This is a genomic window from Streptomyces sp. NPDC004752, from assembly GCF_053601275.1.
Genome location: NZ_JBSGBN010000047.1, coordinates 7,153 through 64,823, shown reverse-complemented (window position 1 = coordinate 64,823; position 57,671 = coordinate 7,153). Strand labels below are relative to the sequence as shown.

The window sequence follows — 57,671 nt, the reverse complement described above, 5'->3', positions numbered from 1 at the left end:
GCGTCGGACACGCCACCCGCACGATCTGACAGCCCGACGCCGTCAGCTCGGCGATCTGCTGCAACGTCGCACCCACATCCGACGTACGAGTCGTCGTCATCGACTGCACCGACACCGGCGCGTCCCCGCCCACCGCCACAGAACCGACCCGGATCCGCCGGCTTCTGCGGCGCTCGGCGATCGGCCGGGGCGGGATCTCGGGGACGCCCAGGGAGACGGCGGTCATCGTGTCACTCCCGGTTCCCGGAGACCGTCTCGCGCATGGCGCGCAGCGACTCCTTGAGCGAACCCATGGTGGCGAGCACGGCGGTGGGCTCGTAGCCGCAGTGCGCCATGCAGTTGGCGCAGCGCGGGTCCTTGCCCCGGCCGTACTTGTCCCAGTCGGTCTCCTCGATCAGTTCGCGGTACGTCGGCACATACCCGTCGCTCATCAGGTAGCAGGGGCGCTGCCAGCCGAACAGCGAGTAGTTCGGGATCGCCCAGGCGGTGCACGGGAAGTCGACCTTGCCCTCCAGGAAGTCCAGGAAGAGCGGGGAGTGGTTGAGCCTCCAGCGCAGCCGGTTGCCGCCCGAGAACGCCTTCCTGAACAGCTCGCGGGTCTGCTCGACGCCGAGGAAGTGCTCCTGGTCCGGGGCCTTCTCGTAGGCATAGGCGGGCGAGATCATCATCTCGTCGACCTTGAGGTCGTCGTTGAGGAAGTTGAGCACCTCGACGATGGTCTGCGGGGTGTCCGTGTTGAAGAAGGTCGAGTTGGTGGTGACCCGGAAGCCGCGCCGCTTGGCCTCCTTGATCGCCGCCACGGCCTCGTCGAACACACCCTCCTTGGCGACGGACTCGTCGTGCCGCTCGCGCAGCCCGTCGATGTGCACCGCGAAGGCGAAGTAGGGCGAGGGCGTGAACTTGTCCATCTTCTTGCGCAGCAGCATCGCGTTGGTGCACAGGAACACATATTTCCGCTTGGCCACCAACTGACGCACGATCTCGTCGATCTGAGGGTGCATCAGGGGTTCGCCGCCGGCGATGGACACCATCGGCGCACCGGACTCCAGCACCGCGCCGACGGCCTGGGCCACCGGCATGCGCTGCTTGAGTACCCCGGCCGGGTGCTGGATCTTGCCGCAGCCCTCGCACTTGAGGTTGCAGGCGAAGAGCGGTTCCAGCTCGACGATGAGCGGAAACTTGTCCCGCCTGCGGATCTTCTGTTCAGCCAGGTATGTAGCGACCTTGATGGACTGACGCAGGGGCATGGCCATCTGGCTCACCTCCGAGGGAGCAACAAAGAACGGTGCCATTCGACAAAAGCGGGAAGGACAGCACGAAGAACACGGAAAGCGGATATTCCACCGCGCACTGTGCCGATCCGTACGAGTTCATGTTCTGGAGCGTCCACGACCACCCGGACCGCCGCAACGGGACGCTCACCCATGCGGACCGCGCACCGGAGCGTGGCCGCCGACTCCATGTCGACCGCGATCGCGCCGGTGGCGAGCAGATCGGACCGCTCATGGCCGCGGACCACATGGTCGGAGCCGGTGAGCGGGCCGGTGTGGACGGTGCGCCCCGGCACGGTGCGCACGAGTTCCTTGACGAGCAGTTCGGTCCCGACGCACGGGACGTCGCCGCGCGGGTCCCGGGTCTCCTCGGCGACCACCAGGTCGCCGGGGTGCATGCCGGGGGCGAGTCCCGCGCAGAAGCCGGTGGCCAGGACGGCGGCCCCGGCGAACGCGGGATCGGCCAGCAGCCGGGCGACGGAGCGCTCCGCCGCCCTGGGCCCCATACCGGTACGCAGAACGGTGACCGGCCCGCCCGCGCTGTAGGTGTCCGGTTCGCCGCCGGGGCGCAGCAGGCCCGTGCCGAGAGCCCGACCGCGTTCACCGGCGCGCAGGGCGAGGTGCTCGATGCCGAGCGCGCAGGCGATCAGCAGCGGGGCCGGGGCGGATGGGGCGTCCATCAGCTCCCCTCTGCGTCGGCGCGGGGCCGCCCGGCCGCACCGGTGCTCTTGTCGGCGAAGGGCTCGCCGTGCACGTACCGGCCGAGCGCGGTGAGCGGGAACACCTGGCGGTAGAGGTGGTAGTTGATGGAGAAGTCCCAGGGGAAGCCGGTGCCCGTGAAGTACGGCTCGTCCCACGAGCCGTCCTCGCGCTGGGTCTCCGCCAGCCACTGGACGCCGCGCTCCACGGCCTTGGCGTCCCGCTCCCCGGCCGCCAGTAGCGCCATCAGCGCCCACGCGGTCTGCGAGGCGGTCGAGGCGCCCCGGCCGCTCCACCCCTTGACGTCCGGGTAGGAGCGCAGATCCTCGCCCCAGCCGCCGTCGTCGTTCTGCACCGACTCCAGCCAGCCGACGGCGCGTCTGATCGCCGGGTGCGCGGCGGGGAGGCCGGCCGCGACCAGCGCGGGCAGCACCGATCCGGTGCCGTAGAGGTAGTTGACGCCCCAGCGGCCGAACCACGAGCCGTCCGGCTCCTGTTCGGCCAGCAGCCAGTCGATGCCGCGCCGGGTGCGCGGGTCGTGGGCCAGGCCCTCGAACGCGAGCATCTCGACGACGTGCGCGGTGACATCGGCCGACGGCGGGTCGATGACCTCGCCGAAGTCGCAGAACGGCAGCCGGTTGGGGAACGGGCTGGTGTTGTCGGCGTCGAAGGCGCCCCACGCGCCGTTCTTCGACTGCATGCCGAACTCCCAGCGCACCCCGCGCCCGATGGCCTTCTCGACCCGTTCCGGATCGTGGTGCCTGACCCGGCGCAGTGCCAGCAGCACCTCGGCGGTGTCGTCGGTGTCGGGGTAGTTGTCGTTGTGGAACTCGAACGCCCAGCCGCCCGGCGGGAGTCCGGGCCGCCGCACGGTCCAGTCGCCGGGCCGCACGATCTCCTCGCCGAGCATCCAGTCGGCGGCCTTGACCAGCTGCGGGTGGTCGGCGGGGACGCCGGCGTCGGCGAGGGCGATGGTGGCCAGGCAGGTGTCCCACACCGGCGACTGGCACGCCTCGATCATCCGGGCGCCGTCCTCGCGCCACACGGCGTAACGATCCAGCGACTGAAGACCGGCCCGCATCACGGGGTGTTCGAGGTCGTAGCCCAGCAGGTGCAGGGCGATGACGGAGTACACGGCCGGCGGCTGGATGCCGCCCCAGCAGCCGTCGTTCTCCTGCCGCTCGACGATCCAGCGGGCCGCGGAGTTCATCGCGGCGCCGCGCAGCCGGCGGGAGGCGACCGTGCGGTAGCCGCGCACCACCTTGTCGAGCCGCTGGAACAGGCCGTCCCAGCTCGCCGCCGGAGCGAGCGGCCTGGGCGGGTTGGGGCGGGCCGGGTCGGTGTGCAGCTCGTCGAGCGCGAACGGTGCCGGTCGCACCGGGCGCTTCGCCGAGACGATGGTGAGCGGCACGATGGTCTGCCGCGCCCAGCACCCGAAGTTGTAGATGTTCAGCGGGAACCACTTCGGGAAGTAGATGAGTTCCGGCGGGAGTTCGGGCAGGTCCTCCCACTTCCACCAGCCGAACAGGGCCAGCCAGATCCGGGTGAACACCCGGGCGGCGGCGATCCCGCCCTGCTCGCGGATCCAGGCGGACGCCTTGGCCATGTGCGGTGCGTCGGGCGCGTCGCCGGCCAGCCGGAGGGCGACATATGCCTCGATGGTGGCGGACAGTTCGCCCGGGCCGCCGTAGAAGGTGGCCCAGGTGCCGTCCGCGCGCTGTTCGCCGCGGATGAAGAGTGCGGCGGCGCGGGTCGTCGCCTCGTCGCGGATACCCAGGAACTGACGGAGCAGCAAGTCCTCGGCGTCCATGCTGACGTTCGTCTCAAGGTCGCCCTTCCACCAGCCCTCGGCGTCCTGCTGTGCGAGCAGGAAGTCGGTGGCGCGCCGGGCGGCGCGTGCGGCGGCATCGTGTACCCCGGCCGCCACGGGGATCGTGAGGTGGGCTTCGCTGGCCGAGGCAGCGCGGGGCGGCAGGGCCCCGGTGCTTCCGTCGGTCGTCGCTGTCATGGCTTCCCCTTCGTGCAGTCGTGCGAGTCGTGCTGCTGTGGGTCCGCCGTCGGCCGGTATCCGTCATCCCTCGACACCGGCCGGCGACTACGCGAGGGTTATTCGACCGATAGTGATCATCTCTTTCGGACTACGACGAAGTCGGCGAGCGCCGTGAACCGGGCCCGTACCTGGTCGGACATGTCGACGGCGCCGAGGGCTTCGATGGCGATGGTGTACTGGCGGCGCGCCTCGTCGGCGGTCCACTCGCGGCCGCCCGCCTCCTCGATGAGGGCGGCGCGGGCCGCGAACTCCTCCTCGGAGAAGTTCTCGAAGTCGCTGCTCTTGGCGTCGGCGGCGAGCATCTCGCCGAGCCGTGTGGAGGCGGAGCCGCCCGCCGCGAGCGCGGCCACGACCGGCAGGGATTTCTTGCGCTGGCGCAGATCGCTCCAGGTCTGCTTGCCGGTGGCCTCCGGGTCGCCCCAGATGCCGAGGAGGTCGTCGACGGCCTGGAAGGCCAGGCCCAGGTGGTAGCCGTACTTCTCCAGTGTGTCGGCGGTGCGCTCGTCCGCGCCGCCGAGCACCGCGCCGATCGAGGAGGCGCAGGCGAGCAGCGCACCGGTCTTGTTGCCCTCCATCTCCAGGCACTCCTCGACGCTGACGCGGTCGCGGTGCTCATAGGAGATGTCCTGCGCCTGACCGTCGATCAGGGCCCGGGTGGCGGAGGTCAGCCGGCGGGTGGCGCGGCCCGCCTCGACCGTGCCGAGCTCCAGCAGGATCTCGTTGGCGAGGGCGAACAGGGCGTCGCCGACGAGGATGGCCTGGGCGGGGCCGTGCACCTTCCAGACGGTGTCCCGGTGCCGGCGCTGCTCGTCGCCGTCCATCAGGTCGTCGTGCAACAGCGAGAAGTTGTGGACCAGTTCGACGGCGACGGCACCGGGGATGCCGGTCTGAGGCGCGCCGCCGGTGACCTCGGCGGACAGCACGGCGAGAGCGGGCCGCACGGCCTTGCCGCCGTCCCCGTCGGCGGGGTTGCCCTGGGCGTCGATCCAGCCGAAGTGGTAGGCGGCCACGGTGTCCATGGGAGGGGCCAGGCGGTCGACGGCCGCCCGCAGTACCGGTGTGGCCAGGGTACGGCCACGCTCCAGGAGCGCGGTCACATCCACCGCGTTCGCTTGAGCGGCCGTCGCGGCCTCGGGCACAGGGGGCACAGTCTCTCCTCTTGTTGCGGTACCGGGGGTGCGGGGGCCTGCCGCGTGCTGATCGGGCATCAGGCCGCCTCCTCGAACGCGAAGAGGTGACTCGGGCGGGGCCGGCCCAGGGCGCCGAGCGCGGCGTCCGCCGCGCTCACACCGCTGCGGACCGCACTCTCCATGGTCGCGGGCCACCCGGTGGCGGTCCACGCTCCGGCCAGATAGAGGCCGGGGACATTGGTACGGGCGCCGGGCCGCAGCCGCCCGACGCCGGGGGTGGGCGCGAACGTCGCCGTGCGCTCCCTGGTGACGAAGAAGTCCTTCACTTCCGCCTCGCGCGCGCCCGGGAGCAAACGTTCCAGTTCGGGCAGATAGCGCTCGCGCAGCACGGCGACGGGCAGGTCGATCTCGTCCTGCGCGGCCGACTGGGACACGGCGAGATACTGGCCGGTGCCGAGCCCCGAGGCATGGGTGCGGTCGAAGACCCACTGCACGGGGGTGCCGAGGGCGGCGAAGAACGGCCGGCCGAGGACCGTACGGTCGTAGATCACATGGACGTTGAGGATGGGTGCGGTGCCGATCCGCAGCAGCCGCTCGGGCTCGTCGAGGGCGCCCGGTGGCAGCAGGCCGTGCGCCTCGCGCTGGGGTACGGCGAGCACGACCGCGTCGGCACAGAGTGTTTCGCCGGGAACCTGAACGCTCCAATTCCCGTTCTCGTTATGGGAGACGGAGGTGACGCGTGTACGGACCTCGGTACGCACGCCCGCGGAGTCGAGCGCCTTGCGGGCCAGCCGGTCATGCAGTTCGCCCAGGGGTACATGGGCCCAGCCGATGTCGGCGGCGCCCGGGTCGGACAGCAGACCGGTCTTGAACACCATCGCGGCGAGCCCCAGCGAGGTGTCGCCCGCGACCGCGTTGAGGGTGGCGACCCCGACCAGGTCCCACAGGGCCTGCACGGCACGCGCCGACTGGCCGTGCGCGGCCAGCCAGCCGCCGAAGTCCTGGGTGTCCAGGGTCGGATCGGCGAGGTCGAGCCCCCCCAGCGCGAGCGCGGCACGCCCCACCCTGGCCCGCTCGGCGAGCGACAGGTGCGGATACGCGGCCAGGCTCCGGCCCAGATGCAGGGGTACGGGCAGCGGGTCGCGCCGCAGTCTGCCGAGCCGCCGTCCCTCGGGTCTGGCCAGGTCGAGGACGGGCACGTCGAGACGGTTCTGCAGCGGTGCCAGCTCCGCGCCCTCGATCCGGTCGAGGAACCAGCGGTAGGCGGTGCAGCAGCGCAGATACACATGCTGGCCGTTGTCCACGGTCAGGTCGCCGCGCCGGAAGGAGAAGGCGAGGCCGCCCAGCCTCGGCCTGCCCTCCAGCAGGGTGACGCGGACGCCCGCGTCGGCGAGCGCGAGCGCGGCCGTGACGCCGGCCAGCCCGCCGCCGACCACGACGGCACTGCGCCCGGTGCGTTCCGGGATGCCCGCGTGCGGCCCCTCGGACCGCGTGCCGTCGGTCATCGTGCGTCCTTCCGTGCCCGCCCGCCGCGCCGGCCGAACAGGGCACGGCGGGCCGTCTCAGTCAGGGACGCCGCGCCACGCCGGAGAGTTGCCTGCCGGCACCCGGCCGGTTCGTGTGGGCCCTTCGTGTCCATCAGGCACGCCTCCTGACGGTCCGCCGGGCCACATGCCGGGTGTCGAGGCCGGACAGTCCGCGCACGGCGACATACGCCTTCTCGTGCCCGGGCAGCGAGACCCGGCCGCGCAGCACGGCCTCGGGCTCGCGCTCGATGCGGTCGAGCAGCCGGCGGTAGATCCCGGCCATGGCGGCGACACACGCGCCGCTGCGCCGGTCGAGCATGGGGAGCAGCCGGTAGCCCTCGGCGAAAAGGGCGCGGGCCCGTCGCACTTCGAAGTGCACGAGGCCCGCGAAGTCGGAGCCCTCCGGTGGTTTCGGCCCGTTGAACCCGGCCGAGCAGCCGAACTTGGCGAGGTCGTCGGCGGGCAGATAGGTACGGCCGCCCTCGGCGTCCTCGCGGACGTCTCTGAGGATGTTGGTCAGCTGCAGGGCCAGGCCCAGTGTGTCGGCGTACTCGAAGGCGCGCTCGGCGCCGCGCGCCCCCTCTCCGGTGCCGAACACGCCGAGCGAGAGCCGGCCGATGGCACCGGCCACGCACCGGCAGTAGACCTTCAGGTCGTCCCAGGTCTCGTAGGTCTCGCCGCGGACGTCCATCTGGACGCCGTCGATGAGTTCGTCGAGCCCGCCGAGCGGGATCGGGAACGCCGTTGCGGCATGGGCGAGGGCGACGGCGACCGGGTCGGTGTCGTCCTCGGCGACCGCGCCCGCACGGACCCGGGCGAGCAGCGCCCGGGTCTCGTCGAGCCGTGCGACCTTGACGTCGTCCGCCAGCTCCCCGTCGCCGATGTCGTCGACACGCCGGGAGAAGGCGTACAACGCCGACATCGCGCGGCGCTTGGGCGTCGGCAGCAGTCTGATGCCGTACGCGAAGTTTCGGGCCTGTTGTCCGGTCACGGCCTCGCAGTAGCTGTAGGCGGCGAGTACCGGTGCGGACGCGTGTGCTTGCGACTCCACGGTCCGGATCACCCCTCTCCTCGCAGAGTCCCGCCCACCTCGCGCAGCAGCTGCACCTTGCCGGACTTGGGCGGGCCGGGCAGTACGTCGTATTCGGCGGCGGCGATCGCCCGGATCGCCGCCCTTCCCCCCGCCACGAACCCCGCGAGCAGCAGCTTCAACCTGCCGTGGACGCTACCCACCAGGGGGGCGCCTTCATTCAGGAGTTCGCGGGCGCGTTGGGCTTCGTATGCAACCAGGGCGCGCACCGATGCGCCCGCGGTTTTCGCGGCGAGATCCGCCTCCTGGACATGAAAGCGCTTCATGTCCGCGGCGGGCAGATAGATCCGGTCGCGGCCGAGATCCTCGGCCACGTCCTGGAGGTGTTCGACGATCTGCAGAGCGGTGCAGATCGAGTCGGAGAGACGGATCCGCTCGGGGGTCGAGGTGCCGGTGACGGCGAGGACGAGACGGCCGACGGGGTTCGCGGACAGTTCGCAGTAGGCAAGCAGGTCGTCGTAGCTCTCGTACCGCTTGACGAGCTGGTCCTGGCGGTTGGCCGCGATCAGACCGAGAAAGGGTTCCGGAGTGAGGGAGCGGCGGCGGACGGTGGGCTGGAGGCGGCGCAGCAGCGGGTGGCGCGCAGTGGCGTCGAACACGCGGTGCAGATCTGCCTCGAACGCGTCGAGGAGGACGAGCCGGTCCTCCGCGTCCGCGGGCGACACGCCGAGCAGCCGGGCGTCGGCGCCGCCCGGGGCGAGGTCGCCGTCGCCGATGTCGTCGACGAGACGGGCGAAGCCGTAGACCGCCATCAGGTCGTCGCGCCAGGCCCGGGGCAGGAAGAACGGAGCCACGGGGAAGTTCTCGCCCGCGGCCTTGTCGAGCGTGCCGCGCTCCGGGCCGACCGGGCGCGCCGTATCGGTTCCCGTCACCGCGCGCTACCCGGGGCAGGGACGGCACATGCTGCGCTGAGCTGGGGAGTTTCCGTAGCCATTGCCGTCACATCTCCCGTTCTACACTGCGGACCCAATACACACTATTTCGGACACGCCGCCCGACTGTCCGCGGGGGTTGCCCTGGCCGAGGGTGTCGCGCATTATCACCCCACTTGCCGCTTTCCAAGACCGCTACAGCTTACGTTGTACAACGCAGCAAGGTCCGTCGGGGTCTCCCGCACATCACAACAACACACCGATTGGCGCCAAGATTCCTAAGCCGACCCCGAGTTGACTTTTCCTTTGCAGACGCGGGCCCCGCCGGAAAAGTTCCGGCGGGGCCTTGGGCGTGTCGGGCTACTTGCCCGTGAACTTCTCGTACTCCTTGAGCACCTCGTCGGTCGGCCCGTCCATCCGCAACTCGCCGCGCTCCAGCCACAGGACGCGATTGCAGGTGTCACGGATCGACTTGTTGTTGTGGCTGACCAGAAACACCGTGCCCGCTTCCTTGCGCAGCGCCCGGATGCGGTCCTCGGAGCGCTTTTGGAACTTGCGGTCGCCGGTGGCCAGCGCCTCGTCGATCATGAGGACGTCGTGGTCCTTGGCCGCGGCGATGGAGAAGCGCAGCCGGGCCGCCATGCCGGAGGAGTAGGTGCGCATCGGGAGGGTGATGAAGTCGCCCTTCTCGTTGATGCCGGAGAAGTCGACGATCTGCTGGTATCGCTCCTTGATCTGCTCGCGCGACATGCCCATGGCGAGGCCGCCCAGGATGATGTTCCGCTCTCCGGTGAGGTCGTTCATCAGGGCCGCGTTGACGCCGAGCAGCGAGGGCTGACCGTCGGTGTAGACCTTGCCGCGCTCGGCGGGCAGCAGTCCTGCGATGGCCCGCAGCAGAGTGGACTTGCCGGATCCGTTGGAGCCGATCAGACCGATGGCCTCGCCCCGGTGGGCGACGAAGGAGACGCCGCGCACGGCGTGTACCTTGCGCACGCCCCGCGCCGTGTCGTCGGAGCCCCGCCGAAGGATGCGGCCGAGGGCCGCGGTGGCGCTGCCCCTGCCGGTCGTCGCGCCGTTGACGCGGTAGACGATGTGCAGGTCGTCCGCGACGACGGTCGGGGCGGGCCGCACGGTGCTCTGTTCAGCCACGGCCGTAACGCTCCTCGGCCTTCCAGAAGTACACGAAGCCGCCGGCGAAGGCGGCGACGGCCCAGAACAGGGCGATGGCCCAGACGTGCGGCGGGAGGTTCGAGGAGCCGTAGCCGTCGATGAGCGCGAAGCGCATCAGATCCATGTAGACCGCGGCCGGGTTGACCTGGAGCAGGCGCACGATCCACTCGGGACGGCCTTCGAGCATCTTGTTGATCGAGAACATGACGCCGGAGGTGTACATCCAGGTACGCAGCACGAACGGCATCAGCTGGGCCAGGTCGGGCGTCTTGGCGCCCAGGCGGGCCACGATCAGCGCGAGCCCGGTGTTGAAGAGGAACTGCAGCGCGAGCGTCGGCACGATCAGCAGCCAGGACAGGGCGGGGTAGCTGCCGAAGCCGACCGCGACCAGGAACAGCACGATCATCGAGAACAGCAGCTGCTGGAGCTGCTGGAGCGCGAAGGAGACCGGCAGCGAGGCGCGCGGGAAGTGCAGGGCGCGCACCAGGCCCAGGTTGCCGGAGATGGCGCGCACGCCGGACATGATCGAACTCTGCGTGAAGGTGAACACGAACACGCCCGTGACCAGGAACGGGATGTATACGTCGTGCGACATGCCCCGGCTGGCCTTGAGGATCAGACCGAAGATGAAGTAGTACACGGCCGCGTTCAGCAGCGGGGTGGCGACCTGCCACAGCTGGCCGAGTTTGGCCTGACTGTACTGAGCCGTCAGCTTCGCCTGGGAGAAGGCGAGGATGAAGTGCCGCCGCCCCCACAGCTGACGGACGTACTCGACGAGCGAGGGCCGGGCGCCGCTCACGGCCAGCCCGTACTTGGCGGCGAGCTGCGCCGCCGTCAGCCCCTCGTCGGGCGACGGGGCCGCGGTCACCGCGACCCCGCCGTCATGCGTTGTCTCACTCACGCGTGGAAACTTTCGTCTTCGAGTTCGTCGTGGCGCTGCGCGCCCCCTTGGGACGAGCTTGTCAGATCACGGGGGGCCGGCCCAGTCGGGTCAGCCGCCACACCGTACGCCACTTCATGGGCCGGCGGGGTCCGCACGGAGTCGTCCAACCCTCCCGGAACCCGCCGAACCAGGCCCGCAGGGCGGGGCGGGAGGGGCGGCGCACCAGGGTCAGCAGCAGCCAGACCCCCAGATAGACGGGGACGAGCGGCGCGGGAAGGTTGCGCCGGGCCAGCCAGACGCGGTTGCGGGCGACCATGCGGTGGTACACCGCGTGCCGGGAGGGGGCGGTCGTCGGGTGGTACAGCACCATGTCGGAGCGGTAGTCGATCAGCCAGCCTGCGTCCAGGGCGCGCCAGGCCAGATCGGTCTCCTCATGGGCGTAGAAGAACGCGTCCGGCAGTCCGCCGACCTCGGCGAAGACCCGGGTGCGGACGGCGTTGGCGCCGCCGAGGAAGGTGGTGACCCGCGAGGAGCGCATCGGGTCGGCGGCACGCAGCCGCGGTACGTGCCGGCGCTGGGTCTCGCCGGTGTCCGGGTCGGCGATGCGGAAACTGATGATGCCGAGCCGTGGGTCCGCGGCGAAGGCGGCGCGGCACAGCTCGGCGGTGTCGTGCTGGGCGAGCAGCCCGTCGTCGTCGAGGAAGAGCACTATGTCGACGTCGCGGCCGCCCGGCCCGAAGGCGTCCGTGCCCACATTGCGCCCGCCCGGGATGCCCAGGTTCTCGGGCAGTTCTATGGTGCGCACGCCCGCGGGGACCTCCGGCACGGGCGAGCCGTTGCCGACGACGACCACCTCGACCGGGTCGCCGTCCTGCTTGGCGACGGAGTCGAGCAGGGCGCGCAGTTCGTCGGGGCGGTTGCCCATGGTGATGATCACCGCGCCGACCCGCAGCGGGGCCGAGGCGGCCACGGCGCTCACCGCAGCCTGCTGGAGGCGAGGACGGACACCAGGTGCAGCAGGGTCTGCAGCAGCGCGATGCCGGCCAGCACGGCGGTGCCGAGCCGGGTGAAGAACAGGTCTCCCCTGATCGCGTCCGCGACGGCCAGGACCAGGATCAGCAGGGATGCCTCGATCCCGAGGATCAGCCGGTGGAACTTGAGGGCCGCGGCGGCGCGGCGGGCCAGTGCCATGCCCGAGGAGCGCGGCTCGGCCGCGGCCTCCTGGACCGGCGGCAGCCCGCCCTGGTGGCGGGCGACGCCGACCAGGTCGGTCTCGGCCTTGACCAGGATCGCGCCGAGGGCGGCGAGCGTCCCGAGGAAGGCCCACAGCCAGTCGATGCGGCCCGGACCCCACAGGTCGGCGGCGCGCAGGCCCAGGCCGACCAGGACCGCGGCGTCGGTCAGATAGGCGCCGACCCGGTCCAGGTAGACCCCGCCGAGCGAGTACTGCTGCTTCCAGCGGGCGACCTCGCCGTCGACGCAGTCCAGCAGCAGATACAGCTGGACCGCCAGCACACCGAGCACGGCGCCCGCGATCCCCGGCACCAGCAGCGCCGGGGCGGCGAGCACACCGAAGACGGTCATCAGGTACGTGAGCTGGTTGGGCGTGACACGCGTGGTGACCAGAAAACGGTCGACGCGCAGGGACACCTCGCGCATATAGAGGCGTCCCATCCAGTGCTCACCGCTGCGCCGGTCCTTCACCCCGGGGGGATGGACGACCGTACGCAGTTCAGCTACCGATGGCCTTGACATAGTCGGCGTAAGTGTCCTTGATCTGTTGGGTCTTGAGGTCGAGGTGTTCGAGGATCGTGTAGCGGCCGGGCCGGGTCTCCGGGGCGAACTCCACGACCCGGACGAACTCCTCCTGTGTGAAGCCGATCTCTTGCGGCAGGACGGGCAGGCCGTGCCGGCGCAGCACCTCGGCCGTGTACACCGCCTCGTCGTGGGCGCCGCGCAGATACATCGCGAAGGCCGCGCCGAGGCCGCACTGCTCGCCGTGGCTCGCCGCGCGCTTCGGGAAGAGCAGATCGAAGGCGTGGTTGATCTCGTGGCAGGAGCCCGAGGCGGGCCGTGAGTCACCCGAGATCGACATCGCGACGCCGGTGAGGACCAGCGCCTCGGCCAGCACCTGGAGGAAATCGTTGTCCCCGACGCCGCCAGGGTGCCGGAGCACCGCCTCGCCGGCCTGCCGGGCCATGGCCGCGGCCAGGCCGTCGACCTTCTCGCCGTTGACGCGGTGGGCCAGTTCCCAGTCGGCGATCGCGTTGATGTTCGAGACGGCGTCGCCGATGCCCGAGCGCACGAAACGGACCGGGGCCTCGCGGATCACATCCAGGTCGATGACGACCGCGATCGGGTTGGGGACGCCGTAGGAGCCGCGGCCCGCGTCGTTGTCGAGGGTGGCGACCGGGGAGCACAGGCCGTCGTGCGCGAGGTTGGTCGGCACGGCGACCAGCGGCAGGCCGACGCGGGCCGCCGCGAACTTGGCGCAGTCGATGATCTTGCCGCCGCCGAGGCCCACCACCGCGTCGTAGTGGCCGGCCTTTATGGCGCCGGCCAGCCGGACCGCTGCGTCGAGGGTGCCGCCGCCGACCTCGTACCAGGAGGCGCCCGGCAGCGAGGGGGCGAGGCGCTCGCGCAGCCGGGCCCCCGAGCCGCCGCTGACGGCGACGGCGAGCCGCCCGGAGTGCGAGATGCGCTCGTCGGCCAGGACACAAGCCAGGTCGTCGAGGGCGCCCGGACGGATGTCCACGACGACCGGCGAGGGGATCAGCCGGGTCAGTACTGGCACGCGATCTCCCGTCCCCTGGCGAGATCGTCGTGGTTGTCGATCTCGACCCACTGGATGTCGCCGATCGGCGCCGCGTCGATCCGGAAGCCGCGGTTGACGAGTTCCTGGTAGCCGTGCTCGTAGAACTGCTGCGGGTCGCTCTCCCACACGGCCCTGAGCGCGTCGGCCAGTTCGGGGGCGGCGTCGCCCTCGATGAGGGTGACGCCGATGTACTCGCCGGTGGCCTCGGCCGGGTCCATCAGCTTGGTGATCCGCTGAACGCCCTTGCCGGGCTCGACGACGACCTTCATCTCCTCGTCGGCCAGCGACTTCACCGTGTCCACGGCGAGGATGATCTTCTTGCCGTCGCCGCGGGCGGCCAGCAGGGTCCGCTCGACGGAGACCGGGTGGACGGTGTCGCCGTTGGCGAGGATCACGCCGTCCTTGAGGGCGTCACGGCCGCACCACAGGGAGTAGGCGTTGTTCCACTCCTCGGCCTTGTCGTTGTCGATGAGGCTGAGCCGCAGACCGTACTTCCGCTCCAGGGCCGCCTTGCGCTCGTACACGGTCTCCTTGCGGTACCCGACGATGATCGCGGCCTCGGTCAGGCCGATCTCGGCGAAGTTGCCGAGGGTGAGGTCGAGCACCGTGACCGGGTCCTCTATGCCCGTCGGCCCCGCGGAACGCACCGGCACCAGAGCCTTGGGAAGGCTGTCGGTGTAGGGACGCAGGCGCCGTCCGGCGCCGGCCGCCAGCACGAGGCCGATCATGCGGGTTCTCCTTCGTCGTGTACGGCGGGCGCGCCTCCCAGATGGGAGGCCACCCAGAAGCGGATGCTCTCGGCGAGCACCAGCAGGGCGACGGCCACGGCGAGGACCGTGAGCGCGACCTTGAACTGCGCGGCGGTGAGCGAGGCGGCCAGGACGGTGACGAGCAGCGTCCGCCCCTCGTGCCCCCCGATGGCGCGCACCAGCCAGACCGGCGGTGCTCCGGCGTTGCCCCGGATCCGGTACACCGTGTCGTAGTGATGGTAGGCGACGGCGGCCACCAGGCCGAAAGCCGCAGGAAGGGCTCCGTTCACCTCCGCTTTGACCGCGAGGGCGAGGACGGTGCCGTACTCGGCGGCCCGGAAGATGGGCGGGACCAGCCAGTCGAGGGCGCCGCTCAGCGGGCGGGCGACGGCGAGAGCCGAGGTCACGGCGTAGACGACGGCCCCGGCCAGGGGCAGCGGCCCGCCGCTGTCGGACAGCGCGGCGGCGCAGAGGACGACGGCTCCGCCGAGCAGCGCGAGGGCGGGGACGGCGAGGCCGGGCAGCCCTCGTCCGACAGTGCGGGCGAGAGCCTGGGCGAGCGGGCCCGAGTCCGCGAGGTCGGCCAGCGCCCGCGCGGCCTTGTCGGTGCGCCCCCGGTGCTCGACGCCCGGGGGGACCCCCGCCCCCCGGCGTGCCACCGAGCGCAGCACGCGGCCCGCGGTGGTGTAGGCGGCGGCGAAGGCGCAGCCGACGAGCAGCACGTAGAAGGTGACGCGGGGGGTGGTGACGGCCGTGAGGACGGCGATCATGGCCCATCGTTCGCCGATGGGCAGCACTATCATCCGGCGCAGCCACACCGTCCAGCCGACGTTGTCGAGCCGGTCGGAGAGTGCGGCCGTGGGGCTGGTGTTGGCGGTGGCGGCCGGACCGCCGGCGTTCGCCTCGTTGAAGGAGAAGTCCACGACGTGCCGGCAGGTCTGCAGGATCATCGCGCCGAGGGCGAGCGCCCACACGTCGTCGCCGCCGCGGGCCGCGCCGAGGGCGAGACCGGCGTAGTAGGCGTACTCCTTGGCCCGGTCGAAGGTGGCGTCCAGCCAGGCGCCGAGCGTGGAGTACTGCAGCGAGTAGCGGGCGAGCTGGCCGTCGGTGCAGTCCAGGACGAAGGAGAGGATGAGCAGCAGGCCCGCGGCGACGAAGCCGGCGCGGGCGCCGGTGGCCGCGCAGCCCGCCGCGATCAGCGCGGTGAGCAGCGAGGCGGTGGTGACCTGGTTCGGGGTCAGGCCGCGGCGGGCGCACCAGCGGGCGAGGTAGCGCGAGTACGGGCTGATGAAGAACGTGGTGAAGAAGCCGTCGCGGGCCTTCACGGCCGACTTCAGGCGTATGGCCTCGTCGTCGACGGCGGCGACGGCCTGCCGTGCCTCGTTGCGCGTCTGCGGGTCGGTGGGGACGGCGGCGACCAGGCTGCCCAGTTCGGGGCGGTGCACCTCGGCGGCCTCGGCGTCCAGAGCGGCGACGACGCGGTCGGCGAGGCTGTCCACGACCACCGCGGTGCCGCCGCCCGTCGTGGTCTGCCGGGCCAGCGCGCGGGCCAGGGCCTCGCGGCCGACGGGCTGGGCGGTGACGGCGCCCGGGACGGCGGCGAGCGGGAAGCGGGGGTCGGTGAGGCCGAGGCGCAGCGCGTGCGGGTGGCCGACGAAGCGGGCGTCGACCAGGGCGACCCGGTGGTCGGCGGGGACGGCCGCGAGGAGCGGGCCGGCATCGGCGGCGTCGGCGGCCGCCCGCACCTCGAAGCCGAGGGACCGCAGATCGTTCTCCAGCGACGATCCGGGCACCGGCTGACCGGTGACGATGGCGGTCGACAACCGAACTCACTCCCTGGGTGCCGGCGCGTGCGCGCCGGTCGTCTGCTGGGTGGGGTACCGCTCGTCCGGGGGCGCCCGGGCGGCATTGTCGGCAGAGGTTATCGGATACCCGGAAGACCTTGTTCACCGGCCGTTCACGGGCTGGTCGACGCGGTCTGCTGCGGTCCGTGCCGAGATCATCATCAGTGATCGGGGGCCCGGCCCACAAACCACGCCCCGTGGCCGGCGCCGCGGTATCCCGCTCGGCGGGGTGGACGAGGTCAGCGGCCTCGGCGGCGTGGCGAAGTAGCGGGCGGGCGCCTTCTCGCCCGGCATGGGGCAGCGGCTCGGCATCGCGGCGGCGCTGTCGGACGAGCCACAGCGGTGATGCCGGACGATCCGCAGACGGCGATGCCGGACGGGCCGGTCAACGGGCTCGACCCGGAGGGCCTGCGGTGGATCCGCACCCTGCTGACGTCGCTCGCGGCACAGGGCCGCACGGTGTTCGTCGTTCGTCTCCTCGCATCCGATCAGCGAGATGGCACCAGTGGCAGGTGGCGCCGATGGCAGGTGGCGCTGGTGGCGGACCGTCTGATCATCGTGGGCCGGGGGCGGTTGCCGGCCGACACGAGCGTGCGGTACCTGGGGGTTCGCGAGGACGCGCGAGGACGCGCGAGTGGAAGGGCGTCGGGGGCATGGCGGATGACCGGCGGGTCTCCGCATAGGCTGGGCGACCATGACGTGGCTGATCACCGGCGGGGCCGGATACATCGGGGCGCATGTGGCACGGACCATGGCGGACGCCGGGGAACGCGTGGTGGCGCTGGACGACCTGTCGACGGGGGTGCCCAAGCGGCTCCCCGCGGACATCCCGCTGGTCGAGGGGTCCACGCTGGACGGGGCGCTGATCGCGCGGGTCCTCGCCGAGCACACGGTCACGGGTGTGGTGCATCTCGCGGCGCGCAAGCAGGTCGCCGAGTCCATGGCGCGGCCCACCCGCTACTACCAGGAGAACCTGGGCGGCCTCGGCATGCTCCTGGAGGCGGTCGCCGACGCCGGGATCGAACGGTTCGTCTTCTCCTCGTCGGCGGCCGTGTACGGCAACCCGGACGTGGCGCTGATCACCGAGGACACGCCGTGCGCGCCGGTGAACCCGTACGGCGAGACCAAGCTGGCCGGGGAGTGGCTGGTGCGGGCGGCGGGCCGGGCGCACGGCATCGCCACGGTGTGCCTGCGCTACTTCAACGTGGCGGGCGCGGGCGCGCCCGAGCTGGCCGACACGGGCGTGTCCAACATCGTGCCCATGGTGTTCGACCGGCTCACCCGGGGCGAGGCCCCGCGGATCTTCGGCGCCGACTACCCGACGCCGGACGGCACCTGCGTCCGCGACTACATCCACGTCACCGACCTGGCCGAGGCGCACCTGGCGGCGGCGCGCGGGCTCGCCGAGAAGCGCCTGACCGGCGACCTGACCGTGAACATCGGCCGCGGGGAGGGCGTTTCCGTCCGCGAACTGATCGCGGTCATCGGTGAGGTGACCGGCGACCGCCGCGCGCCCGTCGTGGAGGGCCGCCGCCCCGGGGACGCGCCGCGCGCGGTCGCCTCGGCGCGGCTGGCCGCCGAGACGCTGGACTGGCGGGCGCGGCGCGGGGTGCCCGAGATGGTCGGGTCGGCCTGGCGCGGTTGGCGCACACGCACCGCACAGTGAACCAGGGCTGCTCCGTGGGCACCCCCATCGCTCGGGTGTTCGAGGTCCGGGGACGGTTCCCGGCCGGACGGCTCGGGCACGATCTTCTACCGTGTCCCCCTTCCGGCGGCCGGCCGGGGTGACCGCGGCCCGTGCCGCACGCGGGACATGCGGACGCGCCGGGAAGTGCCGGGGGTGCCGAATGCGTACGGCAGACTTGGGATGCGAAGACCGAGGCGAAGGATGGGTATGCCGATCACACCTGCCACCGCGACGCACAGTTCGTCGAACGGCACCGCAGAGGCGATTTTGCTGGAACTGGTCGACGAGAAGGGTGTGACGATCGGCACCGCGGAGAAGCTCGCCGCCCATCAGCCGCCGGGACGGTTGCACCGCGCGTTCTCGGTGTTCCTGTTCGACGAGCGCGGTCGGCTGCTGCTCCAGCAGCGGGCGCTGGGCAAGTACCACTCCCCCGGTGTGTGGTCCAACACCTGCTGCGGCCACCCCTACCCGGGCGAGGCGCCGTTCGCGGCGGCGGCCCGGCGGACGTACGAGGAGCTGGGGGCGTCCCCCTCGCTGCTCGGTGAGGCCGGCACGGTCCGCTACAACCATCCGGATCCGGCCTCGGGGCTGGTCGAGCAGGAGTACAACCACCTGTTCGTCGGCCTGGTGCAGGCGGCCGTGGTGCCGGACCCGGAGGAGGTCGCGGCGACGGCCTTCGTCACCCCGGCCGAGTTGGCGAAGCGGCATGCGCAGGATTCCTTCTCCGCCTGGTTCATGACCGTGCTGGACGCGGCCCGGCCCGCGATCAGGGAACTGACGGGGCCGGACACGGGCTGGTGAAGGGCTTCACGGGGTCCATGCGGGCTTGAGCGGCAGGGCGGCCCAGATCACCTTGCCGCCGCTCGCCGTGTGCGCCACGTCGACCGTGCCGCCCGCCTCCCGGGCCACCTCGCGCACCAGAAGCAGCCCCCGTCCACCGGTCTGGCCGTGGTCGGCCTCCAGGGCGGTCGGACGGTAGGGATGGTTGTCCTCCACCGACACGCGCACCCACTCGGCGCCGACGGCCACCTCCACGGCGAGCATCGGCGACAGCAGCGCCGCGTGCTTGACCGCGTTGGTGACCAGTTCGGACACGATCAGCAGCAGGCCGTGGACCAGGTCCTCACAGACCGGCACGCCCTGGCGCGCGAGCAGGTCCCGCACGGCGTGTCGCGCCTGCGGCACCGAGGCGTCGACGGCGGGGGCGGTGAACCGCCACACTCCTTCGTACGGCAGTGGATCCGGCGGTCGCCGATTGCCTCCCTCGGAGCGCGGGCCGTACCCGCGCCCGTCGTCGTCCATGGTCCGGTCGCCGCCCTTGCGCTCGATTGTCACCACACGTCGAGTGTTGAGCAACGCTCTGCTCCACTCCACCGGACTGAACACAAGTCAGCAGTTATCGAGCGTTTCTGACCGCCTGCGCATGACCTGGTCGGGTGCGGGACCACTCCTGTCGCCTGCGGACCGTCTTCGCGAACTCTTCGGGTTGTACGGCTCATCCGACCGCGCCCGATAGCATCCGGCGCATGGAGCCCCAGTTGTTGCACTCGGTCATCGACTCGGTCGCCGCCGTCGTCGTCCACCACCCGGCCAAACGCAACGCCATGACGGCCGCGATGTGGCGGTCGATGCCCCCGCTGCTCGACGCCCTGGCCGCCGATCCCGGCGTGCGGGCGCTGGTCCTCACCGGCGAGGGCGCGACCTTCTGCGCCGGCGCCGACATCTCGACGCTCCGGGACGCGCCGGGCGAGGCGCAGCGGCTCGCCGTGGCCGCGGAGGAGGTGCTGGCCGCTTTCCCGAAGCCTACGCTGGCGGCCGTCCGGGGCCACTGTGTGGGCGGCGGGGCGCAGCTCGCGGCCGCCTGCGATCTGCGGTTCGCCGAGGCCGGGGCGCTGTTCGGAGTGACTCCGGCCAGGCTGGGCATCGTCTATCCGGCGTCCGCCACCCGGCGGCTGGTGTCGCTGGTGGGGCCGGCCACCGCCAAGTACCTGCTGTTCTCGGGCGAGTTGATCGACGCGGAGCGGGCGCTGCGCACGGGTCTCGTCGACGAGGTGCTGCCCGAGGGCGAACTGGACAAGCGGGTCGCGGAGTTCGGCCGGATCCTGGCCGCCCGCTCGCAGCTGACGCAGGCCGCGGCCAAGGAGTTCGTGCACGGGCGCACGGACCGGGACGGCCACTGGGCTGCGCAGGAACGCGGCAGCGGCGACACCGCGGAGGGCGTCGCCGCGTTCCTGGAGCGCCGGGCGCCGCGCTTCACCTGGAGCGTGCCCGCGTCGCGCTGAGCCGACTGTTCGCGCGGAGCCGCTCGACGAGGTGGGCGGGCGCCTTCGCCGGGGAGCCCGCGTCGTAGGGCGGCCGCGGGTCGTACTCGGTCATCAGCTGCACGGCCTGCGCGTGTTCGTCGCCGGCGATCCGGCCCAGCAGGGCAAGGCCCATGTCGATGCCGGAGGAGACGCCGGCCGCGGTGACGTATCGGCCGTCGAAGACGACCCGCTCCCCCGTCGGCCGCGCACCGAACCGCTTGAGGAGGTCGAGCGCCAGCCAGTGGGAGGTGGCGCGGCGGCCGTCGAGCAGGCCGGCGGCGGCCAGCAGCAGCGAGCCGGTGCACACCGATGTCGTCCAGGTGCTGGTGGCGTCGGCGGCCCGCAGCCAGTCCAGGAGGACCGCGTTGTCCATCTGCGGGGTCTGGCCGGGGCCGCCGGGCACGACCACGATGTCGGGGCTCGGCACGTCGGCGAGCGTCCGGTCGGCGGTGAGCGCCAGGTTTCCGGACTCGTTGCGGACGGGCCCGGTGCGCTCGGCGACGAAGACGGTCTCGGCACCGGGAAGACGGCCGAGCGTCTCGTACGGTCCGACGGCGTCCAGGGCGGTGAAACGGTCGAAGAGGACGATGGCGATCTGCATGGGATTCCTTTCCGGGCGCACCGCTGGGAGCGCCCTGCCGGAAGCGGCCTTTCGGCGGCGCGCTGCCAGAGGCGCGCTACCGGGGACGCCCTGCCGGCAGGGGGTGGCGGCGGCTGGTCGGGGCAGGCGGTCGGTTCAGACGGTCGGGGCGGGGCGGAAGCGGCGGCGGTACTCGGCCGGGGGTGCGCCCAGCGCCCTGATGAAGGCGCGGCGCATGGCCTCGGGCGTGCCGTAGCCGCTCACGCGGGATATCTCCTCGACGCCGTCGCCGGTCTCCTCCAGCAGACGGCGGGCGTGTTCCAGGCGCACCCGGTCGACATAGCGGCCGGGCGTCATGCCGGTCTCGGTCCGGAAGGCGCGGGCGAAGTGGCGCGGGGAGAGCGCGGCCCGGGCGGCGAGGGACTCGACGGTCAGGTTGTCGGCCGGGTGCTCGGTGATCCACCGCTGCACCTCCCGCAGGGGTTCGCGCCGGGCGGTCTGGGCCGCCAACTGGGCGCTGAACTGGGCCTGGTTGCCGGGCCTGCGCAGAAACACCACCAGCTGGCGTGCGACCCCGAGCGCGACGTCCCGGCCGAGGTCCTCCTCGACGAGGGCGAGGGCCAGGTCGATGCCCGCGGTGACCCCGGCCGAGGTGGCGACCTTCCCATCACGCACATAGATGGGGTCCGGGTCGACCCGCACGGCCGGGTGCTCGCGGGCCAGCCGGTCGCAGGACGCCCAGTGGGTGGTGGCCCGGCGGCCGTCCAGGAGTCCCGCCTCGGCGAGCCGCAACGCGCCCGTGCACACGGACACCAGACGCTCGGCACGCGGGCCGCGGGCGCGCAGCCACGCGGTGAGCCGGGGATCGGACCGGCGGGTGCCGGACCCACCGGGGACGAGCAGCGTGTGCGGATCGGGCACCTCGTCCAGGGCGTGGTCCGGCAGCAGGGTGAGCCCGCTGGAGGAGCGCACCGCGGCCCCGTCCAGGGACGCGGTACGGATCCGGTACGTCCCCGGGGAGCATGCCTCGGCCCCGGTGAAGACCTCCACCGGGCCGCTGACGTCGAGGCTCTGCACATCGTCGTAGAGGACGACGAGGACGGTTCGCTGCGCCATGTCCCCGATTCTTCGCCGGCCCGGGGATGGCCGCAATGACGTCTTCCCCACCTTTCCTGCCATCGGACCGGTGGACGCGACCGCGCGGCGGGAGCGCCCTGATCCCCTGTTGTCGGTGCCACCTGCCACAATTGCCGCGCAACCCCAGTGGAGAAGGCGGTACGGGATCGTGACGACACCCGGGACCCTCGAAGTAGGGTCCATCGAAGGCAGGATCGCCGAGGAGCTCGGCGTACGGGAGCGGCAGGTGAAGGCCGCGGTGGAGCTGCTCGACGGCGGCTCTACGGTGCCCTTCATCGCCCGCTACCGCAAGGAAGCGACCGAGACGCTCGACGACGCGCAGCTGCGCACGATCGAGGAGCGGCTGCGCTATCTGCGGGAGCTGGAGGAGCGGCGGACGGCGATCCTGGAGTCGGTGCGCGAGCAGGGCAAGCTCACCGAGGAGCTGGCGGCGCAGATCCACGGTGCGCAGACCAAGGCGCGCCTGGAGGACGTCTACCTGCCGTACAAGCCGAAGCGCCGGACCAAGGCGCAGATCGCGCGTGAGGCGGGTCTCCAGCCGCTGGCCGAGGGCCTGCTCGGCGACCCGGGTGTCGAGCCGCTCGCCGCTGCCGCCGCCTTCGTGGACGCCGACAAGGGCGTCGCCGATCCGCAGGCCGCCCTGGACGGCGCGCGGGCGATCCTCACCGAGCGGTTCTCGGAGGACGCCGACCTGATCGGCGAGCTGCGCGAGCGCATGTGGGTGCGTGGGCGGCTGTCCGCCAAGGTGCGCGAGGGCAAGGAGGAGGCGGGCGCCAAGTTCGCCGACTACTTCGACTTCGCCGAGCCGTTCACGGAGCTGCCCTCGCACCGGGTGCTCGCGATGCTGCGCGGTGAGAAGGAGGAGGTCCTGGACCTCGTCCTGGAGCCGGAGGAGCCCGCCGAGACCCCGAAAACCCCGTCGTCGTACGAGGGGATCGTGGCGCACCGCTTCGGCATCGCGGACCGTGGCCGCCCGGCCGACAAGTGGCTGCTGGACACGGTGCGCTGGGCCTGGCGCACCCGCGTCCTGGTCCACCTCGGCATCGACCTGCGCCTGCGGCTGCGGACGGCCGCCGAGGACGAGGCGGTCGACGTGTTCGCCGCCAATCTGCGTGACCTGCTGCTCGCCGCGCCGGCGGGCACCCGCGCGACGCTGGGCCTGGACCCCGGCTTCCGTACGGGCGTGAAGGTGGCCGTGGTCGACGCGACCGGCAAGGTGGCGGCGACGGACGTCATCCACCCGCATGTGCCGGCCAACCGGTGGGACGAGGCGATCGCCACGGTGGCCCGGCTGGCGAAGCAGCACGAGGTCGATCTGATCGCGATCGGCAACGGCACGGCGTCCCGCGAGACCGACAAGCTCGCCGCTGAACTCATCTCCAAGCACCCGGAGTTGAAGCTCACCAAGGTGATGGTGTCGGAGGCCGGCGCGTCCGTCTACTCGGCCTCCGCCTTCGCCTCGCAGGAACTGCCGGACATGGACGTCTCGCTGCGCGGCGCGGTGTCGATCGCCCGCCGCCTCCAGGACCCGCTGGCCGAACTGGTCAAGATCGACCCGAAGTCGATCGGCGTGGGCCAGTACCAGCACGACCTGTCCGAGGTGAAGCTGTCCCGCTCGCTGGACGCGGTGGTCGAGGACTGTGTGAACGGCGTGGGCGTGGACGTCAACACGGCGTCCGTGCCGCTGCTCGCGCGCGTGTCCGGGATCTCCTCGGGCCTCGCCGAGAACATCGTGGCGCACCGTGACGCGAACGGCCCGTTCACGTCGCGCGGCGAGCTGAAGAACGTGGCCAGGCTGGGCCCGAAGGCGTACGAGCAGTGCGCGGGCTTCCTGCGCATCCGCGGCGGCACCGACCCGTTGGACGCGTCCAGCGTGCACCCGGAGGCGTATCCGGTGGTGCGGCGCATGGTGAAGACCGGCGGCCAGGAGGTGGCCGCCCTGATCGGCAACACGGCGCTGCTGCGCTCGCTGAAGCCGGCCGAGTTCGTCGACGACACGTTCGGGCTGCCGACCGTGACCGACATCCTCAAGGAGTTGGAGAAGCCGGGGCGTGACCCGCGGCCGGCGTTCAAGACGGCCACCTTCAAGGAGGGCGTGGAGAAGATCTCCGATCTCACGTCCGGGATGATCCTGGAGGGCGTGGTCACGAACGTGGCGGCGTTCGGGGCGTTCGTGGACGTGGGTGTCCACCAGGACGGTCTCGTCCACGTCTCCGCGATGTCGCGGACGTTCGTGAAGGACCCGCGGGACGTCGTGAAGCCCGGGGACATCGTGAAGGTGAAGGTCCTCGACGTGGACATTCCGCGCAAGCGGATCTCACTGACGCTGCGGCTGGACGACGAGGCCGCGCCGCAGGGGCAGCAGCAGCGCGGCGGTGGCGGCCGTCCGCCGCAGCAGCGGCAGGGGCAGGGGCAGCGCCAGCGGCAGGGGCAGGGCCGCGGCGGTGACCGGGGCGGACGCCAGGCACCGCCGCCGGCCAACAGCGCGATGGCGGACGCGCTGCGGCGCGCGGGCCTCCTCGACTCCTCGAAGAACGACCGCCGCTGACCTGTCGGCGAGCCACCGTCGAACCGTCCGGGCCCGGCTCCTCCGATACCAGGGAGGTACCGGGCCCGGTGCGGCCTTCAGGGCGCAGAGCAGGACGGCTTCGCATGTCCCCACCTGCGAAGCAGGGGAGAGCCAGGGGCGCACCAAGGGTACGAAACCGCCTGGACCGAGTGGGGCGAGGGGGTGCTGCGGGCGCGCGGCCGTGCCGTCGGGACCTCCCCGGAGCCCTACTGGATCGGTGACGAACCCGACACCGCCGAGGAATGGCCGAGGAGTACGTGACGCGTCGGCAGCATGAGGGGGCCGAGTCCGCGCGGGGCACCCGGGCCCTCGGCCTGCGGCACGGCACGACGGCACGGGCCGTAGGACCGGCGATGGGCGTCCACTGCCGGACCTCGACGGCGCGCCCTGGACCGCGATCTGGTCCTGTGCCCGCTCACCGACACCATGCCCGTGCCACGGGACGGGCTCCATCGGGCGCCCGGCGAGCGGCAGTTCCTGATGGCGTGGGTGTCAGTGCCCGACCTGGGCGCCCGATCTGTCCGCCCAGCCTGTCCGTTCGACCTGTCCGCCCGATCTTCCGTCCGGCCGTCCCGGCAGACGTTCACGCGTCTCTGGGCCCGGCCCGGCGTCCGACGACCGGTTGATCAGCGTTCCGTGACCTTGCCGCCCGCCACCTCCAGGCGACGGGTGACATGCACGGCGTCCAGCATCCGGCGGTCGTGGGTGACCAGCAGAAGCGTGCCACGGTAGGCGTCGAGGGCCGATTCGAGCTGTTCGATGGCGGGCAGGTCGAGATGGTTGGTCGGCTCGTCCAGGACCAGGAGGTTGACACCCCGGCCCTGGAGCAGCGCCAGGGCGGACCGGGTGCGTTCGCCCGGGGAGAGGGTCGCGGCGGGGCGCAGCACATGGTCCGCCTTCAGACCGAACTTGGCCAGCAGGGTACGGACGTCGGCCGGTTCGATGTCGGGGACGGCCGCCCTGAAGGCGTCGAGGAGTGACTCCGGGCCGTGGAACAGCTCACGGGCCTGGTCCACCTCGCCGACCAGGACGCCCGAGCCCAGCGCGGCGTGCCCCGCGGTCGGCGGGATGCGGCCGAGCAGCGCGCCGAGCAGGGTGGACTTGCCCGCTCCGTTCGCGCCGGTCACCGCGATCCGGTCCGCCCAGTCGATCTGCAGCGTCACCGGGCCGAGGACGAACTCCCCGCGGCGCACCTCCGCGTCCCTGAGCGTGGCGACGACGGCGCCGGAGCGGGGCGCGGCGGCGATCTCCATCCGCAGCTCCCACTCCTTGCGCGGCTCGTCGACGGTTTCGAGCCGTTCGATCATGCGCTGGGTCTGGCGGGCCTTGGCGGCCTGCTTCTCGCTGGCCTCGCTGCGGAACTTGCGACCGATCTTGTCGTTGTCGTTGCCCGCCTTGCGGCGCGCGTTGCGCACCCCCTTGTCCATCCAGGCGCGCTGCGTCTGGGCCCGCTCCTGGAGGGCCGCCTTCTTGTCGGCGTACTCCTCGTAGTCCTCCCGGGCGTGCCGCCGGGCCACCTCCCGCTCCTCCAGATATGCCTCGTAGCCGCCGCCGTAGAGGTTGATCCGCCGCTGGGCGAGGTCGAGTTCGAGGACCTTGGTGACGGTGCGGGTGAGGAACTCGCGGTCGTGGCTGACGACGACCGTGCCCGCGCGCAGGCCGGCCACAAAGCGTTCGAGGCGTTCCAGGCCGTCCAGGTCGAGGTCGTTGGTGGGCTCGTCGAGCAGGAAGACGTCGTAGCGGGACAGCAGGAGCGAGGCGAGGCCGGCGCGGGCCGCCTGACCGCCGGACAGCGAGGTCATCGGCTGGTCGGGGCCGACGGCCAGGCCGAGCGAGTCGATGACCTCCTCGGCCCGTTCCTCCAGGTCCGCGCCACCGAGGCCGAGCCAGCGCTCCAGGGCGGCGGCGTAGGCGTCGTCGGCGCCGGGCGCCCCGTCCACGAGTGCCTGGGTGGTCTCGTCCATCAGCCGCTGTGCCCGGGCGACGCCGGTACGGCGGGCGAGGAACTCGCGCACGGTCTCGCCGGGCCTGCGCTCGGGCTCCTGCGGGAGATGGCCGACGGTCGCGGTCGGCGGGGAGAGCCGCAGTTCGCCCTGCTCGGGCCGGGTGAGCCCGGCGAGCAGCCGCAGCAGTGTGGACTTGCCCGCGCCGTTGGCGCCGACCAGCCCGATCACATCCGCGGGCGCGACGACGAGGTCAAGGCCGGAGAAGAGCGAGCGGTCGCCGTGCCCGGCGGCGAGGTTCTTGGCGACGAGGGTGGCAGTCATCAGACCGCGATCCTAGTGCCCTGGCAGGCAACGTTTGCCCGTGGAGGAGCGGCGTCGTGGGGGTCCCCCCTGCTCAAGCGGAGCCGAGAGCTTGGGGGAGCGTGCTCTCGGCGTGCCGGGTGCAGGCCCTCGTACTGGACGTACTTGGGCCTGCGCCCGGTGCGGCGAGTGGGGGTGCCCCCTGCTCGAAGAGCTCGGGGGCGCGTGCCGGGCGTCGTGACGGGGCGAACGTTGCCTGTTGGGGCACTTCGTCCGGCGGGCTGCCGCTCAGCCGGGTTCGCCGTGGGTCACCGCCTCCACCAGCACTCTTCCGGCGGTGCGGGCCACGACGAAGGACTCCCCCTTCACCGTCCGGGCGTCCAGCGGGATGCGGTGCCGGCCGGGCTCCAGGACGCCGTCGAAGACCTCCCGGACATGGGTGCGGTAGAGCCGGTCGAGGCGGTACGCGGTGAGGGTGACCCGGCACGGCGAGGTGACCTCGATGGCCGCCTCGCCGTCGGCGGCGGCCAGTGCGGTGAGGCGGCGCCGTTCACTCGGGCCGCGGTCCAGGGCGTGCTCGATCTGCGCGACCAGCAGGGGGACGATCGGGGCGAGGCCGTCGACGTAGGCCACATCGGCCCCGGCCCGCTCGAACGCCTCGCGTACGGCGGCCCGTTCGGGTTCGCCGACCGCCCGGCCGAAGGCGACGGCACCGTAGCCGCGCAGTTCCTCGGCGGATACGCCGGTGGTGTCACGGGTGAGGTCGGCGCCGATGCCGATGGTGCGCAGGGCGGCGGCCAGCTTGGCGAGGACGGCGGCGCGGGCGCCGATCAGCAGCACGCGTCGGCGGGGCGCGGCGGGGGGCGCGGTGCCGTCGAGGAGGGCGGCGAGGGCGGCACGGTACTCGGGGCCGTGGAAGCGGAACGGTCCTATGCCGTGGTAGCCGTTGAGTTCCAAATCGGCGCGCTCGTCGGTCTGCCAGGCGAAGTCGCGCCAGATGTAGTCGTCGCCGTCGCGCTCGATGACGGCGGTGACCGCTCCGCAGGCCAGGTCCGCGCACTCGGGGCAGCCGTAGACGATGTACCGGCCGTCGGGCAGCGGTGCGCCGGTCTCCAGCAGCAGGCTGCGCACCTGTGCGGTGAAGATCGCGGGCGGCACGTCGGAGGCGAGCGGGGAGACGGCGTCCAGGTCGGAGAGCTGGAAGAGCAGCGGGCGTCCGTCGACGATGAAGTCCACGAAGTCCCGGTGGACCTGGTAGCCGCCGTCGGCGAGGACGGCGCCCGCGCGTGTCGCCGGTGCCAGACCGAAGGTCGCGTATGCGCCAGACATGCTGTGAGTATCCCCACCGAAGGACGGGTGTGCGCGCGGCATGACATATTCCGCTCGGCTGCGTCGCGTTCGGCCGTGCAGGCCCTATCGTCCCCGCGTGGAACATCAGCTGAGTGACGAAGTGATTGTGGTCGGCGGCGGGGTCATCGGGCTGACGACGGCCGTGGTGCTGGCCGAGGCCGGGCGGCGGGTACGGGTGTGGACGCGGGACCCCGTCGGGCGGACGACCTCGGCGGTGGCCGGCGCGCTGTGGTGGCCGTACCGCATCGAGCCGGAGCGGCTGACCGGCGACTGGGCGCTCACCTCCCTCGTGGTATACGAGGAGTTGGCGCGGCAGCCGGAGCGGACCGGTGTACGCATGGTCGAGGGCGTACACCTCGGTTTGCGGCTGGACGAGTTGGGGCCGTGGGCCGGTCGGGTGCCGGGGCTGCGGGCCGCGGACGGCGGCAACGGGCTGTGGGCGCGGCTGCCGTTGATCGACATGCCGGCCCATCTGGTGTGGTTGCGGGAGCGGTTGACGGCGGCGGGCGGGCGCATCGAGCAGCGGACGGTGTCGGACCTGGCCGCGGTTCCGGCCGCCGTCGTGGTCAACTGCACGGGTCTTGGCGCCCGTTCGCTGGTGCCCGATCCGGCGGTGCGTCCGGTCCGCGGGCAGTTGGTCGTCGTACAGAACCCGGGGATCACCACGTGGCTCACCTCGGTCGACGATGCCGCGGGCGACTCGACGTACTTGTTCCCGCAGCCGGGCGGGCTGATCCTGGGCGGCACCGTGCAGGAGGACGCGTGGTCCCTGGAGCCGGACCCGCGTACCGCGGAGGAGATCGTCGCCCGGTGCGTGGCCCTGTGTCCGGAGATCGCCGGGGCGCGGGTGCTGGCACACCGCGTAGGCCTGCGCCCGGCACGGCCCGCGGTGCGGCTGGAGCACCGGCCGCTGCCGGGCGGCCGGTCGCTGGTGCACAACTACGGGCATGGCGGCGCCGGGGTGACCGTGGCCTGGGGGTGTGCCCGGGAGGCGGCCGGACTGGCCGACGCCTGAAGCCGCGCAGCCTCCGGCCGGAGGCGATTGCAGGACCCGGGCCCGGAAGGGCAGGCGGCACGGACCCGGGGGAACGAGGCGGCTCATGACGGCCGAATGGCGATCGTGTGACGGCGGGGGTCGTGGACACGTCAGGAAGCGCAGGGACTGAATAGGCTCCGAACGGACCTCGTGCCCCTACGACTTGGAGTTCTCGTGCACCGCAGAATCTTCGCACCGGGCGCACTCGCGGCGGCCTCGCTCCTGCTGGCGATCCCGGCATCGGCCGCGAGCCACACCCCCGGCGCCCCGGGCATCGGCGACCCCTACTACCCGAACTACGGCAACAGCGGCTACGACGTCTCCCACTACGACCTGCGGCTGCGGTACCAGCCCGCGACGGACGAGTTGGCCGGCACGGCGACGATCCTGGCCCGGACCACGCAGGATCTGTCCCGGTTCGACCTGGACTTCCTGCTGGACGTGAGCGAGGTCCGGGTCAACGGCGCCAAGGCGGCCTTCGCCACCTCGGGCGAGCACGAACTGGAGATCACCCCGAAGACCCCGCTGGCGAAGGGCACCCCGATCACGGTCGTCGTCCGCTACAGCGGGGTGCCGTCCACGAAGAGCGCGTACGGCTTCTCGACCTGGCACCGCACCCCGGACGGCGCCGTCGCCGCGGACGAGCCCGAGGCGGCCTGGTGGTGGTACCCGAGCAACGACCACCCACTCGACAAGGCCACCTACGATGTGTCGGTGGCCGTGCCTGACGGCACCCAGGCCATCTCCAACGGCACGCTCCAGTCGACCAGTTCCAAGCTCGGCTGGACCCGCTACAGCTGGCGGCAGAACAAGCCGCAGGCCACCTATCTGACCACCCTCGCGGTCGGCAGGTTCGACATCACGACCAGCACCTCCGAGGGCGGCGTCCCGGTCGTCAACGCCTACAGCGAGGATCTCGGCGACGAGGACGGGGCGGCGCGGGCCGCCGTGGAGCGGACCGGGGAGATCGTCGACTGGCTGAGCGGTTACCTCGGGCCGTACCCGTTCGGCTCGGCCGGCGGCTATGTGCCCAACACGACCACCGGGTACGCGCTGGAGACGCAGACCCGCGTCTACTACAGCCCCCGGCAGTTCGCGAACGGCTCCAACACCTCGGTGGTCGTGCACGAGCTGGCCCACCAGTGGTACGGCGACTCCGTGTCGCTGAAGGGCTGGAAGGACATCTGGATCAACGAGGGCTTCGCCCGGTACGCGCAGTGGCTGTGGTCCGAGCACGAGGGCGAGGGCACCGCGCAGGAGTTGGCGGACTACGTGTACGCCTCACACCCGGCCGACGACCCGTTCTGGACGGTGGCGCCCGGCGACCCCGGGCCGGACAACCAGTTCGACATCGCGGTGTACGACCGGGGCGCGCTGGCCGTCCAAGCGCTGCGCAACGAGATCGGCGACGACACGTTCTTCGCCATCCTGAAGGGCTGGCCGAAGGAGCACGCGTACGGGAACGCCTCGGTGGCCGACTTCCAGAGGTATGCCGAGCGGGTGTCCGGGAAGCCGCTGGCCACGTTGTTCGACACCTGGCTCTTCCAGCCGGCCAAGCCCGCGAGCGCTGCGGCCCGCACGGCGGCCGTCGCCGAGGCGGCCTCGGCCCCGGTCCGGCCGAAGTCGTGGAAGAAGATCGAGGCCACGAACGACGTACACGGACACTGAGCCCCGGACGGGGGGCCGGGGCAGACGCACCGGCCCCCCACCGCCCGACGGACGGCCCGACCGACGCTCCCCCGCCGCCCGGCAACCGTGGTGTCACGGCACAGACCAAGGCAGCGGCGTTCTGCCGGAGCACGCCCGCGCGGCGGCGCACGAGATGTCGCGGCTGTCGCGCGGCGAGGTGGTGCGGCAAGGTGGCGCGGCGGGACGCCCGGGACGCGCGGTCGCCGTCCGCGCGCCTGCGGCCCCCTTGTGGTGCGGGCCCTGCTGACGGCCTGCCGGCGGTCCTCGACGCAGGAGCTGCGGGTGTGGCTCAAGGACCGGGAGGCGGCCGGCCCGTCCTGACCGTCGGCGACCTGTCCTGACCGTCGGCGACCTGTCCTGACCGTCGGCCGACCCGTCTGGCCGTCGGGCCGCCCCCTCCCGGAGGGTCGCCCGACGGCGGGGCCGCCACCCTCAGCGGGCGTCGGTGAAGGTCTCCCCCTTCTCCGCCTTCTCGATCAGCAGGGCGGGCGGGGTGAACCGCTCGCCGTAGCGCCCGGCGAGTTCACGCGCGCGTGCGACGAAGCCGGGCAGCCCGGTGCCCGCCCCGGCGCCGTCCCCGGCCCCGGCGCAGCCGTCGTAGCCGTTGATGTACTGGAGCACACCGCCGGTCCAGCCCGGGAAGCCGATCCCGAAGATCGAGCCGATGTTGGCTTCGGCGACGGAGGTCAGCACGCCCTCCTCGAGGAGCCGCACGGTGTCGAGCGCCTCGGCGAAGAGCATGCGTTCCTGCATGTCCGTGAACGGGATCCGGTGGCCGGGCCGGGTGAAGTGGTCCCGCAGCCCCGGCCACAGTCCGGTGCGCCGGCCGTCCTCGTCGTAGTCGTAGAACCCGGCGCCGCCGCCGCGGCCGGTGCGGCCGAACGCGTCGACCATGCGGTCGATGACGGCCTCGGCGGGGTGCGCGGTCCAGGTGCCGCCCGACTCCTCGACGGCCCGCTTCGACTCGTCGCGGATCCTGCGGGGCAGGGTGAGGGTCAGCTCGTCCATGAGGGAGAGCACCTTCGCGGGGTAGCCCGCCTGCGCCGCGGCCTGCTCGATCGACGCGGGCTCGATGCCCTCGCCCACCATGGCCACGCCCTCGTTGATGAAGTGTCCGATCACCCGCGAGGTGAAGAAGCCGCGCGAGTCGCGCACGACGATCGGTGTCTTCTTGATCTGCCGCACCAGGTCGAAGGCGCGGGCGAGCGCCTCGTCCCCGGTGCGCTCGCCCCTGATGATCTCGACGAGCGGCATCTTGTCGACCGGCGAGAAGAAGTGCAGTCCGATGAAGTCGGCCTGGCGCCGGACGCCCTCGGCGAGCGCGGTGATCGGCAGGGTGGAGGTGTTGGAGCACAGCAGCGCGTCGGGGGCGAGGACGTCCTCGATCTCCTGGAACACCTTGTGCTTGAGCGCGGGGTCCTCGAAGACGGCCTCGACGACCGCGTCGCAGCCCGCCAGGTCCTGTGTCTCGCCGGTAGGGGTGATGCGGGCGAGCAGGGCGTCCGCCTTCTGTTGCGTGGTACGGCCCTTGGCGACGGCCTTGGCGCACAGCTTCTCGGAGTAGCCCTTGCCCTTGAGGGCGGCCTTGAGGGAGACGTCCTTGAGGACGACGTCGATGCCCGCGCGGGCGCATGCGTAGGCGATGCCCGCGCCCATCATCCCGGCGCCGAGGACGGCGACCCTGCGCACCTCGCGGGGGGCGGTGCCCTGGGGGCGGTTGGCGCCGGAGTTGACGGCCTGGAGGTCGAAGAAGAACGCCTGGATCATGTTCTTCGCGGTCTGTCCGACGGCCAGCTCCACGAAGTAGCGGGCCTCGATGACCTGGGCCGTCTCGAAGTCGACCTGGGATCCCTCCACGGCGGCGGCGAGGATGCGGCGCGGCGCCGGGTAGGGGGCGCCGGCCGTCTGCTTGCGGAGCGTGGCGGGGAAGGCGGGCAGATTTGCCGCGAACTTCGGGTTCGCCGGGGTACCGCCCGGGATGCGGTAGCCGGGCCGGTCCCAGGGCTGCTGGGACTCGGGGTTGGCGTCGATGAACGCGCGGGCCTTCGCGAGCAGTTCCTCGGGGGTGTCGGCGACCTCGTGGACGAGGCCGTTCTCCTGGGCGCGGCGCGCGGTGTACTGGGTCCCCTGCAGCAGCACCTTCAGCAGGGCGTCGGCGATGCCCAGCAGGCGCACGGTGCGGACGACGCCGCCGCCTCCGGGGAGCAGTCCGAGGGTGACCTCGGGGCAGCCGATCCTGGTGCCGGGGGTGTCGAGGGCGATCCGGTGATGGCAGGCCAGGGCCAGTTCGTAGCCGCCGCCCAGGGCCGCGCCGTTGATCGCGGCGACGACGGGCTTGCCGAGGGTCTCGATGCGGCGCAGCTGCCGCTTGACGGCGAGGCCGGCGTCGAACAGTTCCTGAGCGGTCTCGGGCGTGACCCGGATCAGGTCGCGCAGGTCGCCGCCCGCGAAGAAGGTCTCCTTGGCTGAGGTGACGATGATGCCGCGGATGGAGTCCCGCTCGGCCTCCAGCCGGTCGGTGATCGCGGCGAGGGAGTCGCGGAACGCCTGGTTCATGGTGTTCGCGGACTGGTTCGGGTCGTCCAGGACGAGGGTGACGACGCCGGTGTCGTCCTGCTCCCAGCGGATGGCGGTGCTCTCGGTCATGGCAGGGGTCTCCGTGGAGGTCTCGTGATCCGCAGGGTGTCAGACGCGCTCGACGATCGTGGCGATGCCCATGCCGCCGCCCACGCACAGCGTGGCGAGGCCATACCGCTTGTCCTGGCGTTCCAGTTCGTCGACGAGGGTGCCGAGGAGCATGGCGCCGGTGGCGCCGAGCGGGTGACCGAGGGCGATGGCGCCGCCGTTGACGTTGACCTTGTCCAGGGACAGGCCCATGTCCTTGACGAACCGCAGGACGACGGCCGCGAACGCCTCGTTGATCTCGACCAGGTCGATGTCGTCGATGGTCAGCCCGGCCCTGGCGAGGGCCTTGCGGGTGGCGGGCGCGGGCCCGGTGAGCATGATGGTGGGCTCCGAGCCGGACACGGCGGCGGAGACGATCCGCGCACGGGGGGTGAGGCCGTGGCGCTCGCCGGTCTCCCGGGAGCCGATCGCGACCAGGGCGGCGCCGTCCACGATGCCGGAGGAGTTGCCCGCGTGGTGGACGTGGTCGATCTTCTCGACCCAGTGGTACTTCTGCAGGGCGACGGCGTCAAAGCCGCCCAGCTCGCCGATGTCGGCGAACGACGGCTTCAGCTTGGCCAGCGAGTCCGCGGTGGTGCCGGGGCGCGGGTGCTCGTCGTGGTCGAGGACGACGAGTCCGCCGCGGTCCCTGACCGGGACGAGGGAGCGGGCGAAGCGGCCCTCCTTCCAGGCGGTGGCCGCGCGTTCCTGGGAGAGCGCGGCGTACTCGTCCACGTCGCGCCGGGTGAAGCCCTCGATGGTGGCGATCAGGTCGGCGCCGATGCCCTGCGGCACGAAGTTGACGGCGAGGTTGGTCATCGGGTCGTTGAACCAGGCGCCGCCGTCGGAGGCCATCGGCACCCGGGACATCGACTCGACGCCGCCGGCGAGCACCAGGTCCTCCCAGCCGGAACGGACCTTGGCGGCGGCCAGGTTGACGGCTTCGAGACCGGACGCACAGAAGCGGTTCTCCTGGACGCCCGCCACCGTGTCCGGCAGTCCGGCCGCGATCGCGGCGATGCGGGCGATGTCCGAGCCCTGGTCGCCGACCGGGCCGACCACGCCGAGCACGATGTCGTCGATGGCCGCCGGGTCGAGACCGGGGAAGCGGGCGCGGATCTCCTGGATGAGGCCGACGACCAGGTCGATGGGCTTCGTGCCGTGCAGGGCACCGTTCGCCTTGCCGCGGCCGCGCGGGGTGCGGATCGCGTCGTACACGTACGCTTCGGTGCTCACTGGCAAGCCTTTCCACGAGGATTTCGGAGCGATGTTCGGGGCGGCCAGGGGTGTCACGGCCGGTGCTCGGCGGTCTCGCCCGGGCGCGCCGGGCCGGGCGCGCGGTCGAGAGGGAACGGCGGTTCCATCATGCGTCGTCCGCGGCGGGGTCGCAGAGCAGCCGCGGCACGTCCCAGTCGCGGGCCACGTCCGTGGTGCCGGTGCCCGGCAGCGCGGGGCCGGTACGGACGGCGGTCGGGGTCGCGGAGAACCTGGGCGCCGGGGCCGGCTGGGTGATGCCGCCGTGCTCGGTGAAGGTGCCCCGGGCGGCGAGGTGCGGATGGCGGGGGGCCTCGCGCAGCGACAGGACGGGGGCCACGCACGCGTCGGAGCCCTCGAAGACGGCCGTCCACTCGTCGCGGGTACGGGACTTGAAGCGGGCGGTGACCCGCTCGCGCAGCTCGCCCCACCGGGTCCGGTCCTGGTGGGCCGGGATCAGGTCGTCGAGGCCGAGCAGCCGCAGGAACTCCTCGTAGAACCGCTGTTCCAGGGCGCCGACCGCGATGTACGCGCCGTCGGCGGTTTCGTACGTGCCGTAGTACGGGCAGCCGCCGTCCAGCAGGTTGGCGGCGCGGCGGTCCTGCCAGCCGCCGGCGGCGAGCATGCCGTGGATCATCGCGGTGAGGTGGGCGGTGCCGTCGACGACGGCCGCGTCGACGACCTGGCCGATGCCGGTCACGCGCGCGTGGTGGAGCGCGGCGAGCACACCGACGACCAGGTAGAGGGAGCCGCCCGCGTAGTCGCCGACCAGGTTGGCGGGGACGGCCGGGGGCTCGTCCGGGCCGCCGATCAGGCCGAGGGCGCCGGTGACGGCGATGTAGGCCACGTCATGGCCGGCCCGCTGGGCGAGCGGGCCCTGCTGTCCCCAGCCGGTCATCCGGCCGTAGACCAGCCGTGGATTGCGGGCCTGGCAGACCGCGGGGCCGACGCCGAGGCGCTCGGCGACGCCCGGGCGATTGCCCTCGATCAGGATGTCCGCGCGTTCGGCCAGATCGAGGACGCGGGCCGGGCCGTCCGCGGACTTCAGATCGACGATCACCGAGCGCTTGTTGCGGTTGGTGACATCGTGTGCCGGGTCGACGGCGAGGCCCGGACCGCCGGGCCGGTCCACGCGCACGACGTCGGCGCCCAGGTCGGCGAGGAGCATGGCGGCGAACGGGCCGACGCCCCGCATCGGCGTCCCTGCCGTCGTCATGGCGGCCCCCAGTCGATGTGACACAACCGATGTAACAGCAGTGATGCCGGCAACACGCCCCACCGGGCACAAGGGCCGAACCCGGAAGCCGGAAGAGCAAGCGCTTGGCCACGTTACCCGCAAGTCGGGCTGCGCCGGGACGTGATCACCTTCCGGAGGACGATCGGCGCCCGGAGCGGGTCCTCACAGGGCCCACCACAGCAGGGTGTAGATCATTGCGACCGTCCAGGCGAGCCCCGCCAGGACGGCGAGGACCAGCGCGACCGCGGCGGCACGCCCGGTGGGCCGAGGGTGCCGCGCCACGGGTCGCGGGCTGGAGTGCGTCGTCATGCGGCCCAGCCTGCCCGTGCGGCGGCGCCGCCGCATCCGTACGCGTACTCAGATGGTGTGACCCCGATTTGAGACTTTCCGGCGCCGTGTCGCGCTTCTGCTCGGGTTTCGGGCGGAAAAGTGCCAATAAGCACTTGAATGAAACAATGGAAGCCCGAGATACGAAATCCGAGATGCGAAGTCCGAGACCCTAGGTCCTGGATACGAAGTCCTGGATACGAAGTCGTAGATCCAAGGAGGGGAGAACACGTGAAGTTCGTTCTGGAGGTCACGGTCGACGAGAGTGCGACGGCTCTGGACCGGGCGGGTGAGCTGGGCCGGATCCTGCGGTACTGGGGCGGGAATCTCGGTCACTACGCCCTTGAGGCCGGGGACGGCTCGGCCGTCTATGACTCCGGGTACCGCGAGGTCGGGGAGTGGCGGATCGTCGCCTCCTGAAGCGCCCGGCGGCACAGCGCGTCCGCGCGTCGCGTCGTCTCCGGGAGCCGATAGCGCGGGGTGAGCGCGAGCGTGTGGGCGCAGGCGTTGTCGAGGCTCACGCGGTGGCCGACGGAGACGAAGACCGGCTTGACGCCTTCCCGGGTGCGCAGGGCGCGGCCGACCTCCTCGCCGCCCGCGAGGAGCGGCGAGGCACTGCCGCGCCCCTGCGCCGGTTCCTCGTAGGTGAAGGTGAACGGGTTCTTGGCGACCCCGATCGTGGGCAGGCCGGTGAGCACGCCCAGATGGCTGGCGAGCCCGAAGCGACGCGGATGGGCCAGTCCGTAGCCGTCGCAGACGACCAGGCCCGCCGGGCCGGGCAGCGTGTCGAGCGCGGCCAGCACGGTGGGGATCTCGCGGAAGGCCAGCAGTCCGGGCACGTACGGGAAGGAGACCCGGCCGACGGCGGTCGCCTCGCCCACTATCTCCAGGGTGACCGCGTCCAGCGTGACGGCCGCCGCCGCGACGAGGTCGCGCTCGTCGTCGTAGGCGACGTCGACCCCGGTGACCCGGCCCGTCCCGGGCGGCGGCCCGATCTCGTCCAGCACCACCCGCCCGCGCAGTTCGTCCTGCACGGCGCGGGCCTGATCCTCGGTCGCGGGCGGGCCTGCGGGCGTCGGTACGGTCGTCATGGTGGGCACGAGCGTACGGGGCACCCCGGCCCGCCCGGCGCCGAGGGCCCGTCGCAGCTCGCCCTTGTTCATGTCCGATGCTCATGTCCGAGGCTCATGTCCGATGGTCTTGTCCGGCGGTCCATGGACGGTGCGCCGTTCGGCCTCCTCGTACTGCCGCTCCCCCTTGCACGCGCCCCTGCTCCCCGCCGCCGGGCAGGTGCGTCCCGCCCGGCGCGGGGGGGCGATCCGGGACTCGCGGAAACTCGGGTGCATGAACGCGGTGACAGAGGTCACTCGGGTTACCTGTACCCGATTGAGGCCGTTCCGTCGTCTCATCCAGTGCGAGGTCTCATCCACCCGGACGTTCGTCCAGCCGTCACGAGGGAGCAAGGCGTTGTCCATCGTCATCGAGCAGCCCGTAGAGGCCCGTCTCGTCGCCGCAGCCCCGCGCATGCCCAGCATTCCCGCCACGCTGCGCTACGACCGGCGCGACCCGTTCGCCATCCGCATGACCTTCCCCGCCCCGGCCACCCTGGAGGGGGTGGAGGTCTGCTGGACGTTCGCCCGCGACCTCCTCGCGGACGGCCTGCACGGCCCGCAGGGACACGGCGACGTGCGCGTGCGCCCGTACGGGTACGAGCGGACCGTCCTGGAGTTCCACGCCCCCGAGGGCACGGCCGTCGTGCACGTCCACTCCGCCGAGATACGCCGGTTCCTCACGGCCACGAGCGATCTGGTGCCGCTCGGCCTTGAGCACCTGCAACTCGACCTGGACCACGACCTGGCCGAGCTGATACGGGACGCCTGACGGCCGCCGCGCCACGCCGCGCGACGGCGCTTCAGCGGATTAATCGCGTTGACAGCCACCGACCCCCCTCGTAGCGTTTCCGGTGGTCCTGTTGCCGTCGATTGGAGAAGGACGTTGCTCGTCTGAGGTCCTGAGTCACCGCGTCGCACACCTGAGAGGTGTGGGCGTTGCGTGCGACCTCGGCGTCCGAGCCGTCCTCCGGCACAGGGCTCTTCCATGGCCCCGGTCACCCCGGTTGCCGCCCCGCGGTGCCTCGATACGCGTTTGCCCTGACCGCACCAAGCAACCGCGAGGCCCCGTGTCCGCTTCCCCCAGCCATTCCGTCACCTGCACCTCCCTGTCCTTCGCCTGGCCCGACGGCACCCCCGTCCTCGACGGCCTCGACCTCGCCTTCGGCCCCGGCCGGACCGGCCTCGTCGGCGTCAACGGATCAGGGAAGTCGACCCTGTTGAAGCTGATCGCCGGCGAGCTGACCCCGTCCGCCGGCACCGTCCGGGTGACGGGCGAGATCGGCTACCTCCCGCAGAACGTCACCCTCGACACCGCGCTCCGCGTCGACGAGACCCTCGGCATCGCCGCCCGGCGGGCCGCGCTGCACGCCATCGAGGCGGGCGACGCGGCCGAGGAGCACTTCGAGGCGCTCGGCGACGACTGGGACGTCGAGGAGCGCGCCCTCGCCACCCTGGGCGCACTCGGCCTCGGCCACATCGGACTCGACCGGACCGTCGGCGAGGTCTCCGGCGGCGAGTCGGTGCTGCTGCGGCTGGCCGCGCTGCTGCTGCGCCGCCCGGACGCGCTGCTGCTCGACGAACCCACCAACAACCTCGACCTGTACGCGCGCCGACGGCTGTACGCGGCCGTCGCGTCCTGGCCGGGCGTGCTGGTCGTGGTCAGCCACGACCGCGAACTGCTCGACCTGGTCGACCAGATCGCCGATCTGCGCGCCGGGCGGGTCATCTGGTACGGCGGCGGCTTCTCGGCGTACGAGGAGGCCCTCGCCACCGAACAGGAGGCCGCCGAGCGCATGGTGCGGGTCGCGGAGGCCGACGTGCGCAGGCAGAAGCGCGAGTTGGCCGACGCCCAGGTGAAGCTGGCCCGCCGCAAGCGGTACGGGCAGAAAATGTTCGAGCAGAAACGCGAGCCGAAGATCGTCATGGGGGCACGCAGGCGCGCCGCCCAGGAGTCGGCGGGCAAGCACCGCATCCTGCACGAGGAGCGGCTGGCCGAGGCCAGGGACCGGCTCGGCGAGGCGGCGGAGGCCGTACGCGACGACGACGAGATCCGCGTCGACCTGCCGTACACGGCCGTCCCGCCGGGCCGGAGCGTCCTCACCCTGCGGAACCTGGAGCTGACGTACGGAGCGCGGGTCGGCGGCGTCCTTGAGGTGCGCGGGCCCGAGCGGATCGCGCTGCTCGGCCGCAACGGCGCGGGCAAGACGACGCTGCTGCGCACCGTCGCCGGGGAGCTGGCACCGGTGGCGGGCGAGGCGACGGCGCACGTCCCGCTGCGTTTCCTGCCGCAGCGGCTCGACGTCCTCGACGGCGAGCGGACCGTCGCCGAGAACGTGGCCCGGTATGCGCCGGGCGCCACCGACAACCGGATCCGGGCCCGGCTGGCCCGGTTCCTGTTCCGTGGCGCCCGGGCCGACCGCAAGGCGGCCACCCTGTCCGGCGGGGAACGCTTCCGGGCCGCGCTCGCCGCGCTGATGCTGGCGGAGCCCGCACCCCAGCTCCTCATGCTGGACGAGCCGACGAACAACCTGGACATGGCGAGCGCGCGGCAGCTCACCACGGCCCTGGAGTCGTACGAGGGTGCCCTGCTGGTGGCCAGTCATGACGTGCCGTTCCTGACGTCGGCCGGCATCACCCGCTGGCTGCTCCTGGAGGACGGCGAACTGAGAGAAATCACACCGGAGGCCGTCGGGTATCCCGCCTAGCGTCGGCGGTTGAGCGGCCGAACGGCCCGGCGGGCCGTGGTCTGACGGCGGGGGTCTTCCCCCGCCGTCCCGACCCGCATGACGGCGGACCCGCGCCGCATGCTGGATGCGGAACGCCGACGGTGGAAGGCGTACGTCGGGACGCTGCGCGCGCACGGCGGGGAGACGATCGAGGTGGATCCGGCCGACGGCTGCCCGGACTCCGTGTTCGTCACGCCCCGAAGACCCGGGAGTTGCCGGCCGACCTCGGTCACGAGGCGGTCCCGGTGGACATCGGCGAGTTCGAGAAGCCGGAGGGCTGTGTGATGTGTCTGTCGGTGCGGCTGCGGAAGCGGTACGCCTGATCCGCCGCCCGGCACCCCGCCGACACCGGGATCTCGGTGTTCCCGGGGCCTTTTCGTATCCCCGCCTTGTCCTGTGCACGGCGCCTGAGCAGCGCTCTTTACGCCACGCTTAACCTACGGGTTCGTAACCTACGGTCTCGTAGCCTACGATCACGTAGGTTTCTGGCACCGCTCGCCGGTCCGAGCCGTTCAACTCCCCCCTGTTCAGCGTCCCCCTGGAGTTCCTGTGACGATCACCTCTCCCCACCTCGGCAGCCCGTCCGTGTGGACCGATGCGCGGCTGCTGTACGCGCTGGAGGAAGTGGTCGAGGGCGAACTCAACCGCCATCTGACGGCCGCCAAGGACTGGATGCCGCACGAGTACGTGCCGTGGAGCGACGGCCGCAACTTCCCCGGGGTCTTCGACGACGGCGAGGCATGGGACAAAGGGCAGTCGAAGGTGACCGAGGTCGGCCGGATCGCTCTGGTGGTGAACCTGCTGACCGAGGACAACCTGCCCAGTTACCACCACGAGATCGCCACGCTCTTCGGCCGGGACGGCGCCTGGGGCACCTGGGTGCACCGCTGGACGGCCGAGGAGGGGCGGCACGGCATTGTGATGCGCGACTATCTGCTCGCCTCACGCGCGGTGGACCCGGACAAGCTGGAGCAGTTCCGGATGGCCCACATGAGCGAGGGCTTCGAGTCCGACAACCGGCACTCGATGCTGCACTCGATCGCCTACGTCGCCTTCCAGGAGCTGGCGACCCGAATCTCGCACCGCAACACCGGTCGCCAGTCGGGCGATCCGGTCTGCGACCGGATGCTGGCCCGGATCGCGACCGACGAGAACCTGCACATGGTCTTCTACCGCAATCTGCTGAAGGCGGCCTTCGAGATCGCGCCGGACCTCACGATGCAGGCCGTCCGGGACGTCGTCGTGAACTTCCGCATGCCCGGCCACGGCATCCCCGGCTTCGAGCGCGCCGCCGCCCAGATGGCGATCGGCGAGGTCTACAACCTGCGCATCCACCACGACGACGTGCTCCAGCCCGTCCTGCGCTTCCTGAAGGTCCTGGCGATCGACGGGCTCGGCCCCGAGGGGCTTCGGGCGCAGGAGGAACTGGGGATGTACATCGACGGCCTGGACACGGAGGCCGCGCGGTTCGACGAGCGGCTGGCCGCGCGCAAGGCCCGCATGGCGGCGCGGGCGGCTACCGTCTGACGGCCACCCCCCGGGGGGCGCACCGAACTCCCGGTGCGCCCTGCCCACGGGCCGCGTCCCGCGCTCCACGTCCTATGGCGTCATGCCGCGACGCATGACCGCAGCAGGACGGAGCCGGGGCCGGGGGCCGGAGTTCAGCAGACGCCGCTGTCGGCGATCTTGATCGTCGCGCGGGTCCGGCCGTTGTGGCTGCCGAGGCCCTCGACCTTGTCCACGATCTCCTGCCCCTCGACGACCTCGCCGAAGACCACGTGCTTGCCGTCCAGCCAGTCGGTGACGACCGTGGTGACGAAGAACTGCGAGCCGTTGGTGTCCGGCCCCCTGTTCGCCATGCTCAGCAGGTAGGGACGGTCGTGCCTGAGGGAGAAGTTCTCGTCCTCGAAGGTGCCGCCGTAGATGCTCTTGCCGCCGGTGCCGTTGCCCTCGGTGAAGTCACCGCCCTGCAGCATGAAGTCGGGTATCACCCGGTGGAACACCGATCCGGCGTAGCCGAAGCCGGGCTCGCCGGTGGCGAGCTGCCGGAAGTTCTCGGCGGTGCGGGGCACCACGTCGTCGAAGAGCCTGAACACGATCCGGCCGGCAGGCTGCTCGTCGATCGTGATGTCGAAGTACACGTTGTCACTCATGGCGATCAATCTATCTCCCGGCGGAACCCGGCCCGCGACTACGGTCCCCGAGGGCCAAAGATCAGGAAGCCGGGCAGCCGGAGAGAGGCCGGCGCGGGGGTGGCGGCCCGCGCCGGTTCAGCGGGACGTACGCCGCAGCTCCAGCCGTTCCTTCTCCGACAGACCGCCCCAGACACCGAAGCGCTCGTCGTGGTCCAGCGCGTACTCCAGGCAGGCGGAGCGGATCGGGCACAAGTCGCAGATCCGCTTCGCCTCGCGTACGGAGCTGCCGGGCTCGGGGAAGAAGAAATCGGCCCCGGTCTGCGCGCACAACGCCCCCTGCTGCCAGGTGAGGTCGGGCGCGGTGATCGTGTCGAAGTGCATGGCCAGGATGGTGCCGTCCGGTGAAAAACGTTCGATCAACGTCGGCTCAACGCCCGGCCCAGGGCCTCCGGCCGCCCCGATGATGCGCCGCAAAGGGGCCGTGGCGCACGGCGGCGCGCGGGAGCCGGGGAGAACCATGGGATTCCCTACGGTCACCCTCGGTGACCGCGGGTCGGTCCGGCGGGCGGCGGCGCTGGGGCGGCGCTTGTCAGTGGGCGGTGCGAGACTCGGCTGTGCACAGGACGGGACCTTTCCGAGGAGGGCGAAGATGCTCACCACCCGTTTCGTCGACGGCGCTCCGAACTGGATCGACGTCGCCACGTCCGACATCGACGGCACCGCCGCCTTCTATGGCGGTCTCTTCGGCTGGCGGTTCCGGTCGGCGGGCCCCGAAGCCGGCGGCTACGGCTTCTTCGAGCTGGACGGCACAGCCGTCGCCGGCGGTGCGCCGATCGCGGCGGAGCAGGGACCGACCTCCTGGACGGTGTACTTCCAGAGCGGGGACGCGCAGGCCACCGCGGATGCGGCCGAGCGGGCGCACGGCCGGGTGTTCTGCCCGCCGATGGACGTGCTGGGGCAGGGCCGCATGGCGGTGCTGGTCGACACCGCGGGTGTGCCGTTCGGGGTCTGGCAGCCCGAGCGGCTGAAGGGCATGGGCATGGCGGGCAAGGCCGGTTCGCTGTGCTGGGTCGAGCTGTACACACCGGATGTCGCGGCGGCCGCCGCGTTCTACTCCCGGACCCTCGGCCTGGAGACATCGGCCGTGCCCTTTCCCGGCGGCGCGTACACGTGCGTCAATCCGGCCGAGGGCGGGGAGGAGGCGATGTTCGGCGGGATCGTCCCGCTGGCCGACGACCCCGTGGAGGCGGCGGCCGGAGCGTACTGGCTGCCGTACTTCGGGGTCGAGGACCCGGACGCGGTGGTCGCGAAGGCGTTGGACCTGGGCGGCACGGTCCGGATGCCCGCCACCACCGTGGACGGCGTCGGCCGCATGGCCCGGATCGCCGACCCCCAGGGTGCCCGCTTCGCGGTGATCCGCGGCGAGCCCCCACAGGAGTGAGCGGCGCACGCCCCAGGGGCGTTCTGGGTGCCCCGCAGGGGCGCGGGGAACTGCGCGACCGGCCATGACGCCGCCGCGGACGAACGACGGCGCATCAACGTCCCCCGGCAGAGCGCTCAGTGCTTGTGCGCGGCGTGGGGCTCGTCCGACGAGTCCGACGACTTCGACGAGTCCGATGACTTCGATGAGTTCGACGCGTGCGGATCGTCCGGCGCGTGGGACGCATGCGATGCGTGCGGCTCGTATCCGGGAATCGTCCCGTCCGGCTTCTTGACCAGGAACAGGCCCACCATCCCCATGTCCGAGTGGCTCTGGACATGGCAGTGGTACATCCACGCGCCCGCGCCTACGCCCTCCCCCGCGAGCACCTGGAAGCCGAAGGAGTCGGCAGGGCCCACGATCTTGTTGTCGATCACCTGGCTGGGGTCGTCGGGGCCGGTGAGCATTCCGGTGCGGTTGTCCGCCCAGCGGTGACCGTGCATATGGAAGGTGTGGTAGTACTCGCCGTGCGTGATCATCACGAACTCGACCCGGTCGCCGACCGTCGCCTCGAAGTCGGGTCCGGTGTGCGGCGGACGGTTGTTGATGGTCATGTCGTTGAAGACGATGGTGTGCGTGCGGTCGGGCAGGATGTCGCCCTTGCGGCGCACGATCACCGGACCGTACAGGCCCTTGCGGATGCCGCCGGTGCCGTGCTCGGTGCCGACGACATGGTCGTGGTAGTGCCAGTAGCCGGCGCTGCCGGAGCGCCAGGTGCCGTCCGCCCGGCGTCCGGGCGCATGGGTGCGCCAGGTGTAGGTGCGGGTGCCGCCGGGCTCGACATCGCTCTTGTTCAACTTGGTGCCGTCGCTGGAGATCTCGTAGTCGAGGCCGTGGACGTGCAGGCTCGCGGTCACGTCCATGGTGTTCTCGAACTCGATGTGCAGCGTGTCGCCCTCGTTCAGCTCGATGAGCGGTCCGGGGACCGTCGCCTTGCCCTTCTCGAAGCCATAGCCCAGCTGCCCGTCGGCGAGCTTCTCGGCGTAGAGCTTGATGTGTCTGACCTCGCCGCCGGCCGGTGCGGTGCGCGGCGGCGGGAGGGCGCTGACGGCCTCTGGCGCCAGGGACAACGATGTCGCGACCACCGCGCCACCCAGCAGCACCCTCCGGTTGAACGCGCGTCTGTCCATGCGGAACTCCCCACCCTGGTAAGGACTTTGCGGAGGCGTACCTGTGATGAACCTGTGCGACGGTACCCGCCCCTCGGCCGTTTATCCACTGCCAGGACAAAGTTCGTTTGATTGCGGCCATAGGTATTGGCGAACCATGCAAAGGGCTCTAGCTTTCTTGGCGTTCTTGGCGCTGTTGCCGTGACCGAGGAGGTGCCCATGCACTTACGAGGGTTGAGCGCAAGAAGCAGAAGGAGACGGACCTGGGCGGCCACCGTGACCGCGGGTGTCGTCGCGGCCGGACTGCTCTCGGGTCCGGCCGCCAGCGCGCGGCCGGACCCGGACCCGTCCCTGACAACGATGTCGATCAAGTCGCCGCCGGGCGGCGCGAACGTAAGGGTGCTGCTCTTCTATGGCTCCGCGACCGCCGGGGACGAGTCACCGCTGGTGAACGCCGGGATCGAGGCGATCGAGAAGCTCGGTCTGTCCGGCCCGGCGGCAGAGCGCTTCACCGTCGAGGCCACGGGCGACGCCGCCGTGTTCACCGACGCGACAAAGCTCGGCCGTTTCAACTCCGTCGTCTTCCTGACCGGCGGCGGCGATGTCCTCGATCCCGCCCAGGAGGCCGGGCTTGAGACCTATATGGAGGCGGGCGGCGGATTCGTCGGCATCCATGACGCGGCCCGCGCCGAGCCGTACTCGGACTGGTTCACCGGTCTGATCGGCGCCCGCCCGGCCGCCTCCAGCCCGGCGGCGGTCCAGCGGGCCACGGTCGAGGTGGGCGACCGCCGGCATCCGGCCACCCAGGACCTGCCGCTCCAGTGGAAGCGGCCGGACCAGTGGTTCAACTGGGTGAAGAACCCGTCCGGTGACGTGCACACGGTGGCCCGGGTGCGCGAGTCGACGTACCGGCCCGGGGCGAGCGCCAACGGCGCGGACCACCCGGTCAGTTGGTGCCGGGACTACGACGGCGGCCGGTCCTTCTACACCGGCATGGGCGGCACCGTCTCGTCGTACGACGAGACCGACTTCCGTGCCCATCTGCGCGGCGCCCTGCTGTGGACGACGCGGCTCAGCCGGGCCGACTGCACGGCGACCATCAACGCCAACTACCGGGCCGAGCGCCTCACCCAGCCCAACCAGGCCGGGCAGAACGACCAGATCGGCGAGCCGCACGGCCTGGTCACCGCGCCCGACGGCCGGGTGCTGTACATCGGCCGCGGCGGCGCGGACTCCTCGCAGCCGGTGATCACCGACTGGAACAACCCGGACGTGGGCAAGGGCAAGGGGCAGATCCATGTCTACGACCCGAAGACCAAGAAGGTCACCCTGGCCGGGGAGTTGACGGTCTTCGGCAACAAGGGCGGCGGCGACGAGCTGACGAAGGTCGAGGAGGGGCTGCTCGGCATCGAGCTCGACCCGCGCTTCGAGCAGAACGGCTGGGTGTACCTGCACTACACGCCGCACTCGCGGCTCGACCGCGACACACAGACGGCGGAGCGGCGCGTCTCCCGCTTCACCCTCGACCTCGCCACCGACAAGCTCGACCTGAGCAGCGAGAAGGTTCTGCTCAAGTGGCCGGTGCAGGTGCACAGTTGCTGCCATGCGGGCGGCGGAATGACCTGGGACTCCCAGGGCAATCTGTACATCGCGACCGGCGACAACAACTCCAGCGGGTTCACAGGCGGATACTCCGGCAACAACCCGCAGCCGAGCTACAAGGGCGTGTCCTTCGCCGACGCGCGCCGCACCGCGGGCAACACCAACAACCTCAACGGCAAGATCCTGCGCATCCACCCGGAGCCAGACGGGACGTACACCCTGCCGGAGGGCAATCTCTTCACCGGCGAGGAGACCGACGAGGGCGGCGGCAAGACACGCGGCGAGATCTATGTGATGGGGGTGCGCAACCCCGCGCGCATCTTCGTCGACAGGGCGACGGACGTCCTGTACGCGGGCTGGGTCGGCCCGGACGCGGGCGAGCCGTCGACCACCTGGGGTCCGGCCAAGTACGACACGTTCGCCGTCATCACCGAGGCGGGCAACCGTGGTTGGCCGTACTGCATGGGCAACAAACAGCCCTACCGGGACCGTAACCTGCCCGACCCGTCGAAGCCGCTGGGCTGGTACGACTGCGACCACCCGAAGAACGAGTCGCCGAACAACGACGGGCTCGTCAACGTCCCCCCGGTGACCGGCAACAACGTCTGGTACTCGCCGCAGGGCGGCGGCCCGGACTACCCGCGTGACGCGAACGGAATCCCCTCGTACAAGAAGGAGGAGGCCACCTACCGGCTGCCATGGCTCAAGGGCGGCGGGCAGGCCGCGATGAACGGTCCCGTCTACCGCTACGACGCGAGAAGCGACAGCGCCGTGAAGTGGCCCGCGTACTGGGACGGCAAGTGGTTCATCGGCGACTTCTACGACGCCGACCAGCCGCGCAACGCCGTGCTGATGGATCCGAGGACCCAGGGCGACGGCGGGCTGCCGGTGCACTCGGAGTCCCTGAAGAAGATCGTGCCGATCGGCAACGACGGCATCAAGAACCTCATGGACTGGAAGTTCGGTCCGGACGGCGCGCTGTACGTCCTCGACTACGGGCGCGGCTTCTTCACCTCGGACGGCAAGTCGGCGCTGTGGCGGGTGACCTACACCGGCGGCGGTCCGACACCGCCTGCCGACCAACTCGCCAGGGGGGCACAGTGACACGGCGACGAAGACTGCTGACGGCGCTGCTGGCCGCCGTCCTCGTCCTGCTCGGACTCCAGGCGACCCCCGCCACCGGGCGCGACGACGCCCCGGCGGCGGCCGAGCAGGTGCTCACCTGGACGGCGGGCGACGACATCACCGCATACCGCTCGGCGCCCAAGACGGCGGTCGCTGGGCAGGCCACGATCGTCTTCGAGAACAGCGCGGCGACCGGCAACACCACCGGCATGCCGCACACGCTGACCTTCGTGACCACGGACCCGGAGTACAACGACGACGTCCAGATCAACATCCTCGCCAACCCCTTCGACGACCAGGGCGGCCGGCACACCGCCGAGGTCACCCTGACCCCGGGCCGCTACTTCTACCACTGCACCATCCCCGGCCACGGCCAGATGCAGGGCGTCCTGGTGGTGACCGAGGGCGGCGGCTCGGACACGACGGCGCCCGAGACCTCGGCGCGGGTCGACGGCACCCGCAACGCGCAGGGCGAGTACGTCGGTTCGGCGAGCGTGTCGATCGCCGCCACCGACGAGGGCTCCGGCGTGGACCGGGTCGAGTACGCGATCGGCGAGGAGGGCGCCTGGCAGCCGTACACCGCCGCCGTGGTGATCGACCAGGTGGGCGGCCACACCGTGCGCTACCGGGCGACCGACAAGGCGGGCAACGTGGCCGCGGAGAAGAACGTGGAGTTCACCGTCGTCGCCCCGCCCTCCAACGACACGACCCCGCCGCAGACCTCGGCGACGGTCAGCGGTGAACACACCGCCGACGGTTCCTATATCGACATGGCGACGGTCACGGTCTCCGCCTCGGACACCGGGACCGGCGTCAACACCATCGAGTACGCGGTCGACGCGGGCGCCTGGCAGCCGTACAGCGGACCGGTGATGGTGCATCAGACCGGCTCCCACACCGTCCGCTACCGGGCCACGGACAAGGCGGGCAATGTGTCCGCCGACAGAAGCGTGGAGTTCACCGTGGTCTCCGCGCCGCCGCAGGACACCACCGCGCCGGTCACCGGCGTGAGCGTCGACGGCACGCGGAACTCGGACGGGGCGTACGTGGGCAACGCCAAGGTGACCGTGACCGCCACGGACGAGGGCGGTTCCGGGGTGGCCGGCATCGAGTACTCGCTCGACGGCGGGCCCTATCTGGCGTACACCACCCCCGTGGTGGTGGACCGGGCCGGTGCGCGCACCGTGACGTACCGGGCGAGCGACAAGGCCGGCAACACCTCCGAGCCGCGGACCGTCAGCTTCACGGTCGTCGCAGGCGGCGGCGTGCCCGCGCCCAACTGCCCCGAGTACGACGAGCGGTTGACGGTGATCGTGGGCACGGTCGACACGGGCGTGCCGAACCGGGTCACCAACAACCGGTGCCGCGTCAACGAGTTGATCGAGGACGAGAAGGAGTGGACGTCCCAGGCGCTGTTCCTCAAGCATGTCAGGACGGTCCTGGACCGGCTCCGCAAGGAAGGGGTGATCGACCAGCGCGAGTACAACGCCATCCAGAAGGCCGCCCGCCAGTCCGACATCGGCAAGCCGGGCCAGACCACGGGCTACCGCACGATCCTGGACGGCACCGCCGGTACCTTCGCCAAGTGGGACCACGTGGGCGGCGGTTCGTTCGCGCTGAACGGCGACGGGTCGATCACCAGCGGCACCAGCAAGGACGGCCTGGGCATGCTGTGGTATCCGCAGCGCAAGTACGGCGACTTCTCGCTGCGGCTCCAGTGGCGTGACGACGCTCCGGGCACAGGCAACGCCAACTCCGGTGTGTTCGTGCGCTTCCCGCAGGTCCACGACCATCCGGAGGAGTCACGGCCGGAGTGGGTCGCCATCAAGTTCGGGCACGAGGTGCAGGTGCTCGACCGGCCCGACGGCGACATGTACAAGACCGGCTCGGTCTACGGCTTCGACCGGGTCGGGCTGGCCGGCGCCGGGGTGACGCAGAAGGGCACCTGGAACGACTACGAGATCCGCGTGGTCGACCAGCACTACTCCGTCTACCGCAACGGCGTGCTGATCAACGAGTTCGACAACATCGGCGGCCAGGACTTCTCCCCGCCCCGCTCGGACGACCCGGGCACCGACGGACGGCGGTTCGCCTCCGGCTACGTCGGACTGCAGGTGCACAGCACGACGGATGTGATCTCCTACCGGGACATCCGGATCAAGGACCTGTAGGGCGGCGGAGTACCGGGGAACAGCGCAGACAGGAGCCACGCGACACGGGAACCATGCGGCACAGGAACCGCGCGGCACGGGAGCCACGCGGCACAGGAACCATGCGGCACGGGAGCCACGCGGTACAGGAGCCGGCCGGCCGTCAGGACCCGGCCGGCTTCTCCTTGCGCGCCCGGCTCGGCTGCACCCGCTTGGGCTCCCCCGGCATCTTCGGGTACTCGGGCGGGTACGGCAGGTCCCCCAGGCCGTGCTCGTGCTCGTCCCGGCGCGCCAGGTCGAGCAGGGCGTCCAGGGAGAAGGCGTGGTCGTCCATGTCCGCGTGCACATCGCCCAGTTCGGCGAAGCGCGCGGGCATGGTCGCGAGGTCGAAGTCCAGAGGCTGGACCTCGTCCACCTCGGACCAGCGCAGCGGGGCCGAGACCGGGGCGTAGGGGCGGGGGCGCACGGAGTAGGCGGAGGCGATGGTGCGGTCGCGTGCGGTCTGGTTGTAGTCGACGAAGATGCGCTCGCCGCGCTCCTCCTTCCACCACTTGATCGTCACCCGGTCCGGCATCCGGCGTTCCAGTTCGCGTCCCACGGCGATGGCCGCGCGCCGTACCTGAGTGAAGGTCCAGCGCGGTTCGATCGGTACGAAGACATGCAGTCCGCGTCCGCCGGAGGTCTTGGGCCAGCCCCGCAGTCCGCCGAACTCGTCGAGGACCGCGCGTAGTTCGTGGGCGGCGCGGACGGCGTCGGCGAAGTCGGTGCCGGGCTGCGGGTCGAGGTCGATGCGCAGTTCGTCGGGCCGGTCGACGTCGTCGCGGCGCACCGGCCAGGGGTGGAAGGTGAGCGTGCCGAACTGCGCCGCCCACACGACGGCGGCCTCCTCGGTGGGACACATCTCGTCGGCGCTGCGACCGCTGGGGAAGGTGATGTGAGCGGTCGGGATCCAGTCGGGCATGTTCCTGGGCGCCCGCTTCTGGAAGAAGGACTCGCCGGTCACTCCCTCGGGGTAGCGCTCCAGGGTGGTGGGGCGGTCGCGCAGGGTGCGCAGGATGCCGGGGCCGACCGCCAGGTAGTACTGGGCGAGGTCCAGCTTGGTGAAACCGCGCTCCGGGAAGAAGACCTTGTCCGGGCTGGACAGCCGTACCGTCCGGCCGCCCGCCTCCAGTTCCACCGCGTCACCCATGCGGCCACGGTAGGCGTAGCGCGCACACCTCGCACACCGGGACGCACCCGGCGTATGCGCGATGCCACGCACACGCGCAGAATCGGACCATGGAGCTGCCGGTCATGCCGCCCGTGAAGCCGATGCTCGCCAAGGCGGTGGCGGGCATCCCGCCGGACATGCACTACGAGGCGAAGTGGGACGGTTTTCGTGCCATCGTGTTTCGCGACGGTCCCGAGATGGAGCTGGGCAGCCGCACCGGCAAGCCGCTGACCAGGTATTTTCCCGAACTGGTGGCGGCGCTCAAGGAGCGGGTGCCCAAGCGGTGCGTGCTGGACGGGGAGATCGTGATCGCCCTGAACGGCCGACTGGACTTCGACGCGCTGACCGAGCGCATCCACCCGGCCGACTCCCGGGTGCGCATGCTCGCCGAGCGGACGCCCGCCTCGTTCGTCGCCTTCGATCTGCTGGCGCTGGACGACGAGTCGCTGCTGGACGTGCCGCTGACGGACCGGCGGGCGCTCCTGGTGCGGGCGCTGTCCGGCACGACGGCGCCCGTGCACCTGGCGCCTGCGACCACGGACATCGACGTGGCGCGGCGCTGGTTCGAGCAGTACGAGGGCGCGGGCCTGGACGGTGTCATCGCCAAGCCCCCGGCCGGGCGTTACCGGCAGGACGAGCGGGCGATGTTCAAGATCAAGCACGAGCGCACAGCGGATGTCGTGGTGGCCGGCTACCGCTTTCACAAGAGCGGCCCGGTGGTGGGTTCGCTGCTGCTGGGCCTGTACGACGACCGCGGCACGCTCCAGCACGTGGGCGTGTCCGCCGCGTTTTCGATGAAGCGGCGCGCGGAGCTGGTCGAGGAACTGGAGCCGCTGCGGATGACGGATGTGGCCGGACACCCGTGGGCGGCCTGGTCCGAGGAGTCCGCGCACGAGACGGCCCGGCTGCCCGGGGCACCGAGCCGTTGGTCGGGCAGGAAGGACCTGTCCTGGGTGCCGCTGCGGCCGGAGCGGGTGGCGGAGGTGGCGTACGACCACATGGAGAACGGGGCCCGCTTCCGGCACACCGCCCGCTTCCGCCGCTGGCGCCCGGATCGCACCGCCGAGAGCTGCACCTACGCCCAGCTGGAGGAACCGGTGGGCTACGACCTCGCGGAGATCCTCGGCCCACAGGACTGACGCACGGCGCGCGCCCGTCCGAGGGGCGGCTCGGCCGACCGGCGTGGCCGACGCGCCCGATCGAAACCATCGGGCAGGGGCCGAACCATCGGGCAGGGGATGCGGAGGCCGCGCTGGCCTGCGCCCAGGCCAGGCTGGGGCTCGCTCCGGCCGAGGCCGCGCGGGCGGTGACCGTGGCCGCCGGGACCGCCCGCTTCGACCTGTGCCCTCGCCGACCGCGCCCGGGGCGGCGGGAACCCGGTGTTCCCCTCGCCGAGTCGACCGCGGCGGTCGGCGAGGAGTACGGGCCGTACGTCCACCGGGGCGCGCCACCAGCCAGGGCATCCTGGACACGGCGACGACGCCGGTCGCCGTGCGGGCCCTGGCGCCGGTGCCGGTGCCTTGCCGGTGCCGGTGCCTGTGCCGATGCCTTGCCGGTGCCTGTGCCGATGCCTTGCCGGTGCCGATGCCTTGCCTGTGCCTGTGCCTGTGCCTGTGCCAGCCGACCTCGCCCGGACGGAGCGGGCTCTGATCGGCCGGCCGCCGAGCACCGCGACGCACCGATACCGGGACGCACGTCGGCCCAACATGCCGTGCCGACCGCCTTCGGGTTGAAGGCAGCGGGCCGACGCTCGCCGGCGCCCGGCGCCCGACGCGCGGAACCGTGGCACTCGGTCCGCGCCGCGCTGCTCCTCCGCCCACTTCGACGGCGCCGGTCCCTGGCCGGGAGCGGGCCGAGCGGGTCCGCCGGGAGGGCGTTCAGCGGCTGGCGGAGAACGCCGGGGCCCTCCGTTTCACGCGGAGTCTCACCGTGCCGCGGCTGCTCCGGGGCCAGCGGGACGCCGACCCGGCAGCATACGCCGCCTGCTGCGACGCTCTCGCCGCGTTCGACCTGCGGGACCGGCCGACGGGGATCTCCGTGCGCACGCTGCTGATCACGGGCCGAGAGGCCCCCGCGACCCCGCCCGCCCATCTGCGGGAGATCGCGGACGCGGTGCGTCGGCGCCGCGCTCGTCGAGATCCCCGGGGCCGAGCGTCTGGCGCCCGCCCAGTGCCCGCGGGCCATGCCGACCGCGCTGCGGACGCATCTGCGTGCCCATCGGCGAGGGCGGCACCCGTCGGCGGGGGCAGCCCCCGTCGGCGCCGCCGGCACGGTCAGTGGGGCACGCTCGCCGTCTCCAGTGCCTCCTCGGCCCGTGCCACCAGTCCGTCCGCGCCGCATGAACGCGCCAGTGACAGGCCCCGGTTGAGTTCGGCGGCCGAACGGACCGCGATGCCGTAGTCGATACGGGCCGCCGCATGCTCGTACTGGCAGGGCGATGCCTCCAGATACGCCACGGCCTGGGCGGCCAGACGCACCGCGCGCTGCCCGGTCTCCAGCGCCGCCGCACACCGCAGAGCCTCGCCTATCGCCGTGTCCGTGCCGAACCGCTCGGCCTGCCGACGGGCGTCGGTGACCAGTTGGGCGGCGCGGGCCGGGTCCGTCACGGCGAGCGCCCTGGCCAGGTCGACGGCCCAGGTGGCGAGCACCGGGTTGTGGCCGCCGCGGGAGGCGGCGGCCTTCTCGGCGGCCTCCAGTTCGTTGATGCCCTCCTCGGTGCGGCCGACGGCGAGCAGCAGACGGCCGCGCACGGAGCGGGTGTCGGGCAGCACGATGGTCGACGGATAGGGCGGCGCGAAACCGTACTGCTCGGCGACCGTCCAGGCCTCCTCGACCCGGCCGCGGGCCAGCAGTGTGTCGACGAGTCCGCAGCTCGCCGACCAGTGCAGGGGCAGCCGTCGGCCGACCCGCTCGGCCAGTTCCAGCGAGTCGCGCAGGATGGTCTCCGCGTCCTTCAGCCGGCCCTGTCTGCGGTAGGCGAGACCGAGATACGCGTTCGCCAGGGAGAGGTGGCCGCCGCTCCAGCGCGCGGTGGTGTAGGAGCGCAGCGCCTCGGCGAACAGGCTCTCGGCACGGTCGAGGCGGTCGGCGTAGGCGTACGCACTGCCCAGCATCATCAGCAGTTCGATGCCCCACTCGGTGTCGGTCCAGCCGAGTCCCGGCGCCAGACGGCCGTTGACCAGGGCCCGATCGCACAGCTCGACGACCTCCTCGGCGCTCTCGCCGTGCGTCATCGCGTCGAATCCGCGCAGGATCAGCAGGGCCCGTTCGGAGTTGTCGCGGCCGGTGCAGGTCCGGGCGAGGTCGGCGAGCCGCTGGGAGCGGCCCGGCGCCGCGGCCTCGCCGTGGATGCCCTCCCACATGAAGTGCACGGCCTGCAAGCGCATCCGGACGGGTCCCGGTTCGTGGCGTGCCGCCTCGGCCTCGACGGTGCGCACGGCCTCCTCCAACTGGTCGTTGTGGAGGAGCGCTTGGGAGAGGCGGATGACGGCGTCGACGCGGGTGTCACCGTCGAGGCCGCGCATGCCGAGGGCGCTCTGCAGATGGTCGATGGTGGTGGCGGGCGCCGTCAGCAGGGTGGCGCAGCCCAGTTCGTAGAGCACCCGGGCATGGGCCGCGGGCAGCGGTGGCTCCAGCAGGGCACGCTCCAGACAGCGCCGGGCCGCGTCGGGCGCGCCGACGGCGAGGTGTTCGCGGGCGGCCTCGCGCAACTGCTCGACGAGTTCCTCGTCGTCGTCCGGGTGCACCTGGAGCAGATGCCGGGAGGCCGCGGCGGCACCGCGCCCCGAGTCGGTGACGACCTGGGCGGCGATGCCGTGCATGGCGGTGCACAGCGCTTCCGGGATGGAGTTGTAGACCGCGGAGGCGATCAGCGGGTGGACGAAGTCCAGCTCGCCCTCGTCCGGGCGGGTGTGCGCCGGATCCGGCCGGGTGAGGATGCGGGCGGTGCACAGCAGTTCGGCGCAGTGCTCCGCCACTTCGACGCTCATGGTGGCGAGTTGGGCGACCAGGTCCACGGTGATGCCGGTACCGAGAATGGCGGCGGCCCAGGCGAACCGGGTGGCGTCGATCCCGAGGCCCTCCAGCCGGGCGACGAGTCCGCCGCCGCGGGCGGAGCGGTTGAGCGGGCGCAGTTCCCCGGCGTGCGCCTCGACCGGGTCGAGTTCGCTGTCCTGGACCTTGGCGAGCAGTTCCACGGTCTCGTACGGGTTGCCGCCGGTGACCGCCCAGACCTCGCGGCAGAACGGGGCGTCCGCGTGCGGGCCGAGGGTGGCGCGGGTCAGTCCGGCCGTGGCGTCCGGGGTGAGGGCGCTGAGGCTGGTGACGGGGCTGCCCGCGGCGGCGGCGACCGCGTCGAGGTGCCGGGCGCTCTCGCCGCTCACCTCGCCGGGCCTGCGGGCGACCAGGACCAGCACGGACAGGTCGTGCAGGCGCTCCGCGAAGGCGGCCAGCCAGCGCAGGGTCTCCTGGTCGGCCCAGTGGGCGTCGTCGATCAGCAGCACCAGCGGCCACTCCCGTTCGGCCAGTCGGCCGACCGCGGCGACGAGCCCGTCGCACACGCCCTGCGGGTCCGCGTGCCCCTCCCCGGGGTCCGCTACGCCGAGGGCCGGGCCCGCGATGTCGTACCACTCGCCGAGGTACTCGCGTGCCTCCTCGGGCATCAGCGACACCAGGGCGGGCTGGAGCAGTTGCCTTACCACATTGAACGGGACGGACCGCAGTGTCTCGCCGCCGCGGGTGGACCACACCGTGCAGCCGCGGCGCTCGGCGACGCGCCGGGTCTCGGCCAGGAGCCGGGTCTTGCCGAGTCCCGCCTCGCCCTGGAAGACCAGCAGGTTTCCCGTGGACGACTGGTCGGCGCACAGGACGTCGAGCGCCTGCGTGACGGTGGCGATCTCCGCGTCGCGCTCCCACAGGGAAGCCGAGGCGGCCGCGCGTGGCCGCCGTCCCTCCGTCATCCCGTTACCTCCCCAAGTCGCCCGAACGACGTACAGACCCCGAGCGTAGCCGTCCGACGGGTTGTGCGGAGGAGGGTCCGGGCAGCTGTTGCCGTGACGGGTGAACCGGATCGCGGGCGGACGACGCGCCCCGGCCCCGACACGCCGGTGTCGAGCGAACGGAGGGTCAACGGGCCTTCAAATGAAGCGGATCCTCGTGATGCCTTCAAAAGAAGCGGATCTTCGTGGATCGCGCACCTCCTGGCGCTCCGCCGGCCCGCGGACGGGTCTGCGGACCGCTGCCGGACCGGCAGGCGACATAGCCGTCCCACGCGCGCCCACGCCCGCGCCGACCGAGACGGAGCTGTTCCATGTGACCGGCGCGGCGGAGCCGTCCGCGGCGGACGTGTTGGCGACGCCGACCCGGCTGACGGCCCGGACCGCCGTGGACGCCGTCCGATCGGTGGGCGCCACGAATGTTGACGCCTCGGGCATCGTCGCCTCGGGCAGCGATCGCCACCTCGGACGTCGCCTCGGCCAGAGGCCGCCGTCATCCGCCGCTGATGCGGATGCTCCGGGGCGAGCTGCCGGGCGGGGCGGGGCGCTCCTTTGACGCGTGGGGCCCGCCCGGCCCCGCCGAAGAGGCGTACGCGTTCGTCGTCCTCGGGATCCCGACCGCGCACGGGCTCCCGGGCACCGGTCGGGCCGGTGCTGAAACGACCGGCCGTGGCGACGGTTCCGGGGCCTCTCATCCGGCTTTCACCCATGCCTCATACGGTGGGGTCATGACGCAGGTGACTCCTCCCGGGTGGTACCCCGACCCCGGGCAGACGAATGACGGTCCGCCCACCGAGCGCTGGTGGGACGGCAGGGCCTGGACGGACCAGACCCGCCCCACCGGGTCGGCCACAGTATGGGGTCCCCCGACGCATCCGGCCGGGCCCTATCCGCCCTTCCCCGCGCAGCCGCCGGCCGGCGCCCGGCGGGGTCTGCGCACCGGGATCGCGGTCGGTGTGGCGGCGGCGGTGCTCGCGGGCATCGGGATCGGCGTGTACGCGCTGTCCGACAGCGGCTCCGGCGGCAACCGGGTCGACTCCCAGCAGGGACCGGGCAGACAGAACGGTACCGAGGGGCAGAGCGGCGGGCCGGGCGGTCCCTTCGGCGGGCCGGGCGGCGGCTCGGGCGGCGGATCCGGTGACTCGGGGGGCTCGGGCGGTTCGGGCGGGTCCGGCGACTCGCCGGCGCCCGGCGAGTCCGAGGCGCCGAAGGTCGAGGGCGGCGGCACGGTGTCGGACCCGGTCAACGGGATCAGTTTGCCGGTACCGGACGGCTGGACCGGGCAGGCGTTCAGCGCGGGCGCGCAGGTGACGTCCGACCACTCCTACAAGTGTCCGGGCGACACCTCGCAGACGTGCACCCAGGGCGGTGCCTACTCGGCGCCGACGCAGGCGCTGGGCACCAAGGGGAGCACGGCCGAGGAGGTCGCCAAGGCGGACATCGCGGCCAACGCGCAGGAGTCGTACGGAGGCAAGACCTACGGCGGCATCACCTCGCACGAGGTGCTGGCCGCCAAGGCGGTCACCGTGGCCGGGCAGCAGGGCTACCTGGTCCGCTGGAAGGCGGTCACCAGCAAGGGCGCCGACGGCTATGTCGAGTCGCTCGCCTTCCCCTCCCCGGCCGGCACCCGGCAGATGGTGGTGATCCGCTTCGGCGTCGACGTCGACGCCGAGCAGAGTGTGTCGGTGATCGACGAAATCACCCAGGGCATCAAGGTGTCGTCGGGCAGCGGCGACGGACAGAACGTCTGAACCGTCCGCGACCGCGCCGTCGCACGGGTCATCCGGGTGGGTCGGGCGGGGGGGGGGCCGCGCCGCGCGCCGGGGGGGCCCCCCCCCCGATGCGCACGC

At 71.9% G+C, this 57,671-nt stretch carries 48 protein-coding genes and 4 pseudogenes (1 of these 52 running past the window's edge); 20 read left to right on the top strand and 32 right to left on the bottom strand.

All coding sequences use genetic code 11. The annotated features are described in order from the left end of the window. The 16 genes from ACWEKM_RS20910 to ACWEKM_RS20835 form a co-directional block, all read right to left on the bottom strand. Positions 1–226: part of a flavodoxin-dependent (E)-4-hydroxy-3-methylbut-2-enyl-diphosphate synthase coding region (locus tag ACWEKM_RS20910; protein ID WP_451622682.1), annotated on the bottom strand (this coding region is incomplete at its 3' end). Its footprint begins 91 nt before the window's first position; the window shows 226 of its 317 annotated nt. Positions 227–230: 4 nt separating this feature from the next. Then, positions 231–1,253: an adenosyl-hopene transferase HpnH gene (hpnH, locus tag ACWEKM_RS20905; protein WP_451622681.1), complete on the bottom strand. Its 1,023-nt coding sequence runs from the start codon at positions 1,251–1,253 to the stop codon at positions 231–233. Between the two features lie 5 nt (positions 1,254–1,258). Further along, positions 1,259–1,951, bottom strand: a complete 693-nt coding sequence (locus ACWEKM_RS20900) for a phosphorylase family protein (RefSeq protein ID WP_451622680.1) — start codon at positions 1,949–1,951, stop codon at positions 1,259–1,261. Next, positions 1,951–3,978, bottom strand: a complete 2,028-nt coding sequence (shc, locus tag ACWEKM_RS20895) for a squalene--hopene cyclase (RefSeq protein WP_451622679.1) — start codon at positions 3,976–3,978, stop codon at positions 1,951–1,953. The genes ACWEKM_RS20900 and shc overlap by 1 nt, the downstream gene beginning before the upstream one ends. 116 nt (positions 3,979–4,094) lie before the next feature. Further along, a complete protein-coding gene (locus tag ACWEKM_RS20890; RefSeq protein WP_451622688.1) occupies positions 4,095–5,159 on the bottom strand; it encodes a polyprenyl synthetase family protein in 1,065 nt (354 codons plus the stop codon). Between the two features lie 68 nt (positions 5,160–5,227). Continuing rightward, on the bottom strand, positions 5,228–6,655 hold the full coding sequence (gene hpnE / locus ACWEKM_RS20885) for a hydroxysqualene dehydroxylase HpnE (RefSeq protein ID WP_451622678.1): 1,428 nt from the start codon (positions 6,653–6,655) through the stop codon (positions 5,228–5,230). Further along, positions 6,652–6,789 (bottom strand): DUF6380 family protein, encoded by a 138-nt coding sequence (locus ACWEKM_RS20880; RefSeq protein ID WP_451622677.1) that lies wholly within the window; start codon positions 6,787–6,789, stop codon positions 6,652–6,654. Before ACWEKM_RS20880 ends, hpnE begins: the two co-directional genes overlap by 4 nt. After that, on the bottom strand, positions 6,789–7,739 hold the full coding sequence (gene hpnD, locus ACWEKM_RS20875) for a presqualene diphosphate synthase HpnD (protein ID WP_451622676.1): 951 nt from the start codon (positions 7,737–7,739) through the stop codon (positions 6,789–6,791). Before hpnD ends, ACWEKM_RS20880 begins: the two co-directional genes overlap by 1 nt. Continuing rightward, entirely contained in the window at positions 7,736–8,638 is a 903-nt protein-coding gene (gene hpnC, locus ACWEKM_RS20870) for a squalene synthase HpnC (protein WP_451622675.1), read from the bottom strand. Before hpnC ends, hpnD begins: the two co-directional genes overlap by 4 nt. A 360-nt stretch (positions 8,639–8,998) precedes the next feature. Then, the gene (locus tag ACWEKM_RS20865) at positions 8,999–9,787 is read right to left on the bottom strand and encodes an ABC transporter ATP-binding protein (RefSeq protein WP_451622674.1); all 789 of its coding nucleotides are present in this window, start codon (positions 9,785–9,787) and stop codon (positions 8,999–9,001) included. Beyond that, complete coding sequence (locus ACWEKM_RS20860; protein ID WP_451622673.1) at positions 9,780–10,709, bottom strand: ABC transporter permease; 930 nt, start codon at positions 10,707–10,709, stop codon at positions 9,780–9,782. The genes ACWEKM_RS20865 and ACWEKM_RS20860 overlap by 8 nt, the downstream gene beginning before the upstream one ends. 61 nt (positions 10,710–10,770) lie before the next feature. Next, entirely contained in the window at positions 10,771–11,616 is an 846-nt protein-coding gene (locus ACWEKM_RS20855) for a glycosyltransferase family 2 protein (RefSeq protein WP_451622687.1), read from the bottom strand. A gap of 50 nt (positions 11,617–11,666) precedes the next feature. Next, positions 11,667–12,446, bottom strand: a complete 780-nt coding sequence (locus ACWEKM_RS20850; RefSeq protein ID WP_451622672.1) for a CDP-alcohol phosphatidyltransferase family protein — start codon at positions 12,444–12,446, stop codon at positions 11,667–11,669. After that, complete coding sequence (locus tag ACWEKM_RS20845; RefSeq protein ID WP_451622671.1) at positions 12,424–13,485, bottom strand: iron-containing alcohol dehydrogenase family protein; 1,062 nt, start codon at positions 13,483–13,485, stop codon at positions 12,424–12,426. The genes ACWEKM_RS20850 and ACWEKM_RS20845 overlap by 23 nt, the downstream gene beginning before the upstream one ends. Further along, positions 13,473–14,234: a phosphocholine cytidylyltransferase family protein gene (locus ACWEKM_RS20840; protein WP_451622670.1), complete on the bottom strand. Its 762-nt coding sequence runs from the start codon at positions 14,232–14,234 to the stop codon at positions 13,473–13,475. The genes ACWEKM_RS20845 and ACWEKM_RS20840 overlap by 13 nt, the downstream gene beginning before the upstream one ends. After that, complete coding sequence (locus tag ACWEKM_RS20835) at positions 14,231–16,078, bottom strand: DUF5941 domain-containing protein (RefSeq protein ID WP_451622669.1); 1,848 nt, start codon at positions 16,076–16,078, stop codon at positions 14,231–14,233. Before ACWEKM_RS20835 ends, ACWEKM_RS20840 begins: the two co-directional genes overlap by 4 nt. Positions 16,079–16,310: 232 nt before the next feature. On the opposite strand from ACWEKM_RS20835, the pseudogene ACWEKM_RS20830 reads away from it, so the two are divergent. The 3 genes and pseudogenes from ACWEKM_RS20830 to idi all read left to right on the top strand — a co-directional run. Further along, positions 16,311–16,714 (top strand): annotated as a pseudogene (locus ACWEKM_RS20830) (hypothetical protein); the annotation flags it as partial. A gap of 79 nt (positions 16,715–16,793) precedes the next feature. After that, complete coding sequence (gene galE / locus ACWEKM_RS20825; protein WP_451622668.1) at positions 16,794–17,765, top strand: UDP-glucose 4-epimerase GalE; 972 nt, start codon at positions 16,794–16,796, stop codon at positions 17,763–17,765. Positions 17,766–17,993: 228 nt separating this feature from the next. Beyond that, on the top strand, positions 17,994–18,587 hold the full coding sequence (idi, locus tag ACWEKM_RS20820; protein WP_451622667.1) for an isopentenyl-diphosphate Delta-isomerase: 594 nt from the start codon (positions 17,994–17,996) through the stop codon (positions 18,585–18,587). Between the two features lie 6 nt (positions 18,588–18,593). On the opposite strand, the gene ACWEKM_RS20815 is transcribed toward idi, so the two are convergent. Further along, positions 18,594–19,088: an ATP-binding protein gene (locus ACWEKM_RS20815; RefSeq protein ID WP_451622686.1), complete on the bottom strand. Its 495-nt coding sequence runs from the start codon at positions 19,086–19,088 to the stop codon at positions 18,594–18,596. A 224-nt stretch (positions 19,089–19,312) separates the two neighbouring features. On the opposite strand from ACWEKM_RS20815, the gene ACWEKM_RS20810 reads away from it, so the two are divergent. Then, entirely contained in the window at positions 19,313–20,068 is a 756-nt protein-coding gene (locus tag ACWEKM_RS20810) for an enoyl-CoA hydratase/isomerase family protein (RefSeq protein WP_451622666.1), read from the top strand. On the opposite strand, the gene ACWEKM_RS20805 is transcribed toward ACWEKM_RS20810, so the two are convergent. Together ACWEKM_RS20805 and ACWEKM_RS20800 are read right to left on the bottom strand one after the other, a co-directional pair. Then, on the bottom strand, positions 20,040–20,690 hold the full coding sequence (locus ACWEKM_RS20805) for a DJ-1/PfpI family protein (RefSeq protein WP_451622665.1): 651 nt from the start codon (positions 20,688–20,690) through the stop codon (positions 20,040–20,042). The two genes, ACWEKM_RS20810 and ACWEKM_RS20805, sit on opposite strands and share 29 nt — an antisense overlap. A 135-nt stretch (positions 20,691–20,825) precedes the next feature. Then, entirely contained in the window at positions 20,826–21,785 is a 960-nt protein-coding gene (locus tag ACWEKM_RS20800; protein ID WP_451622664.1) for a GlxA family transcriptional regulator, read from the bottom strand. A gap of 169 nt (positions 21,786–21,954) precedes the next feature. Between ACWEKM_RS20800 and ACWEKM_RS20795 the strand changes: the two genes are divergently transcribed. Together ACWEKM_RS20795 and ACWEKM_RS20790 are read left to right on the top strand one after the other, a co-directional pair. Continuing rightward, entirely contained in the window at positions 21,955–24,354 is a 2,400-nt protein-coding gene (locus tag ACWEKM_RS20795; RefSeq protein WP_451622663.1) for a Tex family protein, read from the top strand. A gap of 408 nt (positions 24,355–24,762) precedes the next feature. Continuing rightward, positions 24,763–25,107, top strand: coding sequence for a putative glycolipid-binding domain-containing protein (locus ACWEKM_RS20790; RefSeq protein ID WP_451622685.1), 345 nt, complete (start codon positions 24,763–24,765; stop codon positions 25,105–25,107). On the opposite strand, the gene ACWEKM_RS20785 is transcribed toward ACWEKM_RS20790, so the two are convergent. Continuing rightward, on the bottom strand, positions 25,002–26,642 hold the full coding sequence (locus ACWEKM_RS20785; RefSeq protein WP_451622662.1) for an ABC-F family ATP-binding cassette domain-containing protein: 1,641 nt from the start codon (positions 26,640–26,642) through the stop codon (positions 25,002–25,004). The genes ACWEKM_RS20790 and ACWEKM_RS20785 overlap by 106 nt on opposite strands. Before the next feature lie 267 nt (positions 26,643–26,909). Continuing rightward, complete coding sequence (locus ACWEKM_RS20780) at positions 26,910–27,950, bottom strand: oxidoreductase (RefSeq protein ID WP_451622661.1); 1,041 nt, start codon at positions 27,948–27,950, stop codon at positions 26,910–26,912. Between the two features lie 121 nt (positions 27,951–28,071). Here ACWEKM_RS20780 and ACWEKM_RS20775 point away from each other — a divergent pair, with 121 nt between their 5' ends. Further along, positions 28,072–28,986 carry an FAD-dependent oxidoreductase gene (locus ACWEKM_RS20775; RefSeq protein ID WP_451622684.1) on the top strand — a complete coding sequence of 305 codons (915 nt, stop codon included), beginning with the start codon at positions 28,072–28,074 and terminating at the stop codon, positions 28,984–28,986. A 195-nt stretch (positions 28,987–29,181) separates the two neighbouring features. After that, positions 29,182–30,675: a M1 family metallopeptidase gene (locus ACWEKM_RS20770; RefSeq protein WP_451622660.1), complete on the top strand. Its 1,494-nt coding sequence runs from the start codon at positions 29,182–29,184 to the stop codon at positions 30,673–30,675. A 453-nt stretch (positions 30,676–31,128) separates the two neighbouring features. On the opposite strand, the gene ACWEKM_RS20765 is transcribed toward ACWEKM_RS20770, so the two are convergent. The 4 genes from ACWEKM_RS20765 to mmpA form a co-directional block, all read right to left on the bottom strand. Continuing rightward, on the bottom strand, positions 31,129–33,342 hold the full coding sequence (locus ACWEKM_RS20765) for a 3-hydroxyacyl-CoA dehydrogenase NAD-binding domain-containing protein (protein ID WP_451622659.1): 2,214 nt from the start codon (positions 33,340–33,342) through the stop codon (positions 31,129–31,131). 39 nt (positions 33,343–33,381) lie between these two features. Then, on the bottom strand, positions 33,382–34,596 hold the full coding sequence (locus ACWEKM_RS20760) for an acetyl-CoA C-acetyltransferase (RefSeq protein WP_451622658.1): 1,215 nt from the start codon (positions 34,594–34,596) through the stop codon (positions 33,382–33,384). 127 nt (positions 34,597–34,723) lie between these two features. After that, complete coding sequence (locus ACWEKM_RS20755; RefSeq protein ID WP_451622657.1) at positions 34,724–35,830, bottom strand: CaiB/BaiF CoA transferase family protein; 1,107 nt, start codon at positions 35,828–35,830, stop codon at positions 34,724–34,726. A gap of 183 nt (positions 35,831–36,013) precedes the next feature. Then, positions 36,014–36,160, bottom strand: coding sequence for a morphogenic membrane protein MmpA (mmpA, locus tag ACWEKM_RS20750; protein WP_451622656.1), 147 nt, complete (start codon positions 36,158–36,160; stop codon positions 36,014–36,016). Between the two features lie 249 nt (positions 36,161–36,409). Between mmpA and ACWEKM_RS20745 the strand changes: the two genes are divergently transcribed. Then, on the top strand, positions 36,410–36,598 hold the full coding sequence (locus ACWEKM_RS20745; RefSeq protein ID WP_451622655.1) for a hypothetical protein: 189 nt from the start codon (positions 36,410–36,412) through the stop codon (positions 36,596–36,598). Here the strand turns inward: ACWEKM_RS20745 and ACWEKM_RS20740 are convergent. Continuing rightward, complete coding sequence (locus tag ACWEKM_RS20740) at positions 36,547–37,269, bottom strand: endonuclease V (protein WP_451622683.1); 723 nt, start codon at positions 37,267–37,269, stop codon at positions 36,547–36,549. The genes ACWEKM_RS20745 and ACWEKM_RS20740 overlap by 52 nt on opposite strands. 81 nt (positions 37,270–37,350) lie before the next feature. Next, positions 37,351–37,545, bottom strand: coding sequence for a hypothetical protein (locus tag ACWEKM_RS20735; protein WP_451622654.1), 195 nt, complete (start codon positions 37,543–37,545; stop codon positions 37,351–37,353). A 100-nt stretch (positions 37,546–37,645) separates the two neighbouring features. Between ACWEKM_RS20735 and ACWEKM_RS20730 the strand changes: the two genes are divergently transcribed. From ACWEKM_RS20730 to ACWEKM_RS20715, 4 genes and pseudogenes are all read left to right on the top strand, one after another. After that, positions 37,646–38,059 (top strand): SsgA family sporulation/cell division regulator, encoded by a 414-nt coding sequence (locus ACWEKM_RS20730; RefSeq protein ID WP_451622653.1) that lies wholly within the window; start codon positions 37,646–37,648, stop codon positions 38,057–38,059. A gap of 298 nt (positions 38,060–38,357) precedes the next feature. Continuing rightward, on the top strand, positions 38,358–39,995 hold the full coding sequence (locus ACWEKM_RS20725; RefSeq protein ID WP_451622652.1) for an ABC-F family ATP-binding cassette domain-containing protein: 1,638 nt from the start codon (positions 38,358–38,360) through the stop codon (positions 39,993–39,995). Positions 39,996–40,177: 182 nt separating this feature from the next. Then, positions 40,178–40,339: pseudogene (locus ACWEKM_RS20720) on the top strand (N(G),N(G)-dimethylarginine dimethylaminohydrolase); the annotation flags it as partial. 226 nt (positions 40,340–40,565) lie between these two features. After that, complete coding sequence (locus ACWEKM_RS20715) at positions 40,566–41,543, top strand: acyl-ACP desaturase (RefSeq protein ID WP_451622651.1); 978 nt, start codon at positions 40,566–40,568, stop codon at positions 41,541–41,543. 134 nt (positions 41,544–41,677) lie between these two features. Here ACWEKM_RS20715 and ACWEKM_RS20710 read toward each other — a convergent pair whose 3' ends face one another. Further along, positions 41,678–42,169 carry a peptidylprolyl isomerase gene (locus ACWEKM_RS20710; protein WP_451622650.1) on the bottom strand — a complete coding sequence of 164 codons (492 nt, stop codon included), beginning with the start codon at positions 42,167–42,169 and terminating at the stop codon, positions 41,678–41,680. 117 nt (positions 42,170–42,286) lie between these two features. After that, complete coding sequence (locus ACWEKM_RS20705) at positions 42,287–42,532, bottom strand: WhiB family transcriptional regulator (RefSeq protein WP_451622649.1); 246 nt, start codon at positions 42,530–42,532, stop codon at positions 42,287–42,289. 268 nt (positions 42,533–42,800) lie between these two features. Here ACWEKM_RS20705 and ACWEKM_RS20700 point away from each other — a divergent pair, with 268 nt between their 5' ends. Beyond that, positions 42,801–43,592, top strand: a complete 792-nt coding sequence (locus ACWEKM_RS20700; protein ID WP_451622648.1) for a VOC family protein — start codon at positions 42,801–42,803, stop codon at positions 43,590–43,592. Between the two features lie 116 nt (positions 43,593–43,708). On the opposite strand, the gene ACWEKM_RS20695 is transcribed toward ACWEKM_RS20700, so the two are convergent. Continuing rightward, a complete protein-coding gene (locus ACWEKM_RS20695) occupies positions 43,709–44,761 on the bottom strand; it encodes a multicopper oxidase domain-containing protein (RefSeq protein WP_451622647.1) in 1,053 nt (350 codons plus the stop codon). Positions 44,762–44,959: 198 nt separating this feature from the next. On the opposite strand from ACWEKM_RS20695, the gene ACWEKM_RS20690 reads away from it, so the two are divergent. After that, positions 44,960–47,446, top strand: a complete 2,487-nt coding sequence (locus ACWEKM_RS20690) for a ThuA domain-containing protein (protein WP_451622646.1) — start codon at positions 44,960–44,962, stop codon at positions 47,444–47,446. Continuing rightward, entirely contained in the window at positions 47,443–49,638 is a 2,196-nt protein-coding gene (locus tag ACWEKM_RS20685) for an OmpL47-type beta-barrel domain-containing protein (protein WP_451622645.1), read from the top strand. Before ACWEKM_RS20690 ends, ACWEKM_RS20685 begins: the two co-directional genes overlap by 4 nt. Before the next feature lie 142 nt (positions 49,639–49,780). On the opposite strand, the gene ligD is transcribed toward ACWEKM_RS20685, so the two are convergent. Then, on the bottom strand, positions 49,781–50,806 hold the full coding sequence (gene ligD / locus ACWEKM_RS20680; RefSeq protein WP_451622644.1) for a non-homologous end-joining DNA ligase: 1,026 nt from the start codon (positions 50,804–50,806) through the stop codon (positions 49,781–49,783). Positions 50,807–50,895: 89 nt separating this feature from the next. Here ligD and ACWEKM_RS20675 point away from each other — a divergent pair, with 89 nt between their 5' ends. The 3 genes and pseudogenes from ACWEKM_RS20675 to ACWEKM_RS20665 form a co-directional block, all read left to right on the top strand. After that, positions 50,896–51,966 carry an ATP-dependent DNA ligase gene (locus tag ACWEKM_RS20675; protein ID WP_451622643.1) on the top strand — a complete coding sequence of 357 codons (1,071 nt, stop codon included), beginning with the start codon at positions 50,896–50,898 and terminating at the stop codon, positions 51,964–51,966. A 59-nt stretch (positions 51,967–52,025) separates the two neighbouring features. Next, a pseudogene (locus ACWEKM_RS20670) lies at positions 52,026–52,598 on the top strand (hypothetical protein); the annotation flags it as partial. Between the two features lie 34 nt (positions 52,599–52,632). Beyond that, positions 52,633–53,036 (top strand): annotated as a pseudogene (locus ACWEKM_RS20665) (4-carboxymuconolactone decarboxylase); the annotation flags it as partial. A gap of 64 nt (positions 53,037–53,100) precedes the next feature. Here the strand turns inward: ACWEKM_RS20665 and ACWEKM_RS20660 are convergent. Beyond that, positions 53,101–55,785 (bottom strand): ATP-binding protein, encoded by a 2,685-nt coding sequence (locus tag ACWEKM_RS20660; protein ID WP_451622642.1) that lies wholly within the window; start codon positions 55,783–55,785, stop codon positions 53,101–53,103. 764 nt (positions 55,786–56,549) lie between these two features. Between ACWEKM_RS20660 and ACWEKM_RS20655 the strand changes: the two genes are divergently transcribed. Then, entirely contained in the window at positions 56,550–57,572 is a 1,023-nt protein-coding gene (locus tag ACWEKM_RS20655) for a DUF2510 domain-containing protein (RefSeq protein ID WP_451622641.1), read from the top strand. Positions 57,573–57,671: the final 99 nt, after the last annotated feature.

Bases quoted from the DNA above. Each gene is read 5' to 3' on its own strand.
- hpnH (WP_451622681.1), bottom strand. From the start codon at position 1,253: ATGGCCATGCCCCTGCGTCAGTCCATCAAGGTCGCTACATACCTGGCT.
- ACWEKM_RS20900 (WP_451622680.1), bottom strand. From the start codon at position 1,951: ATGGACGCCCCATCCGCCCCGGCCCCGCTGCTGATCGCCTGCGCGCTC.
- shc (WP_451622679.1), bottom strand. From the start codon at position 3,978: ATGACAGCGACGACCGACGGAAGCACCGGGGCCCTGCCGCCCCGCGCT.
- hpnE (WP_451622678.1), bottom strand. From the start codon at position 6,655: ATGACCGACGGCACGCGGTCCGAGGGGCCGCACGCGGGCATCCCGGAA.
- ACWEKM_RS20880 (WP_451622677.1), bottom strand. From the start codon at position 6,789: ATGGACACGAAGGGCCCACACGAACCGGCCGGGTGCCGGCAGGCAACT.
- ACWEKM_RS20855 (WP_451622687.1), bottom strand. From the start codon at position 11,616: ATGGGCAACCGCCCCGACGAACTGCGCGCCCTGCTCGACTCCGTCGCC.
- ACWEKM_RS20850 (WP_451622672.1), bottom strand. From the start codon at position 12,446: ATGTCAAGGCCATCGGTAGCTGAACTGCGTACGGTCGTCCATCCCCCC.
- ACWEKM_RS20840 (WP_451622670.1), bottom strand. From the start codon at position 14,234: ATGATCGGCCTCGTGCTGGCGGCCGGCGCCGGACGGCGCCTGCGTCCC.
- galE (WP_451622668.1), top strand. From the start codon at position 16,794: ATGACGTGGCTGATCACCGGCGGGGCCGGATACATCGGGGCGCATGTG.
- idi (WP_451622667.1), top strand. From the start codon at position 17,994: ATGCCGATCACACCTGCCACCGCGACGCACAGTTCGTCGAACGGCACC.
- ACWEKM_RS20815 (WP_451622686.1), bottom strand. From the start codon at position 19,088: ATGGACGACGACGGGCGCGGGTACGGCCCGCGCTCCGAGGGAGGCAAT.
- ACWEKM_RS20810 (WP_451622666.1), top strand. From the start codon at position 19,313: ATGGAGCCCCAGTTGTTGCACTCGGTCATCGACTCGGTCGCCGCCGTC.
- ACWEKM_RS20805 (WP_451622665.1), bottom strand. From the start codon at position 20,690: ATGCAGATCGCCATCGTCCTCTTCGACCGTTTCACCGCCCTGGACGCC.
- ACWEKM_RS20800 (WP_451622664.1), bottom strand. From the start codon at position 21,785: ATGGCGCAGCGAACCGTCCTCGTCGTCCTCTACGACGATGTGCAGAGC.
- ACWEKM_RS20785 (WP_451622662.1), bottom strand. From the start codon at position 26,642: ATGACTGCCACCCTCGTCGCCAAGAACCTCGCCGCCGGGCACGGCGAC.
- ACWEKM_RS20780 (WP_451622661.1), bottom strand. From the start codon at position 27,950: ATGTCTGGCGCATACGCGACCTTCGGTCTGGCACCGGCGACACGCGCG.
- ACWEKM_RS20765 (WP_451622659.1), bottom strand. From the start codon at position 33,342: ATGACCGAGAGCACCGCCATCCGCTGGGAGCAGGACGACACCGGCGTC.
- ACWEKM_RS20755 (WP_451622657.1), bottom strand. From the start codon at position 35,830: ATGACGACGGCAGGGACGCCGATGCGGGGCGTCGGCCCGTTCGCCGCC.
- mmpA (WP_451622656.1), bottom strand. From the start codon at position 36,160: ATGACGACGCACTCCAGCCCGCGACCCGTGGCGCGGCACCCTCGGCCC.
- ACWEKM_RS20740 (WP_451622683.1), bottom strand. From the start codon at position 37,269: ATGACGACCGTACCGACGCCCGCAGGCCCGCCCGCGACCGAGGATCAG.
- ACWEKM_RS20710 (WP_451622650.1), bottom strand. From the start codon at position 42,169: ATGAGTGACAACGTGTACTTCGACATCACGATCGACGAGCAGCCTGCC.
- ACWEKM_RS20705 (WP_451622649.1), bottom strand. From the start codon at position 42,532: ATGCACTTCGACACGATCACCGCGCCCGACCTCACCTGGCAGCAGGGG.
- ACWEKM_RS20700 (WP_451622648.1), top strand. From the start codon at position 42,801: ATGCTCACCACCCGTTTCGTCGACGGCGCTCCGAACTGGATCGACGTC.
- ACWEKM_RS20695 (WP_451622647.1), bottom strand. From the start codon at position 44,761: ATGGACAGACGCGCGTTCAACCGGAGGGTGCTGCTGGGTGGCGCGGTG.
- ACWEKM_RS20690 (WP_451622646.1), top strand. From the start codon at position 44,960: ATGCACTTACGAGGGTTGAGCGCAAGAAGCAGAAGGAGACGGACCTGG.
- ligD (WP_451622644.1), bottom strand. From the start codon at position 50,806: ATGGGTGACGCGGTGGAACTGGAGGCGGGCGGCCGGACGGTACGGCTG.
- ACWEKM_RS20675 (WP_451622643.1), top strand. From the start codon at position 50,896: ATGGAGCTGCCGGTCATGCCGCCCGTGAAGCCGATGCTCGCCAAGGCG.
- ACWEKM_RS20660 (WP_451622642.1), bottom strand. From the start codon at position 55,785: ATGACGGAGGGACGGCGGCCACGCGCGGCCGCCTCGGCTTCCCTGTGG.
- ACWEKM_RS20655 (WP_451622641.1), top strand. From the start codon at position 56,550: ATGACGCAGGTGACTCCTCCCGGGTGGTACCCCGACCCCGGGCAGACG.